Consider the following 57671-nt stretch of genomic DNA (forward strand, 5'->3'; position numbering starts at 1 on the left):
CCTGTTACCGCTCGACTTGCATGTGTTAGGCCTGCCGCCAGCGTTCAATCTGAGCCATGATCAAACTCTTCAATTAAAAGTAGCTTGATGCTCAAAGAATGTCTTACTGACCGTAACGTTCTTTTGTTCGGCTAACTTTGTCGGCTTCGCATCGCTTCCCCTTGCCGTACCTAAGTACTGTCTCGGGTTATCTCTGCTTGCCTTCGCGTTACCCTTCCAAAATAAGCGTTACTACCTTATTTCATATATATGAATTAACGTGTTAGTCACTCTTCAAGACTTAAAATCAAATATTTTTTTGATAGTGTCCTGTGAGTGCCCACACAGATTGTCTGATAAATTGTTAAAGAGCGTTGCAGCATTTCGTCGTGAAATTTGACCTTTTGGGTCGTTGCTGCGAGGTGACGTATATTACGTTTTTCTTTTAGAAAGTCAAGTGTTTATTTTCAACTTTTTCTTTCTTCACCTCTGTTATCACTGGGTTTCCCCTTTTCGCCGAATCGGTTTGTCGTGACAACGGATGCGCATTATAGGGAGTCAGAAAAATCTGGCAACCCCTTTTTTGCATTTTTTTTTCGTTCGCTCAGCTTTTCAGCAAATTTAAGTTAAAGCGCTAGTTTTTCCAGCGAAATAAACCCTTCAGTTTCAAGTACAGGCCTTAAATCTTGCACAGCATCATTCATTAAGAGGCAATAAGCGAAGTCTTCTTCGTTAGAATCATGAATTTCTGCCTGATTGTTTATCAGCCAAACGGCTCTTCTAGCGATAGCAGAACCTGAATCTATAAACCTTGTTCCATCTGGTAAGACTTTTTCGAGTTCTTCTATTAATAGAGGGAAATGGGTACAGCCTAAAATAACCGTGTCTGGCGGTTCAGGCATTCTGATCCACGACCTTACCGTTTGAGCCACTTCATCTAACGGTAAAGTTTCCCCATGTAACTTTCTTTCTGCCAATTGGACTAATTCAGCAGAGCCCAGCGAAACCACTTTGCAGTCCGTAGCGAAACGGTCAATTAATTCTTTCGTGTACTCGCGATTCACAGTGCCTTTCGTGGCTAATAAACCGACCACGCCATTACGCGTGAGTTTAGTAGCAGGCTTGATTGCAGGAACCACACCGACTACAGGGAAAGTAAAGTGCGCTCTTAGATTAGGCAAACTGACTGTACTTGCAGTATTACATGCAATGATCGCAATTGTTAAAGGATGCTTTGCTGCTATTGCATTAACAATTTGATAGACCCTATCAATAATAAACTCTTCACTTTTTTCACCATACGGAAAAGCTTCGTTATCGAATGCATATATATAGTGCGCATTCGGAATCAGTTTTTTAACTTCGCGATAGACAGATAACCCGCCCACTCCTGAGTCAAACACAAGAATGGTCGGGCGAACAGATAAGGTGTTATCAGAAGTTGTAGCTTCCGGTAAGGAAATATTCTCTTCCAGCGGTGCGATAACCATACGCGGTCTCATAGTCTTTATCGAACATATTAGCTATTTTACCACGAATTGTGAGATGTGAAGTGATTGGATATGCAGCTGTGAGATCCCAAAGGCTAACGCCGCCTACTTTTGTGCGTTGCCCATTCCCCATTTTGTCATACCGAGAGCCTATATACTGGTAAGTGACCCCCATATCAACGTCATAAATATCCCAATCAAGTTGATATTTGACTTGTTGCTTAGCCCTTCTCAGTAAAACCTCATTTGTTTCTTTATCTCTAGGATCGATATATTGATAAGTAACTTGATGATGGAAAATTCCCGTATCTAGTTCACCAACCCATTCAAGTCCTTTAATTTCAGCCTTTCCAATATTTTCATAACTAGCGATTGGATAACCATTGTCATATGAAATCAAGTTATTAATATCATTATGATATGTGTTTAACTGCCAAAATAATGGGCCAGTTTTACCTTCAACACCGATTTCCCATTGCTTGCTCTCTTCTGGTTTTAAATTTGGATTACCAATAGTAGACCAGCTAGGAGAAACCACATGTGCATACAATTGGCTCAGATTTGGTGCTTTATAGGCTGTTGCATATGAACCAACCAGTTTATAGCCTTCGTAGAATTCCCAGCTTAATCCTGATTGCCAAGTTGTATGCCAATTAAATTCTGAATGGTGATCTGAACGAACCGCAGCTTCAGCTACAACAGAGTTGACTAGTGCGTATTGACCCGTTAAATAAACTCCAGTGTTATTTAACGTTTGTTTCTCGCTGATCATTGTATAGCTACTTGGTTCAACACTCTGACGTTGATAGTCAATACCAGCACTGATATTACCTTTCTCTAGATGGTAGCTGTTGCCCCATTGGAGATTATATTGCTTCGATTCATCTAAATTCGAAAATTTCCCATACTGCCCATATTTTGGATCATAGTTATAATCTTTTGTTGTACCGTAGCTGCCCATCAGTATGGTTGAATATTTATCATTATGATATTTCAAGCCTGTTTCATAGGTGCGGCTATATAATTTTCGAGTATCAACTTGAGAGTTTGTATGTTTATCATAATAAGCTTCATAATCAGTTCTATTGTCATACCCATATGCTCTCGCATAAGCGGTGATATCTGATGAAAACTGATGTTCAACACCTAACCATAATGCCTTACTCAAAAAACCATCTTTGTCTGGCTGCTTCCTATCACCACTAAACCCTTTCGCCTCTATATCAAACCCCTTTGTATACGTATAAGCGCCCGCCGCGGTTACTGTGGTATTTTCACCAATTTTTTGCTGGGTCGAGCCGTTATAGTTTTGATAGCCATGCGAACCAATACCCGCATTTAATGTTGTTCCATCGTTATCACTGCGAGTAATAATATTCACTACGCCACCAATAGCATCAGAACCATAAACAGCGGAACGCGCACCACGGATATATTCGATACGTTGAACTAATGAGATTGGAATTTGGCTCATATCTGATGAACCCGAAATACCTGCTTGATTTAAACGGACACCATCAATTAGCACTAGAACATGGCGAGACTCTGTTCCCCTAATAAAAAGGGAACTTTGCTGCCCCATTCCCCCATTTTGCGCAATATCCACTCCTGGTAAACGCCTTAACACATCAATCACGGTATTTGACTGCCAATGATCAATATCTTCACGAGTGACCACTGTCACGGGCGCTAATATAGAAGAAATTGGTTGTTCGAAACGATTGGCTGATACGACAACTTCGTCAGCTTTATTATTTGCACTTGCCAGAGAAGAAACACCGCATAACACTGCCACAGCAGCGGCCGATAACGGCAGCAACTTGTTATTATTCATTATGATTACACTCGGAAAATCAATTAAATTAAAATTCCGCGAAGTTGAATAAAAGGTTCGCGCTGATATTCAACAAAGCGATAAGACGTGTGGCAGGTATCGGACTCATAAGTTCCAAAGCGTTATTTCTATAATAAAAGCAACAGAAAAATGCTTGTATATATCCTAAATAATTCAAGTTACATGTAGGCGGCAAGCGAAGATATCCCTAGGCGCATACTGAAGTATGTGACTAGGGTAGCTGAGCGATGCTAACACCCATGTAGCTTGAAGAATAACGGGGATACCTTAATTACCGTTGCGCGTCAGTCTTGGATTTCAACCAAATTCCCTCAACCACACACTGTTATCGTAAGTTGAATAGTTATGAGTGTCTACGGATCGATAATGAAAACTGGACATCTTCGCCGCATTCCCTACAATTTCGCCCCTGATATGAATTTTTTACTGTTTTATGGGGCCAAGTATGCCAAACACGTTGCACACCAAAGACTACGAACTGCAACTCGCAGAGAAAACTGACCGTTTAAAGGCTATGATGGCCCCGTTTAACGCACCTGAACCTGAAATTTTTTCATCTCCAACCTCGCATTACCGGATGCGGGCAGAGTTCAGAGTTTGGCATGATAATGATGATTTGTTTCATATCATGTTTGATAAAGAGACCAAAGAACGTATCCGTGTTGACCAATTCCCAGTGGCGAGTCAATTAATTAATGACATGATGGCTGCATTGCTACCATTAATTAAACAGAATGAATTACTACGCCATAAGTTATTCCAAATCGACTATTTGTCGACACTGAGCAACAAACTGATCGTTTCACTGCTTTACCATAAAAAATTAGGTGATGAATGGACCGCTGAGGCGAAAAGTTTAAAAGCCACATTGGTGGAAAAAGGCTTTGACCTGCAGTTAATCGGCCGCGCCTCAAAAACTAAAATCATGCTTGATAATGATTATGTAGATGAAGTGCTACCTGTAAATGGTAAGGATATGGTTTATCGCCAAGTTGAAAATAGCTTCACGCAGCCGAATGCACAGGTCAATATTAAAATGCTGGAATGGGCAATTGCCGCGACGCAAAATTCAACGGGTGACTTATTAGAATTGTATTGCGGAAATGGAAACTTTTCCTTGGCATTAGCACAAAACTTTGAACGTGTTTTAGCCACTGAAATTGCTAAACCTTCCGTTGCTGCAGCGCAATATAATATAGAAGCAAACAACATTAATAATGTGCAAATTATCCGAATGTCTGCTGAAGATTTTACCCAAGCAATGCAAGGGGCACGTGAATTTAGACGTTTGGAAGGTATTACACTAACGGATTACCAATGTAATACGATTTTTGTTGACCCACCACGTAGTGGTTTAGATGATAAAACCGTAGAACTTGTCCAGGGGTACGACCATATTTTGTATATTTCCTGTAACCCAGAAACCCTTTGCGATAATTTAGTTGAGCTGACAAAAACGCATAAAATTGAGAAGCTAGCCTTGTTCGACCAATTCCCTTATACCCATCATATGGAAAGTGGTGTTTTATTAACGCGTCGCTAATTTTTAAATATATTCATAATCCATATAAGAACGCCGCAATATCCTGCGGCGTTTTAGTCTAAATACGTTTTTTAAACTTCGTTTTCAGTTTCTTGTTCAAGTGCTAGCTCAGCTTTTTCTTTCTTACGCGCTTTCCAGCTTGCATACATCCATAACGCTAGAATCACGATAAACGTCGCTGGAATAAAGTTAGAACCAATTTCAGGGTTCTGAACGCGTAAAATCGCGGCATAACCAAAGATCCCAATGAAAAAGCTGCCTGCAACAAATTTAGGGAGTCCGATTGGCATCGCTTGGTGTAAGTAGCGTTGGTGTAAACAATACGCAGCCAATACTAAGGTCAAAATTGGAAAAAATGAAAAGTCGACTAGCGAGTTGAACAACGTTGAAAAGGTTCCATGGGTTGCAAGTCCGATAACAAAGGCGAGCAATAGTGTACTTCTTTCATAACTTTTTTGATCCGTCATTGATTCTCCTTATTATTTAGTAAGGTCTGGGTCAGTTTGATTTTGTTTTTCCTGTTCACGGCGGTACCAATAGTAGGCGCCTTTAGCAATCATTCTTAACTGTAATACCAGCCGTTCTTCAAGATGTCTGCGTTTTTCTTCGTCAATATCAAGCGCTTCTGCGCCTGCACTAAAGACTATCGTTACCATCGCTTCAGCCTGCATCTCAGTAAAATGGCGAGGCATGCGACTTTCAAGTTCAAGGTAATCAGCTAATTCCGCAATAAAATGTTGAATTTCCCTTGCAACGGCAGCACGAAATTCAGCTGATGTGCCTGAACGCTCACGCAATAATAACCTAAAGGCATTGGGGTTATTACCAATAAACTCCATAAAAGTTGAGACTGATGTGCGGATCACACTCCCACCTTTTGCGATACGCTGCCTCGCTTGTCGCATCAGTTGACGTAACATCAAGCCACTTTCATCGACCATTGTTAGGCCGAGTTCATCAACGTCTTTGAAATGACGATAAAATGACGTTGGTGCAATGCCTGCTTCTCGAGCAACTTCACGTAAACTTAAGCTCGTAAAACTCCGTTCAGCGCTTAATTGGCTAAATGCGGCTTCGACGAGTGAACGCCGAGTTTTTTCTTTTTGTTTTGCTCTAACGCCAATAGTGTTACTCACGGTGATCCTAATTTCTATGTCATTAAATATTAATGAACGCATTATTGAAGGTTAATAATAAGCAAGAGTTCACCTTCTAGCATACCTGAAATTTCTTAATCTGGTTTAGAGAAAAATCGACTCTTACTGCAAATTAGCAATTTTCAGAATTTCGCATATTACCGACACCGCTTTCTTATATAGAGAAATGTTCTCACTTCCTTCTACCCTACCTGAACCCTAAAAAATAGATTCACCAAAAATGCACTTTATTTTTTGCTTTTCCCGGATGTGCTTTCTTCTCGAATTTCAGATTGAAGTAAATCAGTGAAAGAGATTCACGACGTTTTAATTAGAAAGACAAAGGGAACGGGAAATTAGGCGAAATAACCAACTAATGATAACATCTTGTTGTCATTTTGTTTTAGAGCAGGTCTTACCTCATGCAACTTACCCATTTTGATGCAATAGTTATTGGTTCTGGTCCTGGTGGCGAAGGCGCCGCGATGGGGCTGGTAAAACAAGGAAAAAACGTTGCTGTTATAGAACGTTATAATAATGTCGGCGGAGGCTGTACCCACTGGGGAACCATTCCCTCTAAAGCCCTCCGTCATGCTGTTAGTCGTATTATCGAATTCAATCAAAACCCCCTTTATAGCGATAACTCCCGTAGCTTAAGCTCCTCTTTCTCTGAAATTCTGCAACATGCGGAAACGGTCATTAGCCAACAAACTCGCATGCGCCAAGGGTTTTATGAGCGAAACGGTTGCCAGATGTTTTCGGGTGAAGCCACGTTTATTGATGATCAACATGTTAGTGTACGTTACGCCGATGGTAGCTGTGATGTTTTAAGTGCCGATAAGATAGTAATAGCAACGGGTTCACGCCCTTATTGCCCTTCGGATGTCGATTTCAACCATTCGCGAATTTATAACAGCGATACAATCCTCAACCTTACCCATGAACCTCGCCATGTCATTATTTATGGTGCAGGTGTTATTGGTTGTGAATACGCCTCAATCTTTCGCGGATTAGGTGTGAAAGTAGACTTAATCAATACGCGAGATCATTTATTAGCCTTCCTCGACCAAGAAATGTCTGATGCATTGTCTTACCATTTTTGGAATAGTGGCGTTGTCATTCGCCATAATGAAGAATATGAAAAAATCGAAGGTGTCGATGATGGTGTTATTGTTCACTTGAAATCTGGCAAGAAAGTGAAAGCTGACTGCCTATTATATGCCAACGGAAGAACGGGTAATACAGATGGCTTAGGCCTTGCAAATGTTGGCATTGACGCGGATGGCCGTGGTCTTGTTAAGGTGAATAAAGCTTACCGCACAACGAATGAACATATCTATGCTGTCGGTGATGTGATTGGTTACCCAAGTCTCGCTTCTGCGGCTTATGACCAAGGCCGAATTGCAGCACGTGCAATCGGTGGTAGTCTTGGTGATGCGCATTTAGTGGAAGATATTCCAACGGGCATTTATACCATTCCTGAAATAAGCTCAGTGGGTAAAACCGAACAAGAACTTACTGCAATGAAAGTGCCTTATGAAGTCGGCCGTGCACAATTCAAACATTTAGCACGTGCGCAAATTGCGGGAATGAATGTCGGTAGTTTGAAAATCTTATTTCATCGTGAAACATTGCAAATATTAGGTATTCACTGTTTCGGCGAAAGAGCGGCTGAAATTATACATATCGGCCAAGCGATTATGGAACAAAAAGGTGAAGGCAATACTATCGAATATTTTGTGAATACGACGTTCAATTACCCAACGATGGCAGAGGCTTTTCGCGTTGCGGCATTAAATGGTTTAAATCGACTATTTTAATTGCCTGTCTTGATGGTTGCCTCTTTTTGGCAACCATCATATCAATCTACTAAACGTTTATTTTAGCGCTTTATTCCTAAACTCTGTTTTTATAATAATTATCCATTGAGTTATAAATAGTTTCAGCTAATTGTTCATAGCGACCACGTAAAGGTGAACCTGGGCGATATACCAGAACAATTGTCCGCTTAGGTTCAGGCTCAATACAATTTAAGTAACACACGCCATCACGACACGCTTCATTTGGCACCGCCAAATCAGGTAAAAGTGTAATGCCACTTCCCGCTGCAACCATATTTCTTAATGTCTCTAAACTGGTTGCCCTAAAATGCGTATCTTCTTTTGCACCTGCTTGAAAACAAAAACCCATTGCTTGGTCACGTAAGCAATGCCCATCTTCTAACATTAATAATTTTTCACCTGACAGCTCCCCCATTTCAATGGTGTCACGGTCATGCCATGGATGGCTTTCATAAATAGCCAGTTTCATTGGTTCTTCAAATAAAGGCACAACAATAAATGGCGCTGTTTCTTTCACATCAGCCAAAATTGCACAATCTAATTTGCCGCTATCTAATTGAGCTAATAGTTGCTGAGTTTGTGCTTCATGTAAGTAAATTTCTAACTTAGGATGAGCTTGGTGTAATTGTGGGATGATATGAGGTAATAAGTAAGGTGCGACCGTTGGTATTAGGCCTATATGCAGTGGGCCAGACATGCTTTCCCCTTGCAGAGCAGCCATTTCTTGCAACACTTTTATTTCTCGCAAAATAGTTCGAGCCTGTTCAACAAGTAATAAACCTTGCTGGGTAAAAAGAACTTTACGGCTCGTTCTTTCTAATAACATGACGCCGAGCTCTTCTTCTAATTTACGAATTTGACCGCTTAATGTTGGTTGGCTGACATGACAAGAATCCGCGGCGCGTCTAAAGTGTTTATGTTCGGCGAGTGCAACGAGGTACTCTAAATCTCGAATATTCATATTTCTTTTCCTTTCGTGAATTCTTTGTCAAACCAAAGATAGATAATACCAATCACTATATCGATATTGTTCTGTTTTATCTATTAATAAATTAATAAATATCGCCATACTTCACTTTTCATACAATTTCATGCAATAAAATGAAATAATTTGCAATATTTAGAAATAAAATTGTATCCCATGTTTTTGATTGGTGATATTGATGACAACTCAAAAATAATTAAATTTATTAACCATACAGTTTTCGAGATAAAGACCCAAATAGATGTAATATTCGTGTTTTTATAATATGTAACTCGTATCTTTTATTCTTAAAGCGTACAAAACAATTAAATTATTTTTGTCGAAAAAAAGCAACCATTGGCTTACTAGAAGTATTTATTAGATGGACACGCTAATATGAAGACTGAGTATATCGATATTAATAAACTGGCATATACAACTAAAGCCTCAATACTTTCAAATCACCTTGGAAGTTATGAATTCGAATGGCTGCGAAGTGATCATAAAGAAGGGCTCGTTAAAATTAGATATCAATAAACTAAAAAGAGTGTTTCGAAAGGGCTCTAATAAAGAGCCCTTCAGACTGCTGACAAACCGATTAGGTTTGACTGCAGGTTGGATAGGTTTTGAAAATAAATTAGGAAAATCAATTTATTGATTTTCGGCTGATAACACAAAACAGGAAAAACCACGTTTTTATCCTGCTTTGTCAACAACCTCAAGGGCTCTAATAAAGAGCCCTTTCTCAGATTGAGGGTCACCATAAACCTTATTGTTTTATTTAGTATCCCTCTAAACGTTAATAAATTACCTAGATAAAGTTATATTTATTTTCATGGTTGAAATATTTTGTTATATTTTCTTTCACTCACCGTTAAACTTTGTAAGATTTTATATAAAAATAAATGTAAAATCACGATTCCTTTCTGTTAAATCCCCACAAAAAGTTATTACACGCTTATAACCCTACTCCGTTCGCTAGAAGATCAAACCAACCAAAAGCACACCAAGAAAGCATAAAACCATAAAATTATGCAAAAATAGCAATTAATTAGAATTTTACACCACTTAAAATCCAAAGAACAATTTAATAAACTAATGTAATCACGTTAGTTATCTTTATATTTTTAAACATTTCATTTTTTTGATTTACACATTTCTGGCATTTTTTTAATTATAATTCCTTCCCTCAAAACATCAGGGAATATTAATCACGAATTATTATTTTAATCTATATAAGACATCTTCAATTTAAACATACAGCAAGTTGATTCACTAAAAATCAATGACGGAATACTATTATGAAAAATTCACTATTAATATTAAAAAAATCATGTATTTGCTCATTAACCAGCTTATTTCTTGTAGCCGCTTTTACATCAATGAATGTGAATGCCAGCAATGATGAACACACCGGTATTATTCAATTTTCGGGTGCCATTGTATTTCCATCATGCATCAATGAAATCAATGAAAAAAATATCAAAATGAAATGTTTGAATAGCCAATCGGATATGGTTACTAATAAAATAGACTTAAATGATGTAACAAATATCCAAGGGTGGAAAGTCATCAATGATGGTAGGGGTGAGTATTCATATAATTGGGTAAATGAGGATAAACAGATGGGGATGCTGACGATTAAATATATTTAATCAGAAACACGTTATGGGAATAGGGGTAGTCATACTACCCCCCATTTTAATATTCAACTCGCTATCACAGCCCCAATCGACTCTTCGCTTCCACTATCGCTTTCGCCACTTGTTTCTGAGATACCCCACCTTTTGCAAGCCGTTTATCTAAACATGATTGCAGCGAGAGAACCTCATATACATCTAATTGAATTGTTTCACTGAATTTCTGCAGATCGCTTAACGCCATTTCCTCTAACGCTTTACCTTGTGCTATTGCAGTCACCACCGCTTCACCCACAATATGGTGTGCTTCACGGAATGGAACACCTTTCGCCACTAGATAATCCGCCAGCTCCGTTGCATTTGCATAACCTTGTTTTGCTGCCTCTTCACAACGCGGACGACGAATTTGAATACCATCAAGAACCAGCGCAGCCATGTGTATGCAATCTAACCAAGTATCTAATGCATCAAACAGGCCTTCTTTGTCTTCTTGCATATCTTTGTTATATGCAAGGGGCAATCCTTTGAGTGTCATCATCATGCCAGTAAGAGCGCCTTGGACACGACCACATTTTCCACGGATCAATTCCAGTGCATCAGGGTTTTTCTTTTGTGGCATTAATGAAGAACCTGACGTTACTTTGTCAGATAACTCAACAAAACCCGCCTCCCCACTATTAAAGAAAATTAAATCCTCAGCGAAACGAGATAAATGCACCATACCAATGCTGGCATCAGATAGCAGTTCGAGAACGTGGTCTCTATCAGAAACGGTATCAAGGCTGTTACGCGTTGCTGATGAAAAACCTAACCAAGAAGCCAACTGCTCACGGTCAATATCGTACGCTGTGCCCGCTAATGCCCCGCAACCTAATGGACTAACATCCAAACGTTTTAAGGTATCTTTTAAGCGGCTTTCATCACGCGCTAACATTTCACCATAGGCTAAACACCAATGAGCAAATGTCACTGGTTGCGCTCGTTGTAAATGGGTATAGCCTGGCATCACGGCATCTTGATTATTTTCTGCAGTGATCACTAACGCTTTCTGTAGCTCAGTGACTGCTTCAAGTAATAATGCGACTTGGTCTTTACACCACAGTTTTAAATCTGTCGCCACTTGGTCATTACGGCTACGTCCTGTATGCAGCTTTTTACCCAAATCACCAACTTTATCAATCAGCTTACCTTCAACCCAACTGTGAATATCTTCCGCATCGCTTTGCAAAATAATGTCAGGGTTATCTTGAACTTCTTTTAATAATGTATTTAACGCTTGTTCTAAAGATTGCTGTTCGCTCTCTGTCAACACCCCGACGGTGACCAATGATTTTGACCATGCGACTGAACCGATAATATCTTGTTGCGCCAAGCGATAATCGAAACGCAATGAATCATTAAATTGTTTAAACCGCTGATCTGCCTGCTGACTAAAACGTCCACCCCAAAGTGCCATAACGGATCCCTACCTGATTGATAAAATAAGTTTTTAACACCCGACAGCTGTGTAACTGCCGGGTTACTGCGATTAGCTTTATTTTGATTTGTTTTGTTCTTTCAGCGCACGAATACGTGAGGACAGGGAATAAAGACGGATAAACCCACCAGCGTGGCTGTGGTCGTAAACTTCATCTTCACCAAATGTCGCAAATTCTTCAGAGTACAAACTCTTATCCGCTTTTTTCTGAATCGCTGTTACTTGGCCTTTATACAGTTTCAGTACCACTTCACCCGTGACGTCTTGTGCTAAGGACTCTGCCGCTGCTTGTAATGAATGACGTAATGGCGCGAACCAACGGCCATCATAGACCACATACGACATTTCTAAACCTAGCTGCTCACGCCATTTGTAGCTGTCACGGTCTAATACTAATTGCTCAATCCCACGCAGCGCAGCCATCATAATGGTGCCTCCTGGGGTTTCATAGCAACCACGAGATTTCATACCGACTAAACGGTTTTCAACGATGTCGATACGGCCAACACCGTGTTTCGCACCCAGCGTGTTCAGTGCTTCTAAACACCCTAGAGGAGACAATGCCTTACCGTTAACAGAAACCACTTCGCCTTGTTTCACACCAACAGTCACCAGTTCCGCTTCATCTGGCGCATCTTGCGGATCAACAGTCCATACCCAGCAATCTTGGTTGGCTGCATTCCATGTGCTTTCTAATACGCCACCTTCAGTGGAAATATGCCATGCGTTTTCATCACGGCTATAGATTTTTTCAAGACTCGCTGTTGTCGGGATGTTACGCTCTTTCAGGTAATCGAGCAGCGCTTCACGAGAACGCAAATCCCACTCACGCCATGGTGCAACCACTTGCAGTTGCGGCGCTAACGCCGTATAGGTGCTTTCGAAACGCACTTGGTCGTTTCCTTTACCCGTTGCACCGTGAGCAACGGCATCCGCACCCACTTTTAATGCGATTTCAACTTGTGCTTTCGCAATAATTGGGCGAGCCATTGATGTGCCTAATAAATAGCTACCTTCATATAACGCACCCGTTTTTAATACTGGATAGATATATTCTTTGATGAACTCTTCACGTAAATCAACGACATAGCATTCTGATGCGCCTGATTGCAGTGCTTTTTTCTCAACACCAACGAGATCTTCCCTGTCTTGTCCCACATCGGCAACGAATGCAACCACTTCACAACCGTCATAGTTTTCTTTCAACCATGGAATAATTGCCGAGGTATCTAAACCACCAGAGTATGCTAATACAATCTTTTTAATGCCCTTTTTCATAACGTACCTATCCGCTCAATTAATTTTTTATGTGTATGGCTCGATTACGATGCCAAGATCCGAGTTCCGATTGCTGTACCATTAAACAGCTCAGGAAGTTGTTCTGCGTGACGCCAACTTGCAATATCGACGGAGCGTTGTAGTGCGTTAGCTGCGTCTAATGCAGCATTCACCTTAACAATCATTCCATCTGTAATAATTCCTTGGTCGATGAGTTTCTGCGCTTTTTGCGTGGTCATCTCATCAATTTTTTGGCCTTTACCATCTAAAATGCCACTGACATCCGACAATAAAACCAGATCGGCATTGAGTGCTTGGGCTACAGCGGTTGCGGCTTGGTCTGCATTCACATTCATCAGCTCACCTTGTGCAGTGATCCCAATAGAACTGATGATTGGCAAATAACCCGCACTAAGCAGCAATTTTAATAGTTTGGCGTCACCTGGTTTTGCATTCCCAACATGACCCAGTTCGTCATTTAACTGTGTGACAACCGCACTTTGTCCGTCACCGAGTGATACCCCCACCGCGGGCAACTGGTGTTTGATGCTCCATGCCAGTAAGGTTTTATTTGCCGTACCCGCTAAAGCCCCCGTAATAATGTCAATTTGATCCGCGGGTGTGACACGCAGTCCTTGCTTTTTCACCACAGGAAGTTGCAGTTTCTGCATTAATTCATCAACTAGACAGCCTCCACCATGGACAATTACCAGCTCACGCTTATGCGTTTGGCGGTAAGTTTGAATGGCAGTAAAAAGTTTTTCTAACGCTTCGGTACTATCGAGTAACACACCGCCCAATTTAATCACTAAGGGTTGCATGGGTTGTCCTTATTAAAGTAATGACTGAGTTTCATTGAAACCAAAACGAATATTCATGCACTGTACAGCCTGTGCAGCGGCACCTTTTAGTAGGTTATCTTCTGTACCGACTAAAATCAGGTGTTCCCCTTTCAATACATAACCGATATCACAAAACGGTGTGCCGACCACCGATTTCAATGCAGGAACGCCTTTATCATATAAACGCACCAATGGTTTGTTTTGATATGCTTCTTTAAACGTTTCGCCAATTTTCTCTGCCGTAACACCTGCTTTCACCTTGCATGTAATAGTGGCAAGGATCCCCCTTGAGAAGTTGCCCAGATGCGGCGTGAAAATCACTTCTTGCCCTAAATGTGTGGAGATTTCAGGTTGATGGCGATGAGTGAAAATACCGTATGGCTGCAAGCTCACTTCACAGAAGCTATTTGTCATTGAGGCCTTACGCCCTGCCCCTGACACACCACTGGTTGCATTGATAACAGGCCACATGTTGTTGTCTAATAATTTTGCGTCAATTAACGGCTTTAACGCGAGCTGTGAAACGGTTGGGTAACAGCCTGGCACTGCAACTAATTGAGCTTGACGAATTTTATCGGCTTGCCATTCTGCCAAACCGTAAACTGCTTGCATTAACCATTCGGTATTTGTATGTTCAAAGCCATAGTATTGCGTGTAGAACGCAGGATCTTGAACGCGGTAAGCACCCGACAAATCGAATACCACACAGCCTGCCTCAAGGAATTGCGGAGCGATATCGTGGCTTACTTCGTGCGCCGTGGCGAGGAAAACAACATCAATACCTTTTGCCGCCTCAGCCACATCAGTTAATGGCTGTACAGGAAGGTCAATAATGCCTTTATACTGAGGATATAAATCAGAAAAACATTTATTTGCATCGGCACTTTGCTTCGATACCATCAACCCTTGAAGGTTAATTTCAGGATGACGTTGCAAATAAGCGGCTAATTCTGCTCCAGTATAGCCACTAGCCCCGATAATGAGTGTGTTCAACATGTGCTTTCTACCTTGTACTCGTGACTCAAACAGTTTAATGTGTATTTTTATTCAAATAAAGTGCATGAATATTGATACTATTATGGATTAAGGCTGTCAACAGTGAATATTAAATTACCTGCATTTATTGAGATTTATCGTCAATTAATTGCCACTCCATCGATTAGTGCAACTGATTCTCATTTGGATCAAAGCAATAAAGCCCTTGTGGAACTCCTTGGTGGATGGTTAGAGACGCTGGGGTTTTCGGTCAATATTCAGCCCGTACCGGAAACACGTGATAAATATAACCTGCTGGCTTCCATTGGAGAGGGTAATGGCGGCCTGATGCTATGTGGGCATACCGATACTGTGCCTTTTGATGATGGACGTTGGAGTAAAAACCCTTTCGAGCTTACTGAACATGATGGTAAGCTTTACGGTCTTGGTACTGCTGATATGAAAGGCTTTTTTGCTTTTATTGTCGATGCATTGCGCGATATGGATCTTGCCAAACTCAAGCGCCCTCTGCATATCCTTGCGACTGCCGATGAAGAAACCTCGATGGCAGGAGCCCGTTACTTTGCAGCGAATACAGCACTGCGCCCTGATTTTGCCATTATCGGTGAGCCAACCTCATTACAACCGATACGTGCACATAAAGGCCATTTATCTAACGCTATCCGCATTACGGGGCAATCGGGACATTCAAGTGACCCTGAGCGTGGTGTGAATGCCATTGAGCTAATGCATGAGTCGATTTCTCATTTAATGACGCTGCGTAACACATTGAAAGAGCGTTTTAATAACCCAGCTTTCGTGATCCCTTATCCCACCATGAACTTTGGTCATATTCATGGCGGTGATGCGGCGAACCGTATTTGTGGTTGCTGTGAATTACATATGGATATTCGCCCATTACCAGGGCTGACATTGCAAGATTTGGATGAGCTATTGAATGATGCCCTCGAACCTGTGCGGGCAAGATGGCCAGGTCGTTTGGCGATTGAGTCAATGCACCCACCGATCCCAGGTTATGAATGCCCGACAGACCACAAAATGGTCGCCGTGATTGAGCAGTTACTGGGTCAAAAAGCGGATACCGTGAACTACTGTACCGAAGCGCCATTTATTCAAGAACTTTGCCCTACTTTAGTCCTCGGCCCAGGTTCTATTGAACAAGCTCATCAACCCGATGAATTTATCGATATGCGCTTTATCGAACCTACTCGCCAATTAATTAGCCAAATGATTGAGCATTTCTGTTTCACCGAATAAATCTAACTAGCCACTCATATAAACGCGACGCTGAAAAGGGTCGCGTCAAACTGCTGACAAACCGATTAGGTTTGACTGCAGGTTGGATTGGTTTTGAAAATAAACGAGAAAAATCAATTCATTGATTTTTGGCTGATAACACAAAGCAGGAAAAACCACGCTTTTATCCTGCTTTGTCAACAACCTCACGCGACGCTGAAAAGAGTCGCGTTTTTTTATCATGAATTTTTTTCCTGTTCTGACTGAAAAAACATCAGCGACATAATTTAATTTAAGTATTGACTATTGATACCGATCTGGTAATTTCTATTTAGACGTCTAAACGTATAGATGCATACATGGATATAATAATTTACAAAGATAATAGTTAGTCTGCTAATTGCGAGGTTACAGGGTATGAGTTTTTTTCACGCGAATCAGCGCGAGGCGCTAAATCAAAATTTAGCTGAATTAGATGGCCAAATTAATGTTTCATTCGAATTTTTCCCACCTCGCAGTGAAGAGATGGAGCAGACGCTTTGGAAATCCATCGATCGGCTCAAAAACCTGAAACCTAAATTTGTCTCTGTTACCTATGGTGCTAACTCAGGCGAACGGGACAGAACCCATAGCATCATTAAAGATATCAAAGACAAAACTGGCTTAGTAGCTGCACCACACTTAACCTGTATTGACGCAAGTAAAGATGAATTAAAATCTATCGCTCGTGACTATTGGAATAATGGTATTCGCCATATCGTTGCCTTACGAGGTGATTTTCCCGATAGCAGCCATAAACCTGATATGTATGCGACAGATTTGGTTGAGTTATTAAAAGGCGAGGCCGATTTTGATATTTCAGTCGCGGCTTACCCTGAAGTTCACCCTGAAGCCAAAAGCGCACAAGCTGACTTAATTAACCTGAAAAAGAAAATTGATGCAGGGGCTAATCGCGCTATCACCCAATTTTTCTTTGATGTCGAAAGCTATTTACGTTTTCGTGACCGCTGCGTAGCAACGGGTATTGATGTGGAAATAGTGCCAGGAATTTTGCCTGTGTCCAATTTCCGCCAATTAGAGCGTTTTGCCAAACTGACCAACGTGCGCATCCCTGCGTGGATGAGCAGAATGTATGAAGGGTTAGATGATGACCCAGAAAGCCGCAACCTTGTTGGGGCATCCATCGCGATGGACATGGTGAAGATCCTCAGCCGCGAAGGCGTGAAAGATTTTCATTTTTACACACTGAACCGTTCTGAGCTCACCTATGCCATCTGCCATACTTTAGGGGTTAGGCCTTAATCCCTCATTGTCGTGATGCGTTTTTGATAATACATCACGGCATTGCTTGCTTTATGAAAGCGTTCTAATTCCACTTAGTTATACTCATTGAACATGATGAGCGAAGCTCAATCACTCAGCGAGTATTTATCCTTAAAAAGTACCGTACCTTACTACGATATGCCACCTTGGAAAGAGGGCGTTGCTGAAGGCTTAATCAAGCACGCAAAAAAATACGGTACTGAAGATGCCATGACGTCTAAAATCAGTGGCTACACACTTGATGGCGATATTAGGGCTTCCTATTTAAATGCAGCCCAGTATATTCCACCAACCCCAAACCAATTAAATTAGCTAAAGAAGAAGCAACTAATAAGAAGATTGCTAGTTTAAAATCCAACGATAAAATCCATGAATTCATTACACCAAAAAATGAATGGGAAAAATGGGATCAATGGAAAGCAAATCAATAAAAAGTAAAAAGGTTACCTTAATAGGTAACCTTTCAATTCTCAGCTAAATCGGTAACTCGCTACTAACCTGTATTACGCATCCCTGCCGCAACACCAGCAATAGTCACCATCAGTGCTTGTTCAACACGTGGATCTGGGTGTTCTTGTTGGCGAGAACGGTGCAGCAATTCTGCCTGCAACACGTTAAGTGGATCGGTATATACGTTACGCAGGGCGATAGACTCGGCAATCCACGGTAAATCCGCCATAAGTGCTTCGTCTTTCGATACCGCCAGCACACTCTTAATATCATCCGATAACTGGTCACGCAGTTTTTGCCCCAATGGCCACAAACGCTCTTCCACTAAACGGTGATCATAGTATTCCGCCAGCCACAGGTCAGCTTTGGCATACACCATCTCTAACATCGCAATTCGCGTATTAAAGAACGGCCATTGCTGCCACATTTCATCAAGCACAGATTGCTTGCCCTCTTGCTCAATTACATGTTTCAGTGCCGCCCCAGCACCTAACCATGCAGGGAGCATTAAGCGGTTTTGCGTCCAGGCAAAAATCCATGGAATTGCACGCAAGGTTTCTACACCACCCGTCGGGCGACGTTTTGCTGGACGTGAGCCTAATGGTAATTTACCCAGTTCTTGCTCGGGGGTTGCAGCACGGAAATAAGGGACAAAGTCTGGCTGCTCACGCACATAGTCTCGGTACATAGTACAAGAAACGTCAGACAGCGAATCCATGACAGATTTCCACTCATTTTTTGGCTCTGGTGGTGGTAATAAATTCGCTTCTAAAATCGCACTTGCATACAACGCAAGGCTGCTAATGGTGACTTGTGGTAGACCGAATTTAAAGCGGATCATTTCCCCTTGTTCAGTCACGCGTAAGCCACCCTTTAAACTTCCTGGTGGTTGAGACAGTAATGCAGAATGTGCTGGTGCACCGCCGCGACCGATGGTACCACCACGGCCATGGAATAACGTCAGCGTAACACCTTCTTTTTCACACAGTTTAATTAACGCATCTTGCGCACGATATTGCGCCCATGATGCGGCCATCACACCCGCATCTTTCGCGGAGTCTGAGTAACCAATCATCACCATTTGGCGGTCATCGATAAGCTCACGATACCAGTCAATGCTTAACAGTTTTGTCATGACGCTTTGTGCGTTATTTAAGTCCTCAAGGGTTTCAAATAACGGAGCAACAGGCAGTCGAATAGAAGCACCCGCCTCTTTGAGCAATAATTTGACTGCTAAAACATCTGAAGGGACTTTTGCCATTGAAATCACGTAGGCTGCGATGGAATCATTCTTCGCTTTCGCAATCACGCGACACGTCTCAAACACTTCTTGGGTTTCAGCACTTGGTTGCCAATCTTGCGGGATCAATGGACGGAGGGACTGCAATTCTGTTAATAAAAATTGCTGCTTTTCTTCCTCAGACCACTGTGCATAATCGCCTAATCCCAAATACTGAGTAAGTTCTGCAATCGCATCGGTATGACGTGTGCTTTCTTGGCGCACATCGATACGCACCAGTTGTAAACCAAAGCTGCGAATACGGCGTAAGGTATCTAACAACTGACCATTGGCAATAATTTTCATATTGCAGGCAATCAATGATTGATAACAGGCGTATAGCGGGTCCCATAATTGGGCGTTATCCGTTAACAGATCTGCAGGTGGCAGAACTTGTTCGCCTTTCACACGACGTTCTAAATATTCTAACGTAGAGAATAATTGACTACGCAGGTTTTTTGCGATCTGACGATAAGGTTCGTCAACATCGTCTCCCCCTGCTAACGCACGCAGCTCAGGTGTGGCTTCCGTCATGGATAACTCAGAGACTAGAACCTGAATATCTTTGAGGAATAAATCTGCCGCTTTCCAACGGCTTAATAGCAAGACGTGGCGAGTGACATCTGCTGTTACGTTTGGGTTACCATCCCGGTCGCCACCCATCCATGATGTAAAACGGATTGGGTTAGCTTCGACAGGAAGAACAGCCCCAATAGACTCTTCCAGTTGCTCGTTAAACTCGCGTAAAAACGCAGGAACCCCTTCCCACAACGAATTTTCTACAACCGCAAATCCCCATTTTGCTTCATCAATTGGCGTTGGGCGAATTTTACGGATTTCGTCCGTATGCCAGGATTGAGCCACTAATTGGCGCAGACGGCGCATGATGTTATTACGTTCATAGTCGGCAATATCATCGTGATCGAGTTGTGATAAGCAATTATTTACCTCGACCAATTTGTGGATCAGAGTACGACGCGCAATCTCAGTTGGGTGCGCGGTTAACACCAGCTCAATGGATAACTGCTCCACCGCTTTTTGGATATCGTTATCGGTAAAACTTTTGTCTTTTAAGCGGCTGAATAATTTTTTCAGTGCCACTGGGTTGCTTGCCGCTTCCCCGTGTGGAGAAATACTGTGGTACTGCTCAGCCACGTTAGTCAGGTTTAAAAATTGGTTAAATGCCCTTGCAACGGGAAGCAATTCATCATTCGAAAGGTTTTGTAATGTCATCAACAATTTTTGGCGTTGAACTTCATTACCTGCACGGGAGGATTTGGAAAGCTTACGAATGGATTCAACTTTATCAAGTATGTCCTCGCCTAGTGCTTCCTTGATGGTATCGCCGAGTAGCTTACCCAGCATACTGACATTACTGCGCATTGCGGAATATTGCTGATTCATGAGACTCCTGACCTTGTGCTTCTGGCAGAATGCATCCCCGCACTAAGCACGGTTAACAGACTGCGACCTGTTTCCTGTAACAAAATTTCAGTCGGCTGCGTTAGAGTTGTCGTTTTGTGATGCAGCCCGCTAAATTTACCCTTGAGTGTATATTCATATCAGAAAAAAATGGCTTTGGGGGATTTTTCTGAAATTTAATTACAGCCTTATTTTTATTAATTTTTCTTATTTAAGTATTGTTTCAGCGCAATATATCGTCGATTCAGCACTTTTAAGACATGAATAATGTTGAAGAATTAAATCATCAGAATAAAAAAAGGGAAAAAATGGCGAGAATTAAAAAATTTCATGGATGCATTGGCGCTCTTTATAAAAATAAGAGCACCAATACAAACAAAAAATAACTACAGCAATTGAGATAATCGGTTTAAATCCGATTGAATTGCCCCAGCAGTGACATCGCGCCCAGCACCAGGGCCGCGGATGACTAATGGGTTATCACGATACCAACGACTTTCGATAGCAAATACATTATCGCCTGGCAATAATGAAGCCAATGGGTGGTCTGGTTTTACCGCTTCCACACCCACTTTCGCTTTCCCTTTCACTGCATCAAACCGAGCCACATAACGCAGCACTAACCCTAGTTCTTGTGCCGCTTCTAAACGCTGTTGCATTTGCTCGTTGATCACCGCGCTGTTTTCGAAAAACTCATCCAAAGAACCTGTCTGTGCTTGTTTTGGTACTAATGATTCAACACGTACTTCATCGGGTTCAATATCATAACCCGCCTCACGTGCTAAAATAATCAATTTACGCATCACATCTTGCCCAGAAAGGTCAATTCGTGGGTCAGGTTCAGTTAAACCCTGCTGCCACGCTTGCTCGACAAGTTCGCTAAACGGTACTGAGCCATCAAATTGCAAAAATAACCAAGACAACGTCCCCGAGAAAATACCGCTAATCGCCAGTATTCCATCTCCACTTTCTTTCAAGTCACGCACTGTGTAGTTGATGGGTAACCCTGCACCTACAGTCGCGTTATACAACCAGTGGCGACCTGTTTTTGAAAAGGCGTCACGAATTTGGCGATATTGCTCTGTTTGTGCCGCCCCAGCGATTTTGTTGGCACTGATCACATGGAAACCATAACTGGCAAAATCTATATAGCTTTCAGCTAATGCCTCACTGGCTGTAACATCTAAAACCACTAAGTCATCATAAGGATGGGAACGCATCCAAAGAAATAAGTTGTCGTCTGCATGTTCAATGGCTTCATCGTCAAAAAAGGCTAATGCACGACTTGGGTCGATACCTTGATAATTCAATAAGCTGCGACGACTATCCACCACACCTGCCAACACAAAATCGAAATCACTGCGAGCAGAGATATTCGGTTGTTCTGCCGCGAAAAGCTCTAACCAACGTGCGCCAATATTCCCTTTACCAAATAACACTAAGCCAATACGTTTTTCGGCGCGGAACAAGCTTTGGTGCATACCTTGGATCAGGTGCTCAGTTTGATTAGTTCGCAGCACTGCAACCAAACTAATGGCATCTTCTGAATGCCAAATGAATTCGACAGGCTGGCCTTTAAGCTCTTCATAGAAACGATGGCTATGTAGTGGTTTTTTGCAAACACCTGCGCCAACTAAAGCGACTAAAGAAAAACCTTCCCGTAACGATAATGCCCCTGGTAAAGCCGCTTCTTCGAGAACATTTAGCGCACTTTCGACAATTTCAGAGGTATAACACAATTGAATTAACGCACGGTCATCGTGAATTCCCCGCGCAAGTGGACGTAACTGAACGCGTTTGAGCAGTAAGTCCACATCTTTGCAAATTTGTTTGAAATCACGACCTGCTGCAATACGCAGCTCAATCAAACAGACATCATCATGGCTTGTGACAATTTTTGCCCCTGCACCAGAGGCTAAAACGCGTTCAATTTTTGTAGAGCCCTGCTCTGGCTGGTAACTACACCTAAGTTGCAAATCAATATTGCTTACAGAAACAGGCTGTAAAGTACGTGTATGTAAAACAGGAGCCGCTAAACGCGCTAATTCACTTGCTTCATCAAGGCGCAATAAGGGCAGCAAACAGGCATCTTTCACTTTACGAGGGTCCGCACTGTACACCCCTGCAACATCACTCCAAATTGTGACTTTTGCCACATCTGCCAATGCTCCCACTTGGGTCGCCGAATAATCACTCCCATTGCGCCCCAATAGAACTGTTTCACCCTGCTGATTACGCGAGATAAACCCAGTCACAACAATACGGCGATTAGGTAATTGCGTTAACTGCTGCTGTAATAAATAGCGTGATTTTATTTCATCAACTTGTGGCTGTGCAGCACGTTCAGCGCGTAGAAATAGACGTGCATCTAACCAAGCACTTGGCATGCCAGTTTGTGTGAGTACTTCCGCCATTAAGCGTGCCGACCAAATTTCACCATGGCCAACCACTTCCGCATAAACCGCATCATTAACGGGATGATCAAGCAAAGCGCTTAAACGCTCTAAGTCTTGAATAAATAACCGCCCTAAAGTCTCTGCCTGTTTTTCTGGCAAAAGATTTTCAATTAGCTCAAGCTGATAACGACGTAAAGATTGCTGTACCTGATGAGCCGAAATACGGTCACTTTGGCTCAATTTCAACCAATTAATCAATTGATTAGTTGTACTGCCAGCTGCAGAAACCACCATTAAATCATCGGGTTGGCTATAGTTTGCCATAATAGCTGCGACCCGCTGATAACACTTTGCATCCGCTAAACTACTTCCCCCAAACTTATGTAACTGACGGTGACAAGGAGCCACCTCAACCGCTGTTAGTACACTCATCAAAAAACTCCGCTAACGTTGTGCCGCAACCTTAAATGCTTGATCTAAATCTGCAATTAAATCCTGCACATCTTCAATCCCGACTGAAATACGCAATAAACTGTCTGTAATACCTGCCTCAAAACGCGCCTGTGCTGACATCCCTGCATGGGTCATTGTGGCTGTATGTGAAATCAATGTTTCTACCCCACCTAATGATTCCGCTAATGTAAACAGCTTTAGTGCACTCAAGAAATGACGTAATTGTGACTCATCACCTGCAAATTCAAAACTTAACATCGCCCCAAACCCTTTTTGTTGTTTGAGTGCAATTTCATGGCCTGGATGATCTTCCAGTGCAGGATAATACAATTTTTTGACCAAAGGCTGAGCTTTAAGATATTTTACGATTTCATGTGCATTTTGTTGTTGCTGTAAAATACGCGGGGACAAGGTTCGAATGCCCCTTAACAATAAATAGCTATCAAACGCCCCGCCTGTTACGCCAATATTATTGGCCCACCACGCTAATTCTATTGCCCATTTCTCTTCTTTTGCAATCACAACCCCTGCCACAATATCTGAGTGACCATTAAGATATTTTGTACAGGAATGCACAACAAAATCGGCACCGAGCGAGATAGGTTGCTGAAGTATCGGGCTCAAAAACGTGTTATCCACCACGACCAATGCGCCAACTTCATGGGCTAACTGAGTAATCTGCTGGATATCAAAAATTCTTAATAGCGGGTTACTTGGCGTTTCGATAAGAACTAATTTTGGTTTTTTCGCCAACGCCGCTTTTAATGCCGTTTCATCACTTTGGTCGACAAACTGAACTTGATATGCCCCGCGTTCATGCAGACTGTTAAATAAACGGTAGCTGCCGCCGTAACAATCATGTGGGGCGACTAATAAATCTCCTGGTCGCAAAAATACAGTACATATTAGGTGAAGCGCCGACATACCGCTATTTGTCATCACTGCTCCGCTACCACCTTCCAGCTGTGCCAATGTTTTTTGCACAATATCACGTCCTGGGTTGCCACGACGTGAATAATCATGAGCCCGAGGCTCATTAAAGTCAGTAAAATTATAGGTACTGGATAAATAAATGGGAGGCACTACGCAACCAAATTGTTGGTCTTCATTTAATCCATTATGAATTGCGATGGTTGACGGCTTGTAAGTCATAAACGCTTCTCCTGAACAGTGATAGACCAAATCATACCCATTGGATGTTTAGACGTCAACATATCTAGACGTCTAAACCTCTTTACGTTTATATCAAGTAATGGAATAATCAGCCTTAATAATTATGTGTTAATTGATAGTCAATCGCATAAGTAGGCTTAGATCGTTAATTTTACGCAATATTTTGTGTTAAACTACATTAAGTCGCGCCTAACATATATGCAGGCATTCTCGATTTAGAGCTTAGAATAAGTTTCTATTAAAAAGAATATGCATATTATTTTTTATTATTACTGAAAATATCCAAGGTATCTCATGGCTGAATGGAATGGTGAATATGTCAGTCCGTATGCTGAACATGGCAAAAAGAGTGAGCAAGTAAAAAAAATTACAGTATCTATTCCGTTAAAGGTACTCAAAATTTTAACTGACGAACGTACTCGCCGTCAGATTAACAACTTACGTCATGCCACTAACAGTGAATTACTGTGTGAAGCATTTTTACATGCGTTCACTGGACAACCACTGCCAAATGATGAAGATCTGCGTAAAGAACGCAATGACGAGATCCCAGAAGCCGCAAAAGAAATTATGCGCGAATTGGGTATTGACCCAGAAACGTGGGAATATTAATTCTTACGAATTGCACTTACGCATTCCAAATACCCGTACTACGCCACAATCTCTGTGGCGTAGTGCCGTTTCCTAGATAAAAAATGGGCTAGATTCTTCTGAATTATTTTCAATTCAGAATCCCCCTCAGGCTTTATTCACTCCCACGTTCTACACTTTCGAGTATTAATCCATAGCCATAGCTAATAGTTAAAATCACGAAGGATAGTGCAATGAATAAATACAATCTGGCTTTAATTGGGCTACTAAGCGGTATGTTACTGGTCACCGCGGGGTGTGGGAATCGCCCATATGCGGAATTCCAAGACAATAAAGATGTCGCAGCCCCCCAATCTTCAGCGAAAAAACTTGGGACAAAATGGGGGGAAGATGTCAATTCTGCGGTTACCACCGTTAATGCCACACGCTTAACCAACACGCCTTTTGATACTGCTGCTATCTATTACCGTGGCGAACGAGTTCCTAACCATCTTCAAACCATGAGCTATATCGCGTTATCTCCCGTCGAAATTCAGGTGACAGATGAACGTGGTCGTAAAATGCCAATGTACCGTAATAACCAAGGGCAATATATTTTGCCTGCTCAAGAAGGCCAACGTTACCAATTAACCATCAAAAATACCGATAGAAATCGGATTTATGAAGTGGTGACAAGCGTCGATGGCATTGATGTATTAAATGGCCGCGCAGGTTCTTATCAAAATAGTGGATATTTAATTCGCCCTAGAAGTGAAGTGACTATTGAAGGCTTCCGTAAAAGCCAAGATCAAGTCGCCGCATTCCGTTTTGCCGCTCCGCAAGAGTCCTATGTGAATCAAAATGCCCAAGGCGATGAACGAAATATTGGCGTCATTGGTTTTGCACTTTTTGAAGTCCGTGAAGAATTACCTGATTGTGAAGCCAATCCGTTCCCAGCAGATACGCAATACGCACCGGCTCCGTGCCGTAAGCGATAGATAATAAGCTATCGCTTCTTAGACGCGGGTAAATCTGATGTCAGTTATAACGACGATGGCGATACACTCAAGTCTAAAGTATAAGCCCGTAGTAATGATGGCATGTTCGTCATGCTTAACCGTTTCTAATTTATTCGGTTAAAAACAAGAAACGCCTATTTTAGGCATTAAAAAAGGGAAACTGAGTTTCCCTTTTTTTCGCATTTCACAAGTTCGATTATTTTTTAGAACCTGGGATGCTGAAACGTTGGTTGAAGCGATCAACACGACCACCAGTTGCAACATCACGCTGTTTACCAGTATAGAACGGGTGGCAGTTACCACAAACGTCCAGGTTCAGCGAGTGACCAGCAGTTGAATTAATTTTCATTACATTACCGCAAGAACAAGTTGCAGTAACTTCTTCGTATTTAGGGTGAATACCTTTTTTCATGGGAGAACCTCTATTAAGGCCGTGTCGCCATTCCAGCCCTAACGCCGGACACCACACGTCGTGTTGATTGAATTTACGTATTGGTAAAATTAAGTACCAAAGGCGGCGGATCATACAGAAATTCTGTTTATCACGCAATGAAAACCGAGTAAATTTTGTGATACTCTAGTGAAATATTATTGTTATCATCGCATAAAAAATAGACGGAAACCCAGTTATGATCGTCGTTCAGGTGGCTTTACCTGTTCCTTTAAACCGCACTTTTGATTATCGACTGCCAGATAACATGCCTCTTCCTGTTGTGGGGAGCCGTGTGATGGTACCATTTGGTAAACGCCAAGCCCTTGGTATTGTGGTCAAACATAGCGATAAAAGCGAGTTTACAGAAGATCAGCTAAAAACCATCGAACTGGTTCTCGACACACAAACACTGTTTCCTGATGATGTGTGGCAGCTCTTACTGTGGTCTTCTCAATATTACCATTACCCGATAGGCGAGGTTCTCTTTCATGCCTTACCAATATTACTGCGCCAAGGGAAAGCCGCTGAATTTACGCCAATTTGGCAATGGCAAGTCACTAAAACGGGAAGCGCTGCCGATCTCAATGAATTTAAACGATCGCCCAAACAGCAACAAGCGCTAGCACTCCTCAAACGCCGCGCGGTTTATCGCCATCAAGTTAGTGAGCTTGAAATCAGTGAAAGCGCGCTACAATCCCTTAAAAAGAAAGAGTATGTCGAACTACATCCTGTGCAACCGACTGCCGAAAAATGGCAATCCACTTTTGAAGTGTGCGGTGAACGGTTACGTCTTAATAGTGAACAAGCTACAGCTGTCGGGGCGATACGTGCTCAAGACGATGAGTTTTCGCCTTGGTTACTAGCAGGTATCACGGGCTCAGGGAAAACAGAAGTCTATTTGAGTGTGCTAGAAAATGTGCTTGCACAAGGAAAACAAGCGCTCGTCCTGGTGCCTGAAATTGGTTTAACGCCACAAACGATTAACCGCTTTCGCGAACGGTTTAAAGCCCCTGTGGATGTGCTACATTCCGCTCTTAATGATAGCGAACGCTTAGCCGTCTGGTTACGCGCTAAATTAGGCCAAACCGCCATTATCATTGGTACGCGCTCTGCCCTTTTTACGCCATTTGCCAACCTCGGCATCATTATTATTGATGAAGAACACGACAATTCATACAAACAACAAGATGGCTGGCGTTATCACGCACGGGATTTGGCCGTTTTTAGAGCGAAAAAAAATAACATCCCAATAGTGATGGGCACTGCAACCCCTTCACTCGAAACCTTACTCAATGTGAAGCAACAAAAATATCGCCAACTAAATCTGACTATCCGCGCAGGAAATGCACGCCCTGCTACACAGCATTTAATTGATTTAAAAGGCCAACCGTTGAAGTTTGGTCTTTCACACTTGCTTATCCAACACATTAAAGAGCATCTAGCACAAAATAATCAGGTGATTTTGTTTTTAAATCGCCGCGGCTACTCCCCTGCGCTGATTTGCCATGAATGTGGTTGGATTGCTGAGTGCCAACGCTGCGACCACTACTATACGTTGCACCAAAACTTCCACCAGTTACGCTGCCACCACTGTGATAGCCAGCGCCCCGTCCCTCGCCAATGCCCACAATGCGGCTCAACCCATTTGGTTCCCGTTGGCATGGGAACGGAACAACTCGAAGAAGGGATATCGGAGCTATTCCCTAATACCCCTGTCACACGCATTGACCGAGATACAACAAGCCGCAAAGGGGAACTTGAACAACACTTGAACCAAGTCCACGAGGGCGGAGCTCGCATTTTAATTGGTACGCAAATGTTAGCCAAAGGCCATCATTTTCCTGATGTTACGCTAGTCGCATTACTGGATGTCGATGGTGCCCTCTTTTCCAGTGATTTTCGCGCCGCAGAGCGTTTTGCTCAACTGTATGTGCAGGTTTCAGGTCGTGCAGGTCGTGCGGGTAAACAAGGGGAAGTACTTTTACAAACTCACCACCCTGAACACCCTTTACTATTAACCTTATTGGAAAACGGCTATAACGCATTTACTCAAGAAGCGATGGAAGAACGCCGTGTAGCAATGCTCCCACCTTATACCAACCATATTTTGATCCGCTCAGAAGATCATAATAACCAGGACTCACGACAGTTCTTACAAAATGTCCGTCAGTACATCACAGAGCACCCACAAAGCGATGCTAAGCTATGGATTTTAGGGCCATCTCCGTCGATTCAAGCAAAACGTGGCGGTCGTTTCCGCTGGCAACTGCTGTTACAGCACCCTTCTCGCCCTTATTTACAACAATTTATGGCGCAGTTACTCCCTGAAATTCTTAAGCAGCCAGAAAGTCGCAAAGTAAAATGGAATGTAGATGTCGACCCAACAGACGGCTAAAGCATGACCGAAATTTAAAGGGGTATTTTATTTTACCCTGATTATTCTATCAGTCGTTCTTCGTCTCTTGGCGTTCAGTTTATTGATATTATGAGCTATCTACTTTTTTGCATAAATATCATTTTTTGTGTGAATTTCGAACAGATTGAGTTTCACCTATCTTTTTGCATCCTAAATTATTTTTGAAATTTGCGAAGCAGCTCTAAAAAATGACGCATGTCACACTTTTTATGCAAACTAGGTAACAGATATTATTGAGAATCCAATTAGAATAACTTCTAATCATAAATAATGACGTGCTTGCGCCATTCAAAAAAAAGCAAACGATTAAATCAATCTAAGGAAGGCGTTGTGGAAAGTAAAAAACACAATAACACAGCAACAATGAAAGATGTTGCTAGTGCCGCGGGCGTTTCGACAGCGACGGTCTCCAGAACATTAATGAACCCTGAAAAGGTCTCCTTACAGACCCGCCAAAAAGTCGAACAAGCGGTTATGGATGTTGGCTACTATCCTCATAACTTAGCAAGAAGCTATAAACGCAATGAATCAAAAACCATTTTGGTGTTAGTTCCCAATATTCGTGACCCGTTTTTTAGTGACGTGGTCTGTGGCATTGAAGAAATTGCCGCACAAGAAGGCTACTTTGTGTTGATTGGTGACTGCAAACACCAAGAAAAACAGGAAAATGCTTTTATTAATCTAATAATCACCAAACAAATCGATGGCATGGTGTTATTAGGCTCAAATATCCCGTTCGATATTTCGACTGAAGAACAAAAAAACTTACCCCCTATTGTGATGGCGAATGAATTCGCCCCTGAATTAAAACTACCGACTGTACACATTGACAACTTAACAGCAGCATTTAATGCCACCCATTACCTTCAAAAACAAGGCCACAAGCTGATTGCGTGTATTGCAGGGCCATCACATATGCCACTTAGCCAGTATCGTTTAGAAGGCTACAAAAAGGCGATGTTGAGAACAGGAGAAAAATTGCGTGATGACTATATTATTCGTGGTGACTTTACACATGAGGGTGGCGCTGAAGCCGTGAAAACACTGTTATCTCTCCCTGAACCACCAACTGCGATTTTTTGCCACAGTGATATCATGGCTATTGGCGCAATGTGGCAAGCCAAAAAGATGGGGTTAACTCTGCCAGATGATTTATCTTTTGTTGGATTTGATAATTTAGAACAAGCAAAATATACCTTACCTGCGTTAACAACAATTAACCAACCTCGCGCGGAAATTGGTCATCATGCAATGCAATTGCTACTTGAACAAATCCATGGCAACAACGTTACACCAGGTTCACGTCTCCTAGATTCTGATTTAATCATCAGAGAGAGCACAAAAGCGCCTAAAAGCTAGTCAAAATTGTTCAGGTTAAGTAACATGTTAATCCAGATGATGACTAACGATTGATAACTAGTGAATTAATAGCGTGGCACAAAAAGATTATGTAGCTCGTGGGCGGTCATCCGCCCGTAAAAAAGGCAAAGGGAAATCAAAAAAAGCACAAGGTCTACCAATGACCACGCTGGTTGTTGCGGTGGCAATTGTTGTGCTATTTGTTGGTGGCCTGTTTTATATCACCCACAACAAAAAGGATGCGCCGCAGCCGCAAGTTGTTACACCTTCAGCTCCTGCAGGCAGCACGCTTCCCCCCAAACCTGAAGAGCGCTGGCGCTATATTAAAGAATTAGAACGCCGTGGCGTTGATTTGCCAAATACCCAGCAACCTAGCTCGGGTAATAATATTCTGCGCCCTTCAGACTTAACCCCTGAACAACGCCAATTATTAGAGCAAATGGATTCAGATAGACGCCAACCCGTCACGAATTTGCAAGAAGTGCCGTCCAACGGCAAACCTGTTCCTCGTTCTCAAGTGATTATCAATGAGCCCGCTCAACCTATTGAGCCTGTTCAACGTAAACCCGTGGTGAATGCTGAGCCAAAACCAGAAACTCGCCCTACTGCGCCAATTGCCCCTGTACAACCTGCAACACCTGCGGAGCCAAAGCCCGCAAATAGCATGCAAAACATGTTGGTACAATGTGGCTCATTCCGTACCGCTGACCAAGCGGAGTCTGTTCGCGCCACTTTAGCTTTTGCGGGGATTGAAAGCCGCGTGACTGCAGGTGGTGGCTGGCATCGAATTGTTCTTGGCCCTTATTCCAAGTCAACTGCAGAGAAAATGCGTGACCGCGCAGCAGGTGTTGGCGTTTCAGGTTGTATTCTTCGTGCATCAGGGGGTTGAAAAACCCCATCCCCCACCCCATCTACTGTTTTAACGCACTCATGAGCGGTTGTTTTTATCTTTAACCTAATCCAAGTGATAGCTAATCAACAACTATCACTTGGGTTTTATCTCTTGAAAATAAAACTCAACTGCATTTTTTTGTAATAAAACCAGGGGCTAACTCATGACAACAATCGTAAGTGTTCGCCGTAATGGCCAGGTCGTAATTGGTGGTGATGGACAGGCGACGATGGGTAATACCGTCATGAAAGGCAATGTCCGCAAAGTTCGCCGTCTCTATAATGACAAAGTCATTGCCGGATTTGCCGGTGGCACCGCAGACGCATTCACGCTTTTTGAATTGTTCGAACGCAAACTCGAACTGCACCAAGGCCATTTAACCAAAGCGGCCGTAGAACTCGCTAAAGATTGGCGTACAGACCGTATGCTGCGCAAACTAGAAGCACTGCTTGCCGTAGCAGATGAACATACCTCCCTCATCATCACGGGTAATGGTGATGTCGTTCAGCCAGAAAATGATTTAATCGCTATTGGCTCTGGTGGCCCATATGCACAATCTGCTGCACGCGCACTGTTAGAAAATACAGATTTAAGCGCAAAAGAAATTGCTGAAAAAGCACTCGCCATTGCAGGCGATATCTGTATTTACACCAACCATAATGTCAACTTTGAAGAAATTTCTTCAAAATCATAAGGATTGTTAGCATGTCCGAAATGACTCCACGCGAAATTGTCAGCGAACTCGACAATCATATTATTGGCCAAAATAAAGCCAAACGTTCTGTTGCCATTGCTCTGCGTAACCGCTGGCGCCGCATGCAGTTAAACGAAGTGTTACGCCATGAAGTCACGCCTAAAAATATTTTGATGATTGGCCCAACAGGGGTAGGTAAAACTGAAATTGCCCGCCGCTTAGCTAAATTAGCCAACGCGCCATTTATTAAAGTTGAAGCCACCAAATTTACTGAAGTAGGTTATGTGGGTAAAGAAGTCGACTCAATCATTCGTGATTTAACTGACTCCGCAGTAAAAATGGTGCGTTTGCAATCTATTGAAAAAAACCGCTACCGTGCGGAAGAAATGGCAGAAGAACGTATTCTGGACGTGTTGATCCCACCAGCAAAAAATAACTGGGGACAAACGGAGCCTGCAGATGAGCATTCGCCAGCACGCCAAACTTTCCGTAAAAAATTACGCGAAGGACAGTTAGACGATAAAGAAATTGAGATTGAAGTCGCTGCGTCACCGATGGGTGTTGAGATTATGGCACCTCCAGGTATGGAAGAGATGACCAATCAGCTGCAATCGATGTTCCAAAATCTCGCAGGGCAAAAACAAAAACCGCGTAAGATGAAAATCAAAGAAGCGTTCAAGTTGCTGGTGGAAGAAGAAGCCGCTAAGTTAGTTAACCCTGAAGAGTTAAAAGAACAAGCCATCGAAGCCGTTGAGCAAAACGGTATTGTGTTTATCGATGAGTTCGACAAAATCTGTAAACGCGGTGGGCAAAGTTCAGGTCCAGATGTCTCTCGTGAAGGGGTACAACGTGACTTACTGCCACTCATCGAGGGTTGTACCATTTCGACTAAACACGGTATGGTAAAAACCGACCATATCCTGTTTATTGCCTCTGGTGCCTTCCAAGTCTCTAGCCCATCGGATTTAATTCCTGAATTACAAGGCCGTTTGCCAATTCGCGTTGAATTACAAGCGTTGACCACGGAAGATTTCGTGCGGATATTAACGGAGCCAAATGCCTCTTTAACGGAACAATATAAAGCACTGATGGCCACTGAAGGGGTAAATATTGAGTTCACTGATGACGGTATTCGTAAGATTGCTGAGTCTGCATGGCAGGTCAATGAGTCTACCGAAAACATCGGTGCACGCCGCCTGCACACAGTGCTTGAGCGTTTAATGGAAGACATCTCTTTTGATGCAAGCGACCGTAATGGCCAAACCATCCAAATTGATGCGCAATACGTGAAACAGCACTTAGATGAGCTGGTTGCGGACGAAGACTTGAGTAGATTTATTTTATAATCTTATTAATTATCAGGTTTTCATGTATCCTTAATATACATCGACTAAAGTGCAGCTTTTATCGCTGCACTTTTTCTATGAAATATTCAGCCCATTGCATTGAATATACTCAGGTATTTCTTCATGCGGTGGGTTATTACATTTTTAAGAACGTATCTCAAAGAGTTTGAATTATAGGTAACTGCATGCAGCCGACATCCACAACAATAAGTCGTAAACAAGCTTGGATTGAAAGTCTTCGCCCTAAAACCCTGCCTCTTGGGGTTATCGCCATTGTCACTGGCTCTGCACTCACCTACCTGACAGGTCATTTCAAATGGCCAGTCGCCTTGCTTGCGCTAATTACAGCAGGCTTACTCCAGATTTTATCAAACCTCGCGAATGATTACGGCGATGCCGTAAAAGGGTCGGATACCGCTGAACGCATTGGGCCACTGCGCGGAATGCAAAAAGGGGTGATTACCCAAGCGGATATGAAAAAAGCGCTGAAACTCAATATTACCGCAGCCTGCCTATCAGGGTTATTACTGATTATTGTCGCCTGCGAAAAGCCTGAAGATGCCTTTGGCTTTCTTGCGCTAGGCCTCGTGGCGATTGTGGCCGCGATTACCTATACCGTGGGCAAAAAACCCTATGGTTATCTGGGGTTAGGTGATATCTCCGTCTTAATTTTCTTTGGTTGGCTAAGTGTGATTGGCACCTATTATTTGCAAGCGAATACATTCAACATCATCACCGTCTTACCTGCTACCGCATGTGGCCTACTTTCTGTCGCCGTATTAAATATCAACAATATGCGTGATATTGAGAACGACATCAAAGCAGGAAAAAATACCTTAGCGGTTCGTTTAGGGCCACAAGGTGCACGTATTTACCATGCCATTATTATTATTGTGGCTATTTTATGTTTAGTGCTGTTCAAGTTGATTTACTTATCAGGCTGGAGTGGTTGGTTATTCTTATTCGCAGTCCCAATATTGCTCAATCACCTTCGCCGTGTCCTGACCGACCCCACCCCCGAAGGGATGCGCCCGCTTCTTGAGAACATGGTTAAAGCCGCCCTTGTGACGAACGTGTTATTCGCTGTTGGCGTGGTAATGAGTAAATAACCTGCGTTATTTGACCATTTTTTGACTTTTTCCGCCTATTTTTAGGCGGGGAATTTTGCCAAGTACAGATCAAAAGGGATATACTGGCATCCTCTTGCAGCAAAAAAAGACCTAAATCCTATGAAATATGATACTTCCGAACTCTGCGATATATACCAAGAAAGCGTTAACGTGGTAGAACCTCTTTTCTCCAACTTTGGTGGACGTACTTCATTTGGCGGTCAAATCATTACAGTGAAGTGCTTTGAAGATAACGGCCTCCTGTATGATTTGCTGGAAGAAGAAGGCGCTGGTCGTATTCTGCTCGTTGATGGTGGCGGTTCTGTCCGTAAAGCACTAATCGATGCCGAAGTGGCAAGGTTAGCTGTCGATAACCACTGGGAAGGCATTGTAGTTTACGGTGCCGTGCGCCAAGTTGATGCCCTGATGGAACTTGACCTTGGGATCCAAGCTATCGCTGCGATGCCTGCGGGCTGCCCTGATGAAGGTATCGGCGAAAGCGATATCCGTGTTAATTTTGGTGGTGTTACGTTCTTCTCAGGTGATTATCTGTATGCGGATAATACTGGCATGATTTTGTCTGAAGAACCGCTCACCCAAGAAACTACAGAGAATGAATTCGACGAATAAGCCTCACCAAATTCAATAAAAAAAGGCAGATTCGAATATCTGCCTTTTTCTTTTTTGTTCTGCCTTCCGCTTTCTGTTTTTTCACTCACTTTTCACATATCTCAGAAAACATACTCCAAAATAATTCGAGTCACAGGTAGGCGGCAAGTGAAGGATATCCCGATGAGCATACATAAGTATGTAATTAGGGTATCCAAACGAAGCCAGCGCTCTACAACGTGAGGTATAACAAACATTTCCCTAAATAATTCGTGTTGTAGGTAGGCGGCAAGTCGATAAGACCCTAGGAGCATACATAAGTATGTGACTAGGGCGAAGAGACGAAGCCAACACCCCTACAACGCGAAGTATGACGAGAAATTACACTTCTTCCATCTTACCTAGCAAAGTCCGTAAACGCTCCTGCCAAGCTTGCTGTTCTTGCTTCAATTGTTCATTTTCACGCACGAGTGAATCGGTCCCTGATTTTGCAGTTTCTAACTCTTGGCTTAATGCACCGTTTTTATCTTTTAATTCGTCGATTTCCATTTGTAACAGGGTAATTGTATCAATCGCTTGTTGAACTTTGGATTCGAGCTTCTCAAATACTTCAAATGACATGTTTCTGGTCTCCCTTATCAGCTTTTACACGATTGTAAGTAGCATGATCCTCTGTGTCCAGCTCCTTCCATCTGAATCAGTACATTGTGATGATAAAAACACTGGTCTGATCACATAGCAAAGGTCGATTACATCACTATTTTTGTTTGTTTTTGTTCGCTTTAGTGATGTAACACACAATTTTCAATTTCGATATTTCTCGTTTATGTTCTTTAACGATAAATTTACAGATAAGGGTTTTCCATTAGAAAATCTTAACTTAAAAAAACATTACAATAATTTTCATTTTCGTAGGATAGAAACATATGAGCCAAATGACCTCAACATCACTCACTGGTCAGTGCATCTCGGAGTTTTTAGGGACTGCGCTACTTGTATTCTTTGGTTTAGGTTGTGTTGCCGCCGTCAGAATCGCAGGGGCACAACTTGGCCTCTGGGAAATTAGTGTTATCTGGGGATTCGGCGTCGCTTTAGCCGTTTATCTCACAGCAGGTATTTCAGGTGCCCACCTTAACCCTGCAGTTACCCTCGCTCTCTGGCTGTTTGCATGCTTTGATAAGCGCAAAGTTGTGCCGTACATCATTGCGCAAATGTTAGGTGGCTTTTGTGCCGCTGCACTCGTTTACGCCATGTATTCCCCTGTTTTTTTCGATTACGAACAAGTTCACCATATTATCCGCGGCACACAAGAAAGCTTATTTACCGCTGGGGTGTTCTCAACATATCCCGCTCCGCAAATTAGCGTCTTTCATGCATTCTTTATTGAAGTCGTCATCGCTGCCATCCTCGTTTGCTTAATCTTAGGCTTAACTGATGATGGTAACGGTGTGCCACGCGGCCCTCTCGCCCCCCTATTAATTGGTATCTTAATTGCGGTTATCGGCGGTTCATTTGGTCCACTGACAGGCTTTGCCCTCAACCCAGCACGTGATTTCGGCCCTAAAGTTGTCGCTTATCTCGCTGGATGGGGTGATATTGCCTTCACGGGTGGTCGAGACATTCCCTATTTCCTTGTCCCATTGACAGCGCCTATTGTCGGTGGTCTGCTAGGAGCCTTCGGTTATCGCAAATTAATCGGTCGCCACTTGCCTTGCATGGTATGTGAAGAAGAGACCAAAGCAGAAAAATTATCCGTCAAAAACCCAAAATCCTCGGAACAGGCTTAAATTATGACAACTGAAACCACCATTGAAAAAAAATATATCGTTGCACTTGATCAAGGCACAACCAGTTCTCGAGCTGTCGTACTCGACCACGATGCGAATATTGTGAGCATTTCACAACGTGAATTCACTCAGGTTTACCCTAAGCCTGGCTGGGTAGAGCACGACCCAATGGAAATTTGGGCATCACAAAGTTCCACATTGGTCGAAGTATTAGCTAAAGCAGATATTCGTACCGATGAAGTCGCAGGGATTGGTATCACCAACCAACGTGAAACAACCATTGTCTGGGAAAAAGAGACAGGTAAACCTATTTATAATGCGATTGTGTGGCAATGCCGCCGTACCGCTGATTTCTGTACTCATCTCAAGCAAAATGAAAAAGATTTAGAAGAGTATATTCGCCAAAATACAGGCCTTGTGGTTGACCCTTATTTTTCAGGAACAAAAGTTAAGTGGATTTTAGATAACGTCGAGGGTGCTCGCGAACGTGCTGAAAAAGGGGAATTGCTATTTGGTACCGTCGATACCTGGCTGGTCTGGAAAATGACCCAAGGCCGCGTACATGTGACTGATTACACCAATGCATCTCGTACCATGTTGTTTAATATTCGCAATTTAGAGTGGGATGACAAAATTCTCAAAGCATTGAATATCCCACGTGCCATGTTACCTGAAGTTCGCCCTTCTTCTGAAGTATATGGTCAAACCAACATTGGGGGTAAAGGTGGTACGCGTATTCCCATTTCGGGCATGGCAGGTGACCAACAAGCGGCACTGTATGGTCAGTTGTGCGTAAAACCAGGCATGGCCAAAAACACCTATGGAACAGGTTGTTTCTTGCTGTTAAATACAGGGGAAACCGCGGTTCGTTCTAACCATGGGCTGTTAACCACCATTGCTTGCGGGCCAAAAGGGGAAGTGAATTACGCCCTCGAAGGCGCAGTGTTCGTTGGTGGTGCATCCATTCAATGGCTGCGTGATGAACTAAAACTGATTGATGAATCCACAGACTCTGAATATTTCGCTACCAAAGTGAAAGACAGTAATGGCGTGTATGTGGTGCCTGCTTTCACTGGTTTAGGGGCACCATACTGGGACCCATACGCACGTGGCGCGATTTTTGGATTAACGCGCGGTGCGAACCGTAACCACATCATTCGCGCAACGTTAGAATCTATCGCTTACCAAACCCGTGATGTGCTTGATGCGATGCAAGCCGATTCTGGCGAACGCCTAAAAGCACTGCGTGTTGATGGCGGTGCAGTGGCAAACAACTTCTTAATGCAGTTTCAATCTGACATCCTAGGCACGCCTGTTGAACGCCCTGAAGTACGTGAAAGCACTGCACTGGGTGCGGCTTATCTTGCTGGTCTAGCGGTTGGTTTTTGGAATAACCTGGATGAGCTGCAAAGCAAAGCGACTATTGAGCGCGTCTTTAAACCAGGTATTGAAACCACTGAGCGTAATTTCAAATACGAAGGCTGGAAAAAAGCAGTCGCACGGGCACAAGAGTGGGAAGATAAAGCGTAGGCATTAACTTAAAACTGATCTCGTTGTCACAAAGGTGGTACTTCGGTGCCGCCTTTTTTATTTTTATAAATCAATTCGCTAATAAATAGAATGTAAATAATCAGACTAATAATAAATTAGAAAGACACTATTTTCTTGTTTAAAATCGTTGCTTCACATGTACATAAAATGACGTATTTTATAAAAGGTACAAGGTTATGGATGACCAACAAAAACAACAGAAAGTATTAAAGTTAGGGTTATATCGAAATAGAGGCAGAGTCGCAGTACTAGATGCAAATTCGCCATGGTTGGACGCATTACAAAAAAATCCCGTGTCCTCTCAGGAAGCAAAAGCGTCACATAGCCTATTCAGCTGGCTAATTGATAAGCCTAGAATGATTGGAGAAACTAAGTATCACTTTGTGCTTAGCACCCTACCCGAGGAAACATTTTCGGGTTTTGCCTTTCATTCACTACAGGGCCTATTTGTTGATAGTTTTAATTCACCCCACGAATGGCGTGAAGGCGAACCCCGCGCTCAAGAACAAATTGCCGATTTGCTACTACCCAGCGGCCAATGGCATCGCCATTATGATATCGTGGTGCTTTCTGAAAGCGCCAACGATAAACAAGTTGAATTAATTCGTCACTGGCTGGAATTAACTGGGGGGAGTCTGTTAATCATTCGAGATAGCCAAAAAGCAGCATCTCAACCAGTCCAGCAATTGATAGCTGAATTATCCCCTGTAGAGCAAAATAAAATTCGGCCATCACGAGTGAAACACCATGGTTACCAACACACCATTACGCTTTCCCCAACCTCAATCAATGCACTCAAATTAACCGATGCTTTATTGGAAAATACACAATATTTTTCGATTGCCATTCACGACACTGATGGCAAACCACTTGTTACGTTGCATGATATTGCCCTTGAACGCCACACATCATGGAATTCTATCGCTCAAGCGATTGAATTCCATGTAAATCAAGAGATAGCAGCATTACAGCAAAACCCTATCACGGTGAGATATCAAAATAACACGCTGAATATGACGGGAAAGCACATTGTTTTTTCACAATTTCAGCTAAAGCAACAACGAGGGGAACAAATACTACCGATTTTAGTGACTGAAAACCCCCATAAATATCCCAATCAACTGATTATTGGCACCGTAACAGGGCAATTAGCTCAGCATGATAATATTCAGCGATATCAGATTGTTGAGCAGGCTAAATTTGGCGATGTGACCGTCGATCCACAAACTGGAGAATGGATCTATATCCCCCATGAAACTGCATTAAGATCAAACCTAGATCAATTTGATTTAGCGACAATCAGCCACGATGGTCGCCAATCTGCACCGATTTCCATTCATTTACAAACGGATGAAGCTCCCCAAGTCGTTATACCAGGAAAACGAACCTTTACCCTTTCAGACCCGATTTACCAGGCTCCCAAACGACGATATCACCCCACACCAGAGGGTATGCAGGTTCATGCTATTCAACTGGCGCAAACTCACTTACAGTCACCAAATGACCCTTATTTTAGCCTAACCGCTAACCGCTGGGCACTGCTCAAAGTGGATATCACGCATCCCTATTCAGCTAATTCCCCTGATTTAGTGGCTATTGTCAGCAATAAAGAAAAAAAAATATTGGCACGAGTCGCTCTGACGGGGCCTGACAACCTACCAACTCAATTAACCCCCCTCCCTAATACCACGAATCCCTTAGCTTACCACCAGCACGCCCAAAGTTTTACCGCACCCATAAAAGGTGAATGGGTACAACCTGGTTTTCAAATTGTTATCGTTGCCAACCAAAAAGCCTTGATTACCCCAGAAACAAACCAATACGGCCTCATTTCACCCAACGTCACATTGGATAGTCATATCACCGCCTATGTTGATAACTATACCCTATACCAGCACGGCCACGGTATTTATGCTTATTCTCCACTGAGCTGGGGACAAGAAGCAGTGACGATGTTGCCAATTAAGCAACTCACTCTGTATAGCTCCCCTGCAACCACTCGAAGCCCAGGCGTGCCCCCTTATAAAGAACTCGCTTATGACGCAGAAAATTTAATTCACCCTAAATATGATAATCCCAAAAAAGCTCCTCACCATCTCAACTCACAAATCAACTGGGCATATTTAAATAGTTCACAATTTCACAATTCAAATCATTCAGATGAAATTTACCATTATTCGGCGATTCAGCCATTTACCGCATCACTCCGTTATCATGTTCTCGGCTTGGCGAGGCAACATGTAGGCGGCGGCATACATGACCCAGCAACCTTATGGCATGAAATCTTTGGTCATGGGTTAGGCTTATCTCATACCAATGTTAAAAATACGAAATACCCTTATGACCCAACAGCCCACGGCCCAACGCCTGCCTATAACCAACACCGCCAGCACTATTCCACTTATCAATACCAAGATAAACATGGAACCACTGTTCCCCTTTACCCAGCGATGTACTCCAGCCTCTCCGATTTTACTAGCGAACAATATGATGCATTTTTGCCCCACGCTGATTATTTTAACCAACGTATTTCGCAATTTTTAAGCCAAAAAACACGCTGGCAACCGAATCACATTAAAGGGGAAGATATTGAGGATAACAACTTTGCAGGGGATGGTTTTTACCAACGTTGGAACGAAGCAGAAAAACAGTGGGAAACCTTAACGCAGGAAAATTTCACCCAATATTATCCATACAAAAATATCGATGAATGGCCCCATCAACGTGATGTACCAGTGTATTGGCTTCGCGGTCAGTTATCCTTCAAGGACGACATTCCTCATCCTTATAATACTTTACTGGTGGACCGTACAATCGGTAACCTATCCGCTGATTATCATAACCTTGAAACGGGTAAAGGCCGCCCTTATTACCCCTATCATAGCCATGCCATTGTGGTGACTTATGCAACACCCAAAGGCCTAATAACAGAAAAGTTACAAGTCAAAATATATAAAAATGATATTAGCTTAAATATTGCAGACAAAGGAGAGCTGGTTAAATTCGCAATATACCCGCTCAACCCTCAAAAAGAACTGGGGCGAGAAATTATCCGATACACCAACCCTTCCTCATTGGCAAATCGTTTATTTGCAAATAGCCACACTGATGAATTGCCAGAGAGACTCATTTTGGATAACTACTGGCAAGGAAATACACTTTTTTGGGCAAGTACAGATGCAGATGCTATTGATTTTTCAACGGGTAAAGTAAATAAAGAAAAAATTACACCACTAAGTGCACTAAAGGCAAATTGGGTTGTAGGTGGCAAACTACATCAACAGTATTTTTCTTTATCTGACCCATTTGGCGTGAAAGATAACGTGTATACTTCTCAATCTTTCACGCCAATAAATCACCTCAATAAACAGATAGAAACATCACAGGAAGTTGTATGTATCGCCGTCCGCGCTGAACAGTTATTGATTGCTGATATGAATATTTACCAGGAAATTGACATAACGAGCTTATCATTACCTGAAGGTGAGTATCGTTATTGGGTAACTCTAAAGATGGTTGATAAAAAGGGTGAACAACAAGAAAAGACGCCACTGGAGGATTGGCACTTTTCACATGAAAAGACGACATTAACAGTAAGAGGAACCATTGACAGCACACCAGGCTTAGAATGCACTGATATCGTTATTCATATTGACTCACATTTACAAGATAGTATCAACGCGAGGAAAATTTGGCTTGTACAAGACAAAAACTCACTGCTAACAGAGGATAAGACATTTTTAGATTATCATCGTCCAGTTGTGTTTAATGCACTCGCCAACCAAGCGGAACTTATATCGGCGCTTCCAACACAGGAGGCATACACGGCGACTTCATCGTCCGATATTGCCACACCGAAACCCTATTTAGTGGGGATACCTACTCAATAAATAATTAGGCGGGCACCCCCGCCTAACTATTTAATATTAAACTGTTCTTTCCGAATGCCCCATACGACGAGCCAGCGGCAGCCAACACAAGAGTACAAGAACCGACATCAAAAACATCAGCAAGCCAAGACTAAATTGCCCATGCTGTGGCATTAATGAAGAAACCCATGTTGCAACCCCAGAACCGACATTTTGTAAGCCCCCCACAAGTGCGCCCGCAGCGCCCGCCAAATAAGGGAATGGCTCCATCGCTCCTGTGGTCGCAAGCGGAAATAACATACCTGCTCCAAAGAAAAATACGGCGGCAGGGACTAACAACGTCCACGTATTCATGATGCCAAACCAACTCGGCATCCACATCATTAAACCTGCCAGCAAACAAATTAATACCGATTGCCACATCAAGTTGTAGAACGTTTTTCCTTCACGCCCTGCATACCACGCACCAAAAAAGGCAGCGGGGATAGGTAATATAAATAAAATACTGACAGTAATGCTACTGAGGCCCAATACACCGCCCATTAAAACACCGCTACTCGCTTCAAAAACAGCAATTCCCGCCAGCGCACCAATTAACATCGATAAATAAGACAAAAATGCCCCATTAGAGAGTAACTCACAATATGACGCCACCATTTTACGTTTTTCTGGGGATACAGGCCGTGTTTCAGGTAGCCACCGATACATGCTAAATAATACGCCCGCACCTAGGATAAATAGGAAAATATAACAGGCATGCCAACCAAAAAAGTGAGCCAATATTCCACCAAACATCGGCGCTAATAATGGACTTACCAAAACACCCATATTTAATAAACTATTTGCATAGCGCAATGCCGTGCCTTTATATAAATCTCGGGGCATGGTTCTCGCCATAACACCCGCAACCCCTGTACCAAGGCCTTGCATACCGCTTGCGATAGTGAGCGTATTTAAAGTCGGCGCAAAAATCGCCACAATGGTCGAAAATAAGAAAATAGTCAGCCCCGCTAAAATAACAGGACGACGACCAATTTGGTCGGATAATGGCCCATATAATAGTTGCGAAAAACCATATGAAAATAAATATGCCGCCATCACCTTCTGAACGGCACCAGAAGGTTCATTAAAGTACACTGCAATTTCAGCAATCACAGGGACATAAATAGTTTGCGTCATTTGGCCAACAGCCGCCAATGCAATAAGCATTAATAACAGATTGAAATGTTCCAGCTTTCTCATTTTTCTCTCGGACACAGCAAAAATTCCAGACACACAGCAACCCAGTATTATTAAAAGTTAATAATACAAACCGAATATTGGAATTTAATGACGAATATTTAAATGTTGTTTTTACGCATTAGAACTATCCCAGATAAACAACAGATAGCACGTTTTGCTCTAATGTGATTAAGATAACAAAATTTACGTTTTTTTCTAAGTAGCTCGACATTTTAGTTTACACACCAACGGCAGCTATATTCGCCACATCTGTCAACATAACTGTACATTAAAATTAATAAATAACTATTATTAAGAATAAAACACTGGAACACATTATCGATAAGCATAAATAGTGAACTGTTTTAGTATTAAATCCTAATGAGCAATACCCCGACTAACTTAAGGTAAAACATCACTCACTTAGCGGGATTGATTTTGAAATAATAAGAGGTGGATTTATGGCAAATTGGGTAACTGGGAAAGTGATTGAAGCCAAGTTTTGGACTGATACATTGTTTAGCCTTGTCATCGACGCCCCCATTAAACCTTTTACTGCAGGACAATACGCTAAACTTGGCCTTGAAATCGAGGGAGAACGAATTCAACGTGCCTATTCTTATGTGAATGCCCCCAGCGATAACCGACTTGAGTTTTATTTTGTGATTGTTCCCGGGGGCAAACTGAGTCCCAAATTAGCACAGCTAAAGCCTAACGATACATTACAAATAACAGATGAAGCGGCAGGTTTTTTTGTCTTAGATGAAATTCCAGCGTGTAAAAATTTATGGATGCTTTCAACTGGGACAGCTATTGGCCCATTCTTATCAATCTTACAAGAAGGAAAAGATCTCGAACGATTTGAAAAAATCGTTTTATTGCACGCTGTTCGATATGAAAAAGACTTGAGCTATCTGCCATTAATGCAGGAACTTGAGCAACAGTACCAAGGAAAATTAAAAATTGTCACTGTTGTCAGTCGAGAGCAAACCCAAACATCTTTGCATGGTCGAGTCCCTGCCTTAATTGAAAGTCATGCTCTCGAAAATGCGGTTGGTTTATCCCTTTCGCCTGAAACTTGCCATGTGATGTTATGTGGTAACCCTGAAATGGTACGTGACACACGAGATACGCTAAAAATTAGCCATGGAATGATTAAGCATTTGCGCCGTAAGCCTGGTCATATTTCCAGCGAGCAATACTGGTAAAGAGAGATAAACACTACCCTGAATATTTCAGGGTAGTCAATGCGTTATAAATAACTCACAGTCTCAGTTTTTTCACCGTATTTATTCGCACTATCCATTCCGACAAACACACCACAATCCAATAGCATAATCATCGCAATAAATAGGGGTAAGAATCGCCCAATTCCCCACTGCCAAATAGGTTCGAACTGGCTGACATCCATTGAATAAAGCGCAAAAGCCAATACAATTAATGCGAACCACCCACCTGATTTTCCTCTGTCGTGTAGGCGCTTTGAAAAAATCGCGGCTAAAGGATAAAGCAAGAGGACAAAAAGAAAAAGAGTAACCATTTCAGGTAATAAAAACGTATTCTGTAACAGGACAATCACAGCCACCAAAATAAAGCTGGCAGCGATACCGACCCAAAATGGTCGCCGCCCTATTCGACCTTTGAAGGAAAAAGCCCATTGTTGTAATGTCATTACTTATAATCCTGATACAATGTGAAAACCCAAAGAATGAGTGGCAAAAAAATGACTCAAACCTTAATTCGTTCGATATCCGCCATCATAACCATTTTTACACTCAGTGCGCCACCATTGGCATTCGCCCAAAAAGTGCCAACCTTACCTGATACTGATTTTGAAGTCGCTTACTTAGCCCCTGATGCGGCTTCTTTTAACCTCACCATCCCTGAGTTACGCACTCAGTTTAATCAAGCCTATAAAGATTTATATCTTCATGAATATAAAGTCATTGCGAGCCAAGACATTGCAGCTCCTTATATTCGTGCCGCTTCCCGTATCAATCAACAAATTTATTCTTCTGCAGTGTTAGAACGCGGTAGTGAAAAAATTAAAAGCTTACAAATTACCTTACTCCCAACAGATAACGTACAAGAAGCCCAAGAAAACCGTCAATTAATGGAACGCTATACGCTTGCAATCATCCATCAATTTGCCCCAGATGTTTCTTTAGATAAAGCCCCAGAGCTAACCACTGCCTTAAATAAATTTATGGCAGATCAAAACCCAACCCGTGCAGAAGAAGCTCGGTTAGGCGACCTGCGATATATTTTAGTAAAAAGTGACAATAATGTGCTTACTTTTGCTGTTGAACCGATTAAGCTAGAGCAACAAACACCCTAAACAGACTGTGATCACGCTCTAAGAACAAGCATGATGAAAAGCAAAGCTATTATGCCCTAATGTTCTTATAATACTTAAGGTGAATGGCGACAAAACTGTCCCGTTGCGTTGGCAACATTAATGCGCAATGAATAACTTATTGATTAATCATTCAAACTCTCTGGTTGGAGGAAATAACATGCGACATCCATTGGTAATGGGTAACTGGAAATTAAACGGCAGCACCCATATGGTCAATGACCTGATCGCAGGTCTGCGTAACGAACTGAGCAGCGTCGATGGCTGTGATGTAGCTATCGCACCACCCGCAATCTACCTGACTCAAGCAAAACATGCTCTAGCGGGCAGCCGCATTGCATTAGGTGCACAAAACGTTGACGTTAACTTGTCTGGCGCATTCACGGGTGAAACATCGGCTGAAATGCTTAAAGATGTAGGTGCAAAATACATTATTATTGGCCACTCTGAGCGCCGTACTTACCACAAAGAGAGTGATGAGTTTGTTGCTCAAAAATTCGCAGTGCTGAAAGAGCAAGGCTTAATCCCTGTTCTGTGTATTGGTGAAACCGAAGCGGAAAACGAAGCAGGTAAAACTGAAGAAGTTTGTGCTCGTCAAATTGACGCAGTGCTGAACACCTTAGGTGCGCAAGCATTCCAAGGTGCCGTCATCGCATATGAACCAATTTGGGCTATCGGTACAGGCAAATCCGCAACGCCAGCACAAGCACAAGCTATTCATAAATTCATTCGTACCCATATTGCGAAAAAAGATGCGGCGATTGCTGAGCAAGTCATCATCCAATACGGCGGCTCAGTCAATGCAAGCAATGCTGCTGAATTATTTACTCAGCCAGATATCGATGGCGCATTAGTGGGTGGCGCATCCCTGAAAGCAGATGCATTTGCTGTCATTGTCAAAGCAGCCGCTGAAGCGAAAAAAACAAAATAAATTTATTTTGTTTTTAATGATTAGCCGCCATTATTGGCGGTTTTTTTATTTAACGAGTAGCAAATTTTTAATTATTAAAGTTACGAATAATTTAAATTAATATTATTTTTAAAATCAAACGTTTGAGAAAACTCATTACCTCACACAAAAAATAAAAAACAATAAAACCAATTAAATTCAAAGTGATAAATATAATATTCACATCTTTAGTTTATCCACTATCAAATAATAACAATAGACACTACTGAAAGTTTAATTCAAATTTATCCTGCTTAACAAATTAGTAAATAACAATTAATAAAGTTTACTTTAAAGGATGAAAATGAAATATATAATTAGTTTAGTATTTAATATTATAATTATATTTCCAGCCATTTGCTTTTCAGAAACAAATAATGATTTTTGGCGAATTAAAACCAATGTCTATATGGAAATAGAAGAATATCAAGGGCAAGTCGATGCATTTAAAAATAAAGTGTACGATAAAATCAGTACCGTAGGCCAATTATCCCTGACAAACCCAGCATCTCAGTGGCGATTTGACATAGAACACCGCGAATCACTGAGAAACCATGGGCGTAATTTCAGTACTTCCCGTGATTCTTATCTTCGTAGCCGCACTCAACTTGACATTACAAAACAATTTGTTAAAACACCACAATCAGACATTGAAATTGGCGCACAATATCGAAAAGAATCTAATGACTCCCCACCAGGAACCAAAGTACGCTCCTCCAATAGCTTATACGCACTAACACCAGCGGGTAACTATCATTTTAATGATAAATGGTCTTTTAATTTCTGGCTTTCTTATTATTATTACAGTAATTATTTTAGTTCTAATAGCCATGAAGCAGAAACAGAATTTGGAGCCACTTACCAACACTCTGAGGCCTTAAAAGCAAAACTGACCTTATACTTTGACAAAGCATGGGATAAACACTTCAGTACTCGGTTTATGCAATCACAAGTCCGCGCTTATTTACCTTTCACTTTAAAGTCTGATTGGCGTATTACGCCTTATGTTCGTTATGCTTTACAGGAAGACACCTATGATGAACATTTTTATCTCGTTCAAAAAATTAATAACGGTTTTCGTCTAGGAACAAATATCGAATATCAAGCCACTCCATCCTTAACATTATGGGGTGGTGTCGCCTATGAACCCTCAACATGGAAACATCCAAAAGATGATGGTACAACATCTGGTAATAATAATAAGCAGACGCTTTATCTCGGAAACATTGGCGTAAAATACCTTTGGTAACCGCACTAGTTAGTACACATAAGTATGTGACTCTACGGTTTAAAATATCAAAATACCAATTTTCAAAATAGTTTGAGTTGCAGCTAGGCGGCAAGTAAGTGAATCCCTAGAAACATACATAAGTATGTGACTAGGGTGAGCGCACGCAGCCAACAACGCTGCGGCTCAAAATATGAAGAAAATACAGGAGCATACATAAATATGCGACTAGGGTGAGCGCACGCAGCTAACAACGCTGCGGCTCAAAATATGAAGAAATCTCCCTGCAAATTGAAATATGACGAGTATTAACGCTGAATTATCTCATCAAATACTCCCCCATTCGCAAAATGTGTTTTTTGCGCTGCCTGCCAGCCACCAAAATCCTTATCTACCGTTAGCAACTTCAATTCTGGAAACTGCTGCTGGTATTTTTTTGCAACTTCACTATCTCGTGGTCGATAATAATTCTTAGCAGCAATTTCTTGCCCTTCTGGTGAATAAAGATGTGTAAGATAGGCCTCTGCGACCTCTCTGCGATCACGCTTATCAACTGTTTTATCAACAACTGCGACCGTTGGCTCTGCTAAGATGGAAATACTGGGTGTAACCACTTCAAACTGGCCATTTTCACCTAATTCATTGATAGCAAGTAACGCTTCATTTTCCCAGGCAATTAATACATCACCAATGCCGCGTTCAACAAAGCTATTTGTCGCCCCTCGAGCCCCTGAATCTAATACTTCTACGTTTTGATAAAGCTGCTTCACAAATTGCTTCGCTTTTTCAGGATCTTGTTGATTTTTATTTAGTGCATAACCCCAAGCAGCTAAATAATTCCATCGTGCACCGCCTGAAGTTTTCGGATTTGGCGTCACCACAGAGACATCTTTGCGGACTAAATCATCCCAATCGCGAATGTTTTTTGGATTATCTTTACGGACTAAAAAGACAATCGTTGAGGTATAAGGAGCTGAGTTATCGGGGAGTTTTTCTATCCAGTTTTTATCTATTCGCCCACTTTGCGCAATAGCATCCACGTCATAGGCTAAGGCTAACGTAACAACATCCGCCTCTAACCCATTAATAACTGAGATAGCTTGTTTACCAGATCCACCATGAGACTGACGCACGGTAACAGTATCCCCCGTTTTCTTTTGCCAATAATCACTAAACTCCTGATTATATTGCTGATAGAACTCACGCGTAGGATCATAAGACACATTCAACAGTTGAATATTTTTCGCCCAAGCCCCCGTCGTCAATATTAATAACAATGCGGTCGTTAATTGTGATTTTGTTACCTGCCATGAACGTGCCATTTTGAGCCCTCATCAAATTGTCGATAAGGCGAGGCTGACAGATAGCATCAATAACTGGAAATAATTAAAAAGAAAAACTTATGCTTACGGGGAATATATGAACAGGTAAGGGAGAGATTTAAGTTGTGACTAGGGTTAGTGAGTGTAGCCAACACCCCTACTGCTTGAAATATGACAAATATCTATCTTCTAAATAATTTAAGTTGTGCCTAGGCGGCAAACGAGGATAGCTCAGGGAGCATACATAAGTATGTGACTAGGGTTAGTGAGCGTAGCCAACACCCCTACAGCTTGAAATATGACAAATATCCATCTTCTAAATAGTTCAAGTTGTAGGTAGGCGGCAAGCAAAGCTAATCCCTAGGAGCATACATAAGTATGTGACTAGGGTTAGTGAGCGTAGCCAACACCCCTACAGCTTGAAATATGACGAAGATTTTAGTAGAGCTTCTTAGCTGTATCAAACCAATCCTTCTTAAAGACGCGTTTCATATTCATTACCGCATCAATGATATCATGGTGAACCAATTTCTCATTTTGGATACCCACGCAGCGGCCGCCGTAGCCTTCAAGTAGTAATTGAATGGAGTATGCGCCCATGCGTGATGCTAAAATACGGTCATAAGCCACTGGCGAGCCACCACGTTGAATATGGCCGAGAACCGTTGCGCGAGTTTCGTGGTGTGTTTCTTGCTCAATATATTTGGCTAACTCACCCACGTCACAAACGTGTTCAGTGATAGCAACGATTGCATGGCGTTTGCCTTTTTCAATACCGCGTTTGATTTCAGATAACAATTCTTCGCGATCGAACGCCATTTCTTGCTCAGGCAATACAAGGAATTCGCACCCGCCCGCGATCGCCGCAGATAATGTTAAATCACCACAGTAACGTCCCATCACTTCAACAATAGAGATACGTTTATGAGATGTAGAGGTATCACGCAAGCGGTCAATTGCTTCAACAACGGTTTCAAGCGCAGTAAAATAACCAATGGTGTAATCGGTTCCTGCAACGTCATTATCGATTGTACCTGGTAGACCAATGCACGGGAAGCCTGCTTCGGTCAGTGCTTTCGCACCCAAATAGGAACCGTCACCACCAATAACGACTAGCGCATCAATATGATTTTTCTTCAGATTTTCAAAGGCTATTGCACGTACTTTTTCATCACGGAATTGTGGGAAACGAGCTGAGCCTAAAAAGGTGCCACCGCGGTTGATCATATCCGATACGCTGTATCTATCTAATTGTTTCATGCGGTTTTCATACAGGCCAAGGTACCCATCAAAAATACCCATCACTTCTAGCCCTTCACCTAAAGCAGCACGTACCACACCACGGATCGCGGCATTCATACCTGGTGCATCGCCACCACTCGTTAAAACCCCAATTCTTTTAATCTGCTTGACCATGATGACCTCTGATTAATGAACATAAAATTGCAAATCGATAAAACCGTTACGCTGCTAATCTTTTTAACGCTAATTACGCTGGCTTACTAGTGCTGAATTGATTCACCTAACAACATAATACGGCAAAGAGTGAATTATGCATCTGCTTTCCATCAAGCTTTTATGTTTTATTGTGATCCAGTTTACATAATTCTAGCCGATCACCCCAATAGGTAAATCTTTCAATGCAAAAAAAGCCCTCGAGTACCAACTAAAGCGAATTACCCTAGTTGAATCTTAGTTTGAAATAAAAATTAAGTATTGATGATAACACTTAAATTCCTTCTATGCTGTACCTATAAAACAAAAGAAAAGCACCATTTGGTGCTCTTTTAATTAACGAACAAAAACGAAAATAAAATTGGCCTATGTATAGTAATAACGCGTTAAATGGAAAAAAATAGGCGCGGCAAAACACAATGAGTCAATGCGATCCAGCATGCCCCCATGCCCTTCAATAATCGCCCCAAAATCTTTAATACCACTATCACGCTTAATGGCTGACATACATAAACCACCCACAAACCCCATAATCGTGATCGCCAATGACATTAAACCAGCAACCCACCAACTGAATGGCGTAACCCAATATAAGCAAATTCCAATCAGTACAGAGGATAAGATCCCACCAACAAAGCCTTCTATCGTCTTATTTGGGCTCAATTTAGGTACAATCGGACGTTTACCCATCAGTTTACCGAATACATACTGCAAGACATCGGAAATTTGCGTCACAATAATTAAGAAGAGCAATAATTTCACGCCCTCCCCTTCATAACCCTCAATATTGAGCATCAACAACGCGGGAACGTGGCTTAAACAGAAAACCGTCACCAACATCCCCCATTGAATTTTTGCCGTGCGCTCAAGAAAATGAAAGGTATCCCCTGCGAGTGCAATACGTGTAGGTAAAAAGAGGAAAACAAACACAGGCACAAAAATTGAAAACATCCCATACCACTCAATACCGACCAGAAGGTATTGCAATGGAATGAAAATAAAGAAACACCAAAATAACGCTTCATGATCACTTCGCCGTGTTGGCGTTAAAGTAATAAACTCGCGCAACGCAAAGAATGATATCAATGCAAATAAAATAACGACTGCAATGTTGCCAAGTACTACCGCCAATACGCAGATAATACACATCACCCACCATGCCCGGATACGAGCATTCAGGTTATCAATGGTTGGATTGCTTTTATCACCAGAATAACGGTAAGCCAAGATCCCACCAACGACACTCGCAAATACTAATATTCCAAACACACCCGATAACAGTAAGGCTAATTCGCTGTCCCAAACGCTCATGGCATCAACTCCTCTAGCGCTTCTTTGGCGCGTTGCAAAAATTCAGTTTTATTTTCAGCTTCGGTTAAAGGAGAGATAGGCTTACCGACTACCGCAGAGCAAATAACAGGCACAACTAATTTAGACCCTTTTGGCAATACGCGGTTAAGGTTTTCAAGGTAGATGGGGACGACTTCAACATCGGGATATTTTTTCGCTAAATGGTACAGGCCACTTTTAAATTGACCTAGCACTTCGCCACTACCACGGGTTCCCTCGGGGAAAAATATCAATGAATGCTTTGCTGCCAAAACGGACTCAAGAGGCTCCAAGATATTACCTTGCGCAGGTTTGTCCCCTTTTCTATCGACAAGGACAGCGCGAAAAACGTTATTCACTAAATAACGGCGAAATGGCGTTTTATCCCAATAATCTTTCGCGGCGACAGGGTGAACAAAATGGCGCATCAGCGGCGGTAAACCAGACCAAATGACTAACCCATCTAAGTGGCTTGAATGATTTGCATAATAAATACGCGGGGTTATGGCAGGCTGACAGCCAACCCAACGAGTACGAACCCCTGTTAATAAACGGCAAGTTCCCGATAACAGCATTCCCATTCCTTTTGCAAGAAGGGAAATTTTCTGCACTTTTTCCATCTTTTTTCCTTGTTAGCGTTTTATCAAACATAAAACTGCAACACCATGAAAAAACCTGAATATTATTTAATAGATAAGATAGTGAGTGATTTAAGGAAGTACAACGGGGGAAGTTCTGATTTCTAATTCTGAAATAAGAATATCTGCAAGAAATACATAATAGGTGCAACAATGCTTATTTACACTGTTACACCTTATTATCAAAAATAATTAATAATTATTTTTTATCAGCAGCGATACGGTCACGGATGTTTTGTGCGCGCTCACTTGAAGGTGGGTGAGAGTCAAACATGCTGGTCTCTTGGCTACCCATTTTTGCCAATTTTTCAAAACCAGTCACTAAACCGTCAGTTTTTACACCACGTTTTTTCAGTAAGTCATAAGAGAAGTTATCCGCTTCGCTTTCTTGGTGTTGAGAGAACTGGGAGTTGATCAGTTTTTCACCCAATGCAGCAACTTGTGATGCGCTCAGTTGTTCAACTACGCCGCCAGCTGATGCTGCCGCTGTACGCGCTGCAACTGCTGCATAAGCAACTTGCATTGCTTTACGAGTATGGCCTAATGCTACGTGACCCATTTCATGGCCCAGAACGCCTTCAACTTCGTTGTCGTTCATGACATCCATCAGGCCGCTGTATACACGCACACAACCATTCGCCATCGCCCATGCGTTTACATCGTTAGTCATGTAAACTTTATAGTTAACGGGTGTACCATCAACTTCGTTACCCAGAGCTTTAGCGATTTTGTCTAAACGTTTGGAATATTTGCTTGATGAAGGAGCAATTTTGTTCTGTGCGTCCATCTCTTTACAAGATTGATCGCTTAATTGCTTAACATCTGAATCACTCAGTGTTGCTGCTTGGAATAATTGCATTCCAGAGTTAGTCAACATCCCTTGGTCCATATTTTTACAGCCAGTTAAAATCACAGCAGAGACAGCAACGGCGACAAGCGCTTTCATTTTCATAGATCATTTTTCCTTTAAGAAATACCATTCTTATTTTTTTAGTGACGCTAAAGACTATAAATTTTGCGGAAAATAACAATAGGAATAAAGCCATAATTACAGGTTCTATGAATTTGATAACATTTTTACTAAAATAATTTAATCGACAGAGTAATATCCCAACCTAAAAAATAATTAATGCCAAAAATATTGGAAAAACATCCAAATAAATAGCATTAAGTCCCTAACTATTTAATAAACAACTCTATTATGCAGAAATCTTGTCCTGCAGATTGCTGGGTTGAAAATTGCAGTGGCTGGATATTGTTTCTCACTAACAACGTTTCAAAATGTTTTAACACAAACGGTTGCGAGTTTACGTCCAAGCTCATACTTGGCGCAGTACTGAAAATGAGAATTTGGGCTGCATCGCTAATCCAAGAACTACCCGATGCTGAATTTACCCACTGTAGGCGTGCTGAATATTTTGCAGGATTATAAATGAGATTAAAATCACGAATAGCGCCTTTAACTAATTCAGCATGCACATTGCTCTCCCCCTTGAAGGCAAAGAATTCTTTTTGCTGTAACGTCACTGGGCTCTGGTCATCCACAAGCAAAGTCATCCCATTCCCTTCCAGCACACCAATAATACGTTGGCGATTTAAAAAATGAGAAAAAGGCCCCGCAGCTTTCACATCCGCAATTGATACCCGCCAGTCAAAATCATCAAGCCCTTCACCATGGCTTCTCGCCACTTCCAACGTGACGCCTTGCCCATTTTTCCAAGGCATACTGCGATAATCCTGAGCTGTTAACACCTGAACCATAACGTTATCCTATTTTTTAGTAGAGAGGTAATAGCAAGATAATGAGATAAGAAGTTTTTATTTTAATAAATAACAGAGTATTAAATACTTTTAAATTGTAGCTTCAAACCAAGAGAGTTAACTATTTTTATGATTGTGGTGAATGTAGGATTACCTTGACCTGATAATGCTTTATATAAACCTTCACGGCTCATCCCTACCTCTTTAGCTAGTTGACTCATATTGCGAGCTTTTGCTATATCCCCGAGAGCCGATAATACTAAAGCAGGGTCACCTTCCTCCAAGATCTCATTAAGATACAATTGGATTTCTTCTTCGCTATTTAAATGCTCAGCAATATCATATTCTTTTAATTTTATGGCCATAATTCACCTTCAATTTGACTAAAAACCTGTTTGGCTTTGATGATATCTTTTTGCTGGGTTCCTTTACTCCTACCTGAGAGCAAAATGACCATAACGTTATTTTTCTGTTTTAAATAAACACGATACCCTTGCCCCTCATGTATCCTCAGCTCTGAAAAGCCATCACTAATTGGCTCAATATCGCCAAAATTTCCATTTTTTAGGCGCCGAATTCTCACTTGAATCTTTGTTTTCGCCCTTAAATCCTTGAGATCGCGTATCCAGTTGTCGAATAGATCTGTCGTTAATACTGTTGTCTCCTTGTCTTGATACCTGTATCTTAATCGCCCTCGACAAATTGTCAACTATAGTTAACACCCAACCTATTTAAACAAAAAAAAGCCCCTAAAAGGGGCTATAAAAGACAGGGATGGTGTTCATTATTGAATTGTAAATTATTGTTATATATTAATTTGTAATTCTCACCGTCCACGTTCCGTCCACATCGACCATTATTGACCACAAAGAGTAAAGCCGCAGAAATTTTTCTGGGGCTTTACTTTGTCTATTCATATAAGTTCAATAGGAAGTATTGCTTAAGGTAGACTTATAAAACTTCACATCAAAAATGGAACTTGAAAAATATGAATTTCACTCTAAAAATCGGATGTATACTACTGCCTTTTATTTCTACACCTCTTATGGCTGGTGAATGGTATGCCTCATATCATGAAGATGAAATGAGAGATACATCAACAAAAATTCTTATGCTTTCTTCCGAAAATAAACATGAATTTAGTTTCCCATATGCAGGGGGAACATCAATGACGTTAGTCCTTAGGTCTGCAAAAACAACATTACAAAAAGGACAAAAAGCGAGTGACCTAAAAGTATCTGAAGCTATAGTTTATGTCGATAAAGGTCAATTTATCTGTCAGGCATATGACCAATGCTATGTCTCGGTGAAATTCGATAGTAGCCCCATTGAAAAATACAGTGTATTGAAACCACAAGACCACAGCTCAGATTCATTTTTTATTAAAAATAGTAAAAAATTTATTAAACAAGCAGCTAATAGTAAAAAAGTAATCATTGAAGCCAGCTTTTACAATGAAAGCAATAAGCAGTTTAAGTTTGATTTAACTGACATGGATAAGGCTAAAGAGTCAGATTAAGAACAGCACACCCCTCATTCGAGGGGTTTTCTTTTCATATCAGCAACGAAAGTTGATTCTCGCCGTAATGGCTTTTCGGAAACGCATCACCAGGTAATTTAAAATCAGCCGGTAACGGTTGAGGGTTGGGTATCGTTAAATAGCGTTCGACACTTTGTAATGTCGTGAACGTACAGCCACATAAAACATTTTGACATTGATGATAACTGCGTTTTGTTTCTTCTGTTACTGGCTCACTGGTGCGAGTGTAAGATGCGGCGCCGCATTTTGGACAATTAAACGCCATTGTAAAGCCTTGGTTCTTGGGTTTGCCTAACCTAATTATAACACGTTATATCAATTGGCTGAATTATCACCGTCTACCATATTGTCATTATCAATTTTTAACTCTAATTCTAATTGCGTTTGAAACCCGTTATCACTGATTTGATGCACTACGCGAGAAATGATCCACCGGTGGCTATCAATAACCGTTTTAAAACCAACCACCGCCGCCGGCATTTCAGGGTATAAATCGGCTCGCCCTCTTGCTAGGGTAATGTTAAATTCTGCTGCTCCTCTTTGCAGCTTTAACCACTTCGCCGCTGCTGCGCGCTTTGCGGTTTCTTCGGTCTTATATGTCTGACGTAACACATAAACATTACCCTCAGCCCCCTCTAAATACTCGCCCTCTTTACTGCTGGATTTCGCCTTTTTCTCTTTTTTTGGCTTGGTCGTTTTTTTCTTTTTTCGCTTAACACTCGTTGCGGGCTTTTTACCAAAATTCAAATCTAACCAATTGGCTTTAACGCCTGTGTAGGCGTCACGGTCTGCCACTCGAAAGCTATGCTTGTCGCCCACATCACGCTTAATCACTACTTCGGGTATTGGCGTTCCGCTTTGTGTTAGCCCACGGTTAGGAATAATAAACAGTAAGTTACCATTTTTAATCGTTGCAATGGCCCCAACCATTTCAGCCATACGGGATAAAAAACTAATATCGCTCTCGTTTGTTTGGTCTGCGTGGTCGATTTCAATATCAATTAACTGTTTACTGACTGCAGGCGTTAAGTTGTAGCGCCCTGCGATTGCACTCACAACTTTACCGACATTGATATCATGCCAGCTATATTCGCGCTTAACGTTAAATTCTTGGCGAAAGTCTGCAGACCTGGCTGTGATGATCACCTGGTCAGGCGCCCCACTATGGCTGATTTCATCAACAGTAAAAATACCTTTGTGTATCAATGGCTCTCTTAGCCAACCAATTGCGATACTGACCTCAACACCGCGCGGCGGCAGTTCTATTTTTCCGTCAGTGTCATCAATGGTGATTTCCAGCGTGTCAGCTTCAAACCCGCGATTGTCGGTTATCGTCAGACCAATTAGCCGGTCATTCAAACTCAGTATTTGCTTACCACCTATCGTGATATCAAACGCCGGTTGTTTCACTAGCTCAGAATCAAAATATTGCTCAAACATAATCC

49 protein-coding genes, 1 rRNA gene and 1 riboswitch are annotated in these 57671 nt (G+C 42.0%); of the genes, 23 read left to right on the forward strand and 27 right to left on the reverse strand.

Annotation, left to right across the window (positions count from 1 at the left end):
• The 3 genes from AABS66_RS14310 to btuB all read right to left on the reverse strand — a co-directional run.
• Positions 1–76: ribosomal RNA gene (locus AABS66_RS14310) — 16S ribosomal RNA — on the reverse strand; the annotation flags it as partial.
• A 529-nt stretch (positions 77–605) separates the two neighbouring features.
• Entirely contained in the window at positions 606–1469 is an 864-nt protein-coding gene (gene murI / locus AABS66_RS14315) for a glutamate racemase (protein WP_272574414.1), read from the reverse strand.
• A complete protein-coding gene (gene btuB / locus AABS66_RS14320; protein ID WP_206085992.1) occupies positions 1414–3303 on the reverse strand; it encodes a TonB-dependent vitamin B12 receptor BtuB in 1890 nt (629 codons plus the stop codon). The genes murI and btuB overlap by 56 nt, the downstream gene beginning before the upstream one ends.
• Before the next feature lie 74 nt (positions 3304–3377).
• Positions 3378–3659: riboswitch (cobalamin riboswitch) on the reverse strand.
• Between the two features lie 110 nt (positions 3660–3769).
• Here btuB and trmA point away from each other — a divergent pair.
• Complete coding sequence (gene trmA / locus AABS66_RS14325; protein ID WP_272574412.1) at positions 3770–4867, forward strand: tRNA (uridine(54)-C5)-methyltransferase TrmA; 1098 nt, start codon at positions 3770–3772, stop codon at positions 4865–4867.
• Between the two features lie 71 nt (positions 4868–4938).
• On the opposite strand, the gene AABS66_RS14330 is transcribed toward trmA, so the two are convergent.
• Positions 4939–5334, reverse strand: coding sequence for a YijD family membrane protein (locus tag AABS66_RS14330; protein WP_206085990.1), 396 nt, complete (start codon positions 5332–5334; stop codon positions 4939–4941).
• 12 nt (positions 5335–5346) lie between these two features.
• On the reverse strand, positions 5347–6003 hold the full coding sequence (gene fabR / locus AABS66_RS14335) for an HTH-type transcriptional repressor FabR (RefSeq protein WP_206085989.1): 657 nt from the start codon (positions 6001–6003) through the stop codon (positions 5347–5349).
• 422 nt (positions 6004–6425) lie between these two features.
• Between fabR and sthA the strand changes: the two genes are divergently transcribed.
• Positions 6426–7823, forward strand: coding sequence for a Si-specific NAD(P)(+) transhydrogenase (sthA, locus tag AABS66_RS14340; RefSeq protein WP_206085988.1), 1398 nt, complete (start codon positions 6426–6428; stop codon positions 7821–7823).
• 76 nt (positions 7824–7899) lie between these two features.
• Here the strand turns inward: sthA and oxyR are convergent, their stop codons facing one another.
• Positions 7900–8805 (reverse strand): DNA-binding transcriptional regulator OxyR, encoded by a 906-nt coding sequence (gene oxyR, locus AABS66_RS14345; RefSeq protein ID WP_047756880.1) that lies wholly within the window; start codon positions 8803–8805, stop codon positions 7900–7902.
• 1304 nt (positions 8806–10109) lie between these two features.
• On the opposite strand from oxyR, the gene AABS66_RS14350 reads away from it, so the two are divergent.
• Complete coding sequence (locus AABS66_RS14350; RefSeq protein ID WP_430225065.1) at positions 10110–10463, forward strand: hypothetical protein; 354 nt, start codon at positions 10110–10112, stop codon at positions 10461–10463.
• Between the two features lie 64 nt (positions 10464–10527).
• Here the strand turns inward: AABS66_RS14350 and argH are convergent, their stop codons facing one another.
• From argH to argC, 4 genes are all read right to left on the reverse strand, one after another.
• Positions 10528–11904, reverse strand: a complete 1377-nt coding sequence (argH, locus tag AABS66_RS14355) for an argininosuccinate lyase (RefSeq protein ID WP_206085986.1) — start codon at positions 11902–11904, stop codon at positions 10528–10530.
• 78 nt (positions 11905–11982) lie between these two features.
• Complete coding sequence (locus AABS66_RS14360; RefSeq protein ID WP_430225066.1) at positions 11983–13203, reverse strand: argininosuccinate synthase; 1221 nt, start codon at positions 13201–13203, stop codon at positions 11983–11985.
• Positions 13204–13247: 44 nt separating this feature from the next.
• Complete coding sequence (gene argB, locus AABS66_RS14365) at positions 13248–14024, reverse strand: acetylglutamate kinase (RefSeq protein WP_430225067.1); 777 nt, start codon at positions 14022–14024, stop codon at positions 13248–13250.
• Positions 14025–14036: 12 nt separating this feature from the next.
• On the reverse strand, positions 14037–15041 hold the full coding sequence (gene argC, locus AABS66_RS14370; protein WP_206085983.1) for an N-acetyl-gamma-glutamyl-phosphate reductase: 1005 nt from the start codon (positions 15039–15041) through the stop codon (positions 14037–14039).
• A 102-nt stretch (positions 15042–15143) separates the two neighbouring features.
• Here argC and argE point away from each other — a divergent pair, with 102 nt between their 5' ends.
• The 3 genes from argE (at position 15144) to AABS66_RS14385 (ending at position 17912) form a co-directional block, all read left to right on the forward strand.
• A complete protein-coding gene (gene argE, locus AABS66_RS14375; RefSeq protein ID WP_206085982.1) occupies positions 15144–16298 on the forward strand; it encodes an acetylornithine deacetylase in 1155 nt (384 codons plus the stop codon).
• A gap of 396 nt (positions 16299–16694) precedes the next feature.
• Positions 16695–17579 carry a methylenetetrahydrofolate reductase gene (gene metF, locus AABS66_RS14380; protein WP_206085981.1) on the forward strand — a complete coding sequence of 295 codons (885 nt, stop codon included), beginning with the start codon at positions 16695–16697 and terminating at the stop codon, positions 17577–17579.
• 96 nt (positions 17580–17675) lie between these two features.
• Positions 17676–17912 (forward strand): hypothetical protein, encoded by a 237-nt coding sequence (locus tag AABS66_RS14385; RefSeq protein ID WP_371007863.1) that lies wholly within the window; start codon positions 17676–17678, stop codon positions 17910–17912.
• 181 nt (positions 17913–18093) lie between these two features.
• On the opposite strand, the gene ppc is transcribed toward AABS66_RS14385, so the two are convergent.
• From ppc to metB, 3 genes are all read right to left on the reverse strand, one after another.
• Positions 18094–20733, reverse strand: coding sequence for a phosphoenolpyruvate carboxylase (gene ppc / locus AABS66_RS14390; protein WP_430225068.1), 2640 nt, complete (start codon positions 20731–20733; stop codon positions 18094–18096).
• Between the two features lie 404 nt (positions 20734–21137).
• The gene (locus tag AABS66_RS14395) at positions 21138–23579 is read right to left on the reverse strand and encodes a bifunctional aspartate kinase/homoserine dehydrogenase II (RefSeq protein ID WP_206085978.1); all 2442 of its coding nucleotides are present in this window, start codon (positions 23577–23579) and stop codon (positions 21138–21140) included.
• A 12-nt stretch (positions 23580–23591) separates the two neighbouring features.
• Complete coding sequence (gene metB, locus AABS66_RS14400; protein ID WP_272539885.1) at positions 23592–24752, reverse strand: cystathionine gamma-synthase; 1161 nt, start codon at positions 24750–24752, stop codon at positions 23592–23594.
• A 315-nt stretch (positions 24753–25067) separates the two neighbouring features.
• On the opposite strand from metB, the gene metJ reads away from it, so the two are divergent.
• Positions 25068–25385: a met regulon transcriptional regulator MetJ gene (gene metJ / locus AABS66_RS14405; RefSeq protein WP_004265315.1), complete on the forward strand. Its 318-nt coding sequence runs from the start codon at positions 25068–25070 to the stop codon at positions 25383–25385.
• Between the two features lie 212 nt (positions 25386–25597).
• A complete protein-coding gene (locus AABS66_RS14410) occupies positions 25598–26341 on the forward strand; it encodes a hypothetical protein (RefSeq protein WP_272574410.1) in 744 nt (247 codons plus the stop codon).
• Between the two features lie 217 nt (positions 26342–26558).
• Here AABS66_RS14410 and rpmE read toward each other — a convergent pair whose 3' ends face one another.
• On the reverse strand, positions 26559–26774 hold the full coding sequence (gene rpmE / locus AABS66_RS14415; protein WP_004265313.1) for a 50S ribosomal protein L31: 216 nt from the start codon (positions 26772–26774) through the stop codon (positions 26559–26561).
• A gap of 217 nt (positions 26775–26991) precedes the next feature.
• Here rpmE and priA point away from each other — a divergent pair, with 217 nt between their 5' ends.
• The 7 genes from priA (at position 26992) to rraA (ending at position 35241) form a co-directional block, all read left to right on the forward strand.
• The gene (priA, locus tag AABS66_RS14420) at positions 26992–29190 is read left to right on the forward strand and encodes a primosomal protein N' (RefSeq protein ID WP_206085975.1); all 2199 of its coding nucleotides are present in this window, start codon (positions 26992–26994) and stop codon (positions 29188–29190) included.
• Between the two features lie 351 nt (positions 29191–29541).
• Complete coding sequence (gene cytR / locus AABS66_RS14425; RefSeq protein ID WP_206085974.1) at positions 29542–30570, forward strand: DNA-binding transcriptional regulator CytR; 1029 nt, start codon at positions 29542–29544, stop codon at positions 30568–30570.
• Positions 30571–30643: 73 nt separating this feature from the next.
• Entirely contained in the window at positions 30644–31459 is an 816-nt protein-coding gene (gene ftsN / locus AABS66_RS14430) for a cell division protein FtsN (protein WP_272539883.1), read from the forward strand.
• A 166-nt stretch (positions 31460–31625) separates the two neighbouring features.
• On the forward strand, positions 31626–32156 hold the full coding sequence (gene hslV, locus AABS66_RS14435) for an ATP-dependent protease subunit HslV (RefSeq protein WP_004265304.1): 531 nt from the start codon (positions 31626–31628) through the stop codon (positions 32154–32156).
• A gap of 11 nt (positions 32157–32167) precedes the next feature.
• Entirely contained in the window at positions 32168–33502 is a 1335-nt protein-coding gene (gene hslU, locus AABS66_RS14440) for an HslU--HslV peptidase ATPase subunit (RefSeq protein WP_430225069.1), read from the forward strand.
• A 185-nt stretch (positions 33503–33687) separates the two neighbouring features.
• The gene (locus AABS66_RS14445) at positions 33688–34611 is read left to right on the forward strand and encodes a 1,4-dihydroxy-2-naphthoate polyprenyltransferase (protein ID WP_206085971.1); all 924 of its coding nucleotides are present in this window, start codon (positions 33688–33690) and stop codon (positions 34609–34611) included.
• 120 nt (positions 34612–34731) lie between these two features.
• Positions 34732–35241 carry a ribonuclease E activity regulator RraA gene (rraA, locus tag AABS66_RS14450; protein ID WP_206085970.1) on the forward strand — a complete coding sequence of 170 codons (510 nt, stop codon included), beginning with the start codon at positions 34732–34734 and terminating at the stop codon, positions 35239–35241.
• A gap of 360 nt (positions 35242–35601) precedes the next feature.
• Here rraA and zapB read toward each other — a convergent pair whose 3' ends face one another.
• Positions 35602–35841 (reverse strand): cell division protein ZapB, encoded by a 240-nt coding sequence (gene zapB / locus AABS66_RS14455; protein ID WP_004265299.1) that lies wholly within the window; start codon positions 35839–35841, stop codon positions 35602–35604.
• A gap of 305 nt (positions 35842–36146) precedes the next feature.
• Between zapB and AABS66_RS14460 the strand changes: the two genes are divergently transcribed.
• The 3 genes from AABS66_RS14460 (at position 36147) to AABS66_RS14470 (ending at position 42448) form a co-directional block, all read left to right on the forward strand.
• Entirely contained in the window at positions 36147–37007 is an 861-nt protein-coding gene (locus AABS66_RS14460) for an MIP/aquaporin family protein (protein ID WP_206085966.1), read from the forward strand.
• A gap of 3 nt (positions 37008–37010) precedes the next feature.
• Positions 37011–38537: a glycerol kinase GlpK gene (gene glpK / locus AABS66_RS14465; RefSeq protein ID WP_206085963.1), complete on the forward strand. Its 1527-nt coding sequence runs from the start codon at positions 37011–37013 to the stop codon at positions 38535–38537.
• A gap of 197 nt (positions 38538–38734) precedes the next feature.
• Positions 38735–42448 carry a hypothetical protein gene (locus AABS66_RS14470; RefSeq protein WP_430225070.1) on the forward strand — a complete coding sequence of 1238 codons (3714 nt, stop codon included), beginning with the start codon at positions 38735–38737 and terminating at the stop codon, positions 42446–42448.
• 36 nt (positions 42449–42484) lie between these two features.
• Here AABS66_RS14470 and emrD read toward each other — a convergent pair whose 3' ends face one another.
• On the reverse strand, positions 42485–43669 hold the full coding sequence (emrD, locus tag AABS66_RS14475) for a multidrug efflux MFS transporter EmrD (protein WP_206085999.1): 1185 nt from the start codon (positions 43667–43669) through the stop codon (positions 42485–42487).
• Between the two features lie 440 nt (positions 43670–44109).
• On the opposite strand from emrD, the gene fpr reads away from it, so the two are divergent.
• Positions 44110–44856, forward strand: a complete 747-nt coding sequence (fpr, locus tag AABS66_RS14480) for a ferredoxin--NADP(+) reductase (protein ID WP_206085959.1) — start codon at positions 44110–44112, stop codon at positions 44854–44856.
• A gap of 44 nt (positions 44857–44900) precedes the next feature.
• On the opposite strand, the gene AABS66_RS14485 is transcribed toward fpr, so the two are convergent.
• Positions 44901–45320, reverse strand: a complete 420-nt coding sequence (locus tag AABS66_RS14485; RefSeq protein WP_206085957.1) for a DUF805 domain-containing protein — start codon at positions 45318–45320, stop codon at positions 44901–44903.
• Positions 45321–45371: 51 nt separating this feature from the next.
• On the opposite strand from AABS66_RS14485, the gene AABS66_RS14490 reads away from it, so the two are divergent.
• From AABS66_RS14490 to AABS66_RS14500, 3 genes are all read left to right on the forward strand, one after another.
• The gene (locus AABS66_RS14490; RefSeq protein ID WP_206085955.1) at positions 45372–45986 is read left to right on the forward strand and encodes a DUF1454 family protein; all 615 of its coding nucleotides are present in this window, start codon (positions 45372–45374) and stop codon (positions 45984–45986) included.
• Positions 45987–46164: 178 nt separating this feature from the next.
• Positions 46165–46935, forward strand: coding sequence for a triose-phosphate isomerase (tpiA, locus tag AABS66_RS14495; RefSeq protein ID WP_206085953.1), 771 nt, complete (start codon positions 46165–46167; stop codon positions 46933–46935).
• A 322-nt stretch (positions 46936–47257) separates the two neighbouring features.
• Positions 47258–48202, forward strand: coding sequence for an autotransporter outer membrane beta-barrel domain-containing protein (locus tag AABS66_RS14500; RefSeq protein ID WP_430225071.1), 945 nt, complete (start codon positions 47258–47260; stop codon positions 48200–48202).
• Between the two features lie 287 nt (positions 48203–48489).
• Here the strand turns inward: AABS66_RS14500 and AABS66_RS14505 are convergent, their stop codons facing one another.
• From AABS66_RS14505 to AABS66_RS14540, 8 genes are all read right to left on the reverse strand, one after another.
• Positions 48490–49503, reverse strand: a complete 1014-nt coding sequence (locus tag AABS66_RS14505) for a sulfate ABC transporter substrate-binding protein (protein WP_206085944.1) — start codon at positions 49501–49503, stop codon at positions 48490–48492.
• Between the two features lie 438 nt (positions 49504–49941).
• Positions 49942–50919: a 6-phosphofructokinase gene (gene pfkA, locus AABS66_RS14510; RefSeq protein ID WP_047756829.1), complete on the reverse strand. Its 978-nt coding sequence runs from the start codon at positions 50917–50919 to the stop codon at positions 49942–49944.
• A 405-nt stretch (positions 50920–51324) separates the two neighbouring features.
• Positions 51325–52269, reverse strand: a complete 945-nt coding sequence (locus AABS66_RS14515) for a phosphatidate cytidylyltransferase (RefSeq protein WP_206085942.1) — start codon at positions 52267–52269, stop codon at positions 51325–51327.
• The gene (locus tag AABS66_RS14520) at positions 52266–52907 is read right to left on the reverse strand and encodes a lysophospholipid acyltransferase family protein (RefSeq protein ID WP_206085940.1); all 642 of its coding nucleotides are present in this window, start codon (positions 52905–52907) and stop codon (positions 52266–52268) included. The genes AABS66_RS14515 and AABS66_RS14520 overlap by 4 nt, the downstream gene beginning before the upstream one ends.
• 217 nt (positions 52908–53124) lie before the next feature.
• Positions 53125–53877, reverse strand: coding sequence for a M48 family metalloprotease (locus tag AABS66_RS14525; protein ID WP_047756827.1), 753 nt, complete (start codon positions 53875–53877; stop codon positions 53125–53127).
• A gap of 227 nt (positions 53878–54104) precedes the next feature.
• Positions 54105–54686, reverse strand: coding sequence for a HutD/Ves family protein (locus AABS66_RS14530; RefSeq protein ID WP_206085938.1), 582 nt, complete (start codon positions 54684–54686; stop codon positions 54105–54107).
• Positions 54687–54766: 80 nt separating this feature from the next.
• On the reverse strand, positions 54767–55051 hold the full coding sequence (locus tag AABS66_RS14535) for an addiction module antidote protein (RefSeq protein ID WP_206085937.1): 285 nt from the start codon (positions 55049–55051) through the stop codon (positions 54767–54769).
• Complete coding sequence (locus tag AABS66_RS14540) at positions 55042–55395, reverse strand: type II toxin-antitoxin system RelE/ParE family toxin (protein ID WP_430225072.1); 354 nt, start codon at positions 55393–55395, stop codon at positions 55042–55044. Before AABS66_RS14540 ends, AABS66_RS14535 begins: the two co-directional genes overlap by 10 nt.
• A gap of 279 nt (positions 55396–55674) precedes the next feature.
• On the opposite strand from AABS66_RS14540, the gene AABS66_RS14545 reads away from it, so the two are divergent.
• Entirely contained in the window at positions 55675–56205 is a 531-nt protein-coding gene (locus AABS66_RS14545) for a hypothetical protein (RefSeq protein ID WP_430225073.1), read from the forward strand.
• Positions 56206–56239: 34 nt separating this feature from the next.
• On the opposite strand, the gene AABS66_RS14550 is transcribed toward AABS66_RS14545, so the two are convergent.
• Positions 56240–56491: an ogr/Delta-like zinc finger family protein gene (locus AABS66_RS14550; RefSeq protein ID WP_112860265.1), complete on the reverse strand. Its 252-nt coding sequence runs from the start codon at positions 56489–56491 to the stop codon at positions 56240–56242.
• A gap of 50 nt (positions 56492–56541) precedes the next feature.
• The gene (locus AABS66_RS14555) at positions 56542–57666 is read right to left on the reverse strand and encodes a phage late control D family protein (protein WP_430225074.1); all 1125 of its coding nucleotides are present in this window, start codon (positions 57664–57666) and stop codon (positions 56542–56544) included.
• Between the last annotated feature and the right edge of the window lie 5 nt (positions 57667–57671).

The organism is Providencia sp. SP181 (assembly GCF_050446505.1).
Classification (GTDB): Bacteria; Pseudomonadota; Gammaproteobacteria; order Enterobacterales; family Enterobacteriaceae; genus Providencia; species Providencia vermicola.

What these genes read in the sequence shown, in the direction of transcription:
- murI (WP_272574414.1), bottom strand. Translation starts at nt 1,469, where the DNA reads ATGGTTATCGCACCGCTGGAAGAGAATATTTCCTTACCGGAAGCTACA.
- btuB (WP_206085992.1), bottom strand. Translation starts at nt 3,303, where the DNA reads ATGAATAATAACAAGTTGCTGCCGTTATCGGCCGCTGCTGTGGCAGTG.
- trmA (WP_272574412.1), top strand. Translation starts at nt 3,770, where the DNA reads ATGCCAAACACGTTGCACACCAAAGACTACGAACTGCAACTCGCAGAG.
- AABS66_RS14330 (WP_206085990.1), bottom strand. Translation starts at nt 5,334, where the DNA reads ATGACGGATCAAAAAAGTTATGAAAGAAGTACACTATTGCTCGCCTTT.
- sthA (WP_206085988.1), top strand. Translation starts at nt 6,426, where the DNA reads ATGCAACTTACCCATTTTGATGCAATAGTTATTGGTTCTGGTCCTGGT.
- oxyR (WP_047756880.1), bottom strand. Translation starts at nt 8,805, where the DNA reads ATGAATATTCGAGATTTAGAGTACCTCGTTGCACTCGCCGAACATAAA.
- AABS66_RS14350 (WP_430225065.1), top strand. Translation starts at nt 10,110, where the DNA reads ATGAAAAATTCACTATTAATATTAAAAAAATCATGTATTTGCTCATTA.
- argH (WP_206085986.1), bottom strand. Translation starts at nt 11,904, where the DNA reads ATGGCACTTTGGGGTGGACGTTTTAGTCAGCAGGCAGATCAGCGGTTT.
- AABS66_RS14360 (WP_430225066.1), bottom strand. Translation starts at nt 13,203, where the DNA reads ATGAAAAAGGGCATTAAAAAGATTGTATTAGCATACTCTGGTGGTTTA.
- argB (WP_430225067.1), bottom strand. Translation starts at nt 14,024, where the DNA reads ATGCAACCCTTAGTGATTAAATTGGGCGGTGTGTTACTCGATAGTACC.
- argC (WP_206085983.1), bottom strand. Translation starts at nt 15,041, where the DNA reads ATGTTGAACACACTCATTATCGGGGCTAGTGGCTATACTGGAGCAGAA.
- metF (WP_206085981.1), top strand. Translation starts at nt 16,695, where the DNA reads ATGAGTTTTTTTCACGCGAATCAGCGCGAGGCGCTAAATCAAAATTTA.
- AABS66_RS14385 (WP_371007863.1), top strand. Translation starts at nt 17,676, where the DNA reads ATGAGCGAAGCTCAATCACTCAGCGAGTATTTATCCTTAAAAAGTACC.
- ppc (WP_430225068.1), bottom strand. Translation starts at nt 20,733, where the DNA reads ATGAATCAGCAATATTCCGCAATGCGCAGTAATGTCAGTATGCTGGGT.
- AABS66_RS14395 (WP_206085978.1), bottom strand. Translation starts at nt 23,579, where the DNA reads ATGAGTGTACTAACAGCGGTTGAGGTGGCTCCTTGTCACCGTCAGTTA.
- metB (WP_272539885.1), bottom strand. Translation starts at nt 24,752, where the DNA reads ATGACTTACAAGCCGTCAACCATCGCAATTCATAATGGATTAAATGAA.
- metJ (WP_004265315.1), top strand. Translation starts at nt 25,068, where the DNA reads ATGGCTGAATGGAATGGTGAATATGTCAGTCCGTATGCTGAACATGGC.
- AABS66_RS14410 (WP_272574410.1), top strand. Translation starts at nt 25,598, where the DNA reads ATGAATAAATACAATCTGGCTTTAATTGGGCTACTAAGCGGTATGTTA.
- rpmE (WP_004265313.1), bottom strand. Translation starts at nt 26,774, where the DNA reads ATGAAAAAAGGTATTCACCCTAAATACGAAGAAGTTACTGCAACTTGT.
- priA (WP_206085975.1), top strand. Translation starts at nt 26,992, where the DNA reads ATGATCGTCGTTCAGGTGGCTTTACCTGTTCCTTTAAACCGCACTTTT.
- hslV (WP_004265304.1), top strand. Translation starts at nt 31,626, where the DNA reads ATGACAACAATCGTAAGTGTTCGCCGTAATGGCCAGGTCGTAATTGGT.
- hslU (WP_430225069.1), top strand. Translation starts at nt 32,168, where the DNA reads ATGTCCGAAATGACTCCACGCGAAATTGTCAGCGAACTCGACAATCAT.
- AABS66_RS14445 (WP_206085971.1), top strand. Translation starts at nt 33,688, where the DNA reads ATGCAGCCGACATCCACAACAATAAGTCGTAAACAAGCTTGGATTGAA.
- rraA (WP_206085970.1), top strand. Translation starts at nt 34,732, where the DNA reads ATGAAATATGATACTTCCGAACTCTGCGATATATACCAAGAAAGCGTT.
- zapB (WP_004265299.1), bottom strand. Translation starts at nt 35,841, where the DNA reads ATGTCATTTGAAGTATTTGAGAAGCTCGAATCCAAAGTTCAACAAGCG.
- AABS66_RS14460 (WP_206085966.1), top strand. Translation starts at nt 36,147, where the DNA reads ATGAGCCAAATGACCTCAACATCACTCACTGGTCAGTGCATCTCGGAG.
- glpK (WP_206085963.1), top strand. Translation starts at nt 37,011, where the DNA reads ATGACAACTGAAACCACCATTGAAAAAAAATATATCGTTGCACTTGAT.
- AABS66_RS14470 (WP_430225070.1), top strand. Translation starts at nt 38,735, where the DNA reads ATGGATGACCAACAAAAACAACAGAAAGTATTAAAGTTAGGGTTATAT.
- emrD (WP_206085999.1), bottom strand. Translation starts at nt 43,669, where the DNA reads ATGAGAAAGCTGGAACATTTCAATCTGTTATTAATGCTTATTGCATTG.
- fpr (WP_206085959.1), top strand. Translation starts at nt 44,110, where the DNA reads ATGGCAAATTGGGTAACTGGGAAAGTGATTGAAGCCAAGTTTTGGACT.
- AABS66_RS14485 (WP_206085957.1), bottom strand. Translation starts at nt 45,320, where the DNA reads ATGACATTACAACAATGGGCTTTTTCCTTCAAAGGTCGAATAGGGCGG.
- AABS66_RS14490 (WP_206085955.1), top strand. Translation starts at nt 45,372, where the DNA reads ATGACTCAAACCTTAATTCGTTCGATATCCGCCATCATAACCATTTTT.
- tpiA (WP_206085953.1), top strand. Translation starts at nt 46,165, where the DNA reads ATGCGACATCCATTGGTAATGGGTAACTGGAAATTAAACGGCAGCACC.
- AABS66_RS14500 (WP_430225071.1), top strand. Translation starts at nt 47,258, where the DNA reads ATGAAATATATAATTAGTTTAGTATTTAATATTATAATTATATTTCCA.
- AABS66_RS14505 (WP_206085944.1), bottom strand. Translation starts at nt 49,503, where the DNA reads ATGGCACGTTCATGGCAGGTAACAAAATCACAATTAACGACCGCATTG.
- pfkA (WP_047756829.1), bottom strand. Translation starts at nt 50,919, where the DNA reads ATGGTCAAGCAGATTAAAAGAATTGGGGTTTTAACGAGTGGTGGCGAT.
- AABS66_RS14515 (WP_206085942.1), bottom strand. Translation starts at nt 52,269, where the DNA reads ATGAGCGTTTGGGACAGCGAATTAGCCTTACTGTTATCGGGTGTGTTT.
- AABS66_RS14520 (WP_206085940.1), bottom strand. Translation starts at nt 52,907, where the DNA reads ATGGAAAAAGTGCAGAAAATTTCCCTTCTTGCAAAAGGAATGGGAATG.
- AABS66_RS14525 (WP_047756827.1), bottom strand. Translation starts at nt 53,877, where the DNA reads ATGAAAATGAAAGCGCTTGTCGCCGTTGCTGTCTCTGCTGTGATTTTA.
- AABS66_RS14530 (WP_206085938.1), bottom strand. Translation starts at nt 54,686, where the DNA reads ATGGTTCAGGTGTTAACAGCTCAGGATTATCGCAGTATGCCTTGGAAA.
- AABS66_RS14535 (WP_206085937.1), bottom strand. Translation starts at nt 55,051, where the DNA reads ATGGCCATAAAATTAAAAGAATATGATATTGCTGAGCATTTAAATAGC.
- AABS66_RS14545 (WP_430225073.1), top strand. Translation starts at nt 55,675, where the DNA reads ATGAATTTCACTCTAAAAATCGGATGTATACTACTGCCTTTTATTTCT.
- AABS66_RS14550 (WP_112860265.1), bottom strand. Translation starts at nt 56,491, where the DNA reads ATGGCGTTTAATTGTCCAAAATGCGGCGCCGCATCTTACACTCGCACC.
- AABS66_RS14555 (WP_430225074.1), bottom strand. Translation starts at nt 57,666, where the DNA reads ATGTTTGAGCAATATTTTGATTCTGAGCTAGTGAAACAACCGGCGTTT.